Below are 57,671 nucleotides of genomic sequence, written 5' to 3' on the forward strand. Positions count from 1 at the left end.
TATCGGTCAACACGGAAACATGCTCCCCGTCCTTGATCAATCCCATCGCTACACCTGCAACCGGAGCCTTGATCGGTACACCCGCATCCATCATAGCCAGTGTGCTTGCGCAGATACTAGCCTGGGAAGTCGAGCCATTCGATTCCAGCACCTCGGAAACGAGACGAATCGTATATGGAAATTCAGTTTCAGAAGGAATGACTTTAGAAAGCGCACGCTCACCAAGAGCACCATGTCCAATTTCACGACGACCCGGTGCACGCAAAGGACGAGCCTCGCCTACACTGAATGGAGGGAAATTGTAATGATGCATGAAACGCTTCGTTTCTTCCAGATCAATGCCGTCCAAAATTTGTACATCACCCAATGCGCCAAGTGTACAAACGCTAAGCGCTTGCGTTTGACCGCGTGTGAACAAGCCCGAGCCATGCGTACGCGGCAAAATGCTCGTATCGCTTTCGATCGGACGAATCTCGTCAAGCTTACGACCGTCAGGACGCACTTTATCATGCGTAATCAGACGACGGACTTCTTCTTTAACGATATCATAGAGAACTTCGCTCACGTCTTTCAAAAGCTCAGGCGTCTCTATGTATTGTGCTTCAAAATGTGCAACCGTCTCTTCGTTGACTGCATCAATCGCCTCTTGACGGGCATGTTTTTCTACAATTTTGACGGCTTCCACCAAACGTTCAGCTGCATAAGCACGAACTTCGCTGTTCACTTTTTCATCGACAGCATGCAGTTTAACCTGCATTTTTTCTTTACCTGCCACTTGAACCAGTTGCTCAATGACTGCCACAATGTTCTTGATCTCGTCATGGCCAAACATGATTGCTTCCAGCATGACTTCTTCCGGAATTTCGTTGCCTTCCGCTTCTACCATCATGATAGCATCTTTTGTTCCGGCTACAACCAGGTACAGATCGCTTGCATCCTGCTGCGCAATGTCCGGGTTAATCACGAATTGTCCGTCCACACGGCCTACAGCAACTCCACCAATCGGTCCGTTAAAAGGTACGTCCGAAATACTAAGCGCTGCCGAGGTTCCGATCATCGCTGCAATTTCCGGCTCACAATCCTGATCGACACTCATCACCAGGTTTAATACCTGTACATCATTCCGGAAGCCTTCCGGGAACAATGGGCGAATCGGACGGTCTGTCAGACGGCTGGACAAAATCGCTTTTTGACTCGGGCGTCCTTCCCGTTTAATAAATCCGCCTGGGATTTTTCCCACAGCATACAATCTTTCTTCATAGTTCACCGTCAGCGGAAAAAAGTCCAAATCTTTCGGCGCATTGGAAGCGGTCACGGTACAGAGAACAACCGTTTCGCCATAGCTTACTTTAACTGCCGCATTGGCCTGTTTCGCAAGACGCCCTGTTTCCAGCACCAGCTTTCTTCCGCCAAGCTGCATTTCTACACGTTGCTCCATGGTATCCCTCCATTTCATTCCATTGTAAAAGTTCTATACATATCCAGTATTTCCTGCGCGGGCCTAATTCATAAGAAGCCCTATGCATTATAAGCACCAGAATCTTACTAGACTCGCACTTCTAAAGGATCTGTACGTCAAAAAAATTCCTTACTTCAAAAAAGAACCCGGCTGCTGTCCGCCGTCGCCTTAGCAGGGACAAGCGGTGAACAACCAGGCTTCTTTTCTCATTACATGTCTGAAAATTAACGACGCAATCCGAGACGCTCGATCAACGCACTGTAACGTCTAACATCAGTCTTCTTCAGGTAAGCCAAAAGTTTACGACGCTGACCGACCATTTTCAACAACCCGCGGCGGGAGTGATGGTCTTTCTTATGCGAACGAAAGTGGCTTTGCAAGTTAACGATGTTTTCAGTAAGGATAGCGATTTGTACCTCTGCAGATCCTGTATCGGATTCATGAGTTTTGTACTCCTCGATCAATTGCTGTTTACGCTCTTGAGTCAATGCCATCCTGTTCACCTCCTTCATTATAATCGCCATTAGCCTCGTAGCCGCTGGTGAAAGCGGACAACCAAGCCAAGGTTCATCGTTGTTTACACAACATAAGTCAGTATAACACAGCGCCTGTCTTATGTAAATAAATTAGCCTAACAGCTTTTTAGCCGTTTGTGCGTCATTGCCAATCTGGGTAATCAGCTCGTCCACCGAAGAGAATTTGCGTTCAGGACGGATGTAATGATGAAGCTCAACCAGCACAGGCTCGCCATAAATCTGCTGGTCAAAATCAAACAGATGAACCTCAAACGACGGATTCAGCACACTTTCATGAAAAGTAGGCTTAACCCCTACATTCATTACCCCGCTTCTCCAACGCTCACCCACCAGTGCCCGTACGGCATATACGCCCTTGACTGGAATTACGTAAGTATCATCCAGCTTGAGATTGGCTGTTGGGAAGCCGATGGTGCGTCCACGCTTCTCTCCATCCATTACGGTGCCCCGAATGTGGTAAGAGCGTCCCAGCCAGCGAGAGGCATGCGCTAAATCCCCTGTCTGCAAGGCACGGCGGATGCTGGAGCTGCTCACTTTTTCCCCATCCAGCTCGAATGGCGGTACGGTGTGGACGGACATACGTTCTCCTCCCAGTTCCCGAAGTGTATGCTCATGTCCGGCTCCCCGGTAGCCAAACCGGAAATCAAAGCCCACTACCGCCGTTTGAATCTGCAGTGGAAGCAAGATGTCCGTGATGAACGCCTCAGGGCTGACTTTGGAAAAGTCCTCGTCAAATCTCAAAATATAAAGCACGTCCACACCCATATCGGCTAAAATATCCTGCTTGTCCACAAGCGGGGTCAAATAGCCTTCATAGTCGCCTTTTTTCATGACTTCCTTCGGGTGAGGATGAAATGTCATAACAGATACCGGCACTTTCTGTTCCCGAGCCAGCTCGACAGCCTTGCGTATGACACTTGCGTGTCCGAGATGAAGACCGTCGAACTGACCGATCGCCGTGACCTGTGAACGTCCCCATTGGTGCAAAAGCTCATCGCTCAATGGATAAGATAACGATACGGTAATCATATTATTTCACCTGCATTTCACATCATTTGACTAACTTCGTCAAAATTATAGCACAATTCAAGGTAAAAAAACTTTAATTGGCGCGATAGCCCCTGATTCATCCCGTCCATATACGCCCAAAAACGTTCGATCCTCTTTATACAGCCGGAAGGGCTGGCTGTCCGTCACAGGTGGAGAAATCATGCTCATCGACAAGCGCTGACCTTGGAGAGCGGCAGCGGCCTTTACTTCGGCCACTGTATGATCAGGCATATAGTCAATGGCCTCATCAGTGGCAATAAGCCGCTCACCCAGGCTGCCATCCGCTACGTAGCGTTCAATTTCTTCGAATGTTAAACAACGATTCGCAGGAATCCCCGCAGACATGGTTCGTTCCAGCTTGACCATCGTCGAAGGATATCCCAATTCGCGGCCGATATCGACGCAGAGCGTACGGATATAAGTTCCTTTGGAGCATAATGCACGAAAAGAAATATCCACATATGATCCCGTCTCCGCGAATCCCGTCATTTCCAGCTCGTAAATAATCACTTCACGGCTTTTACGCTCCACGGTCTTGCCTTCTCGGGCCAGCTCGTATAGACGTTTGCCATCCACTTTGAGGGCCGAATACATTGGCGGCACTTGGGAAATCGTACCGACAAAACGTTCCAGAACAGCCTTGGCTTCCACTTCCGTCACCTCTACGGGATGGTCACACTTCTCGGTAATCGTACCCGTAAGGTCCTCTGTATCAGTGGCAAGTCCCAAGCGTAATGTTGCATGGTATTCCTTAGGTAACTCCTGCATGTATTCAACAACCCGGGTAGCACGTCCCAGACACAACGGCAGCACGCCCGTCACCTGAGGATCAAGTGTTCCGGTATGTCCGATTCGCTTCATTCCCAGCAACCGGCGAGTCTTGGCCACCACATCATGAGAGGTGAATCCAGCGGGTTTGTAGACGGGTAGCACGCCTTCCCAAGTTGCTTGTTCCTGCTTCATCGGCTTCATAGCTCGGCCTTCACCCGCCCTACAACGACCTCAATAATATCCTCCAGCTTACCCTCCAGACGACAACCTGCAGCACATACGTGTCCCCCGCCCCCAAACGATTGGGCAAGCGCAGCTACGTTAACGTTACCTGCCGATCTCAGACTGGCTTTGACCGCTTGATCACTAATCACTTTAAAGAAAATGCCTACTTCAACGCCACGAATATTTCTAGGATAATTGACGATGCCTTCCAAATCCTCATTAACAGCTCCGCATTCCTTCATATCGTCAGGGGTTACAACCACCCAGGCGATTTTACCATCCTCCGAAATCTCGAGCGTTTGCAATGCTTTGGTCAGGACCTTCATTTGCGGGAATGTCATTTCTTCCAGCAGGCTCTCGGATAGATAGGGACCGTCTACACCATAGGCAAGCAGCTGAGACACTGTAGACATGACTTTAGGCGAAGTGTTCGAATACCTGAAGCCTCCTGTGTCCGTCAGCAGTCCGGTATATACAGCCGTCGCCACTTCAACGTCCCAGTTGATCGCAAACTTTTCCAGTAGATCAAAAAGAATTTCTGCCGTTGCCGCAGCATCCGACTTAATCACATTAACTGTTCCATACGCATCATTCGTCGGATGATGATCAATATTCAAAATGATGGCATCTTCCGCAAAAAACTGCTCTGTTAGACCAACACGACGAAAATCTGCACAATCTACACAAATAATCCGGTTGTATTTCCGTTCCGGCGGTTGCTGGCTCATATCCATAATCTCATCGGCATGCCATAAAAAATCCATGCGCTTGGGGATAGCCCCCTCATTCAGCATGGTAAATTTCTTCCCCAGACATGAGAGAAGCCAGCCCACCGTTACGGTGGAGCTGACTGCGTCTCCGTCCGGCTGTACATGCGATACGATCAGGTAATCATCATGCTCCAGAATAAATTCCTTCGCTTGTTGAAGCGCCTGTTCATAGGTATGCATTGCCGTCTCCTTTACATTCAGTTCATGGTTCCTTCGGATAAACTAGCTCTTGCTATTTTTCATCCTTGTCGATATCACTCAGCAGCTTTTCAATCCGGCTGCCGTAAGCGATAGATTCGTCAATTTTGAAAATCAGCTCGGGAATATGGCGCAGCCGTATCCGTTTGCCAAGTTCAGAACGAAGATAACCGTTCGCTTTGTCCAATGCTTTCAGGGAAGAAGTTTTTTGCTCTTCATCCCCAAGCACGCTCAAGTATATTTTCGCTTGGGACAAATCGTTTGTCAGATCAACACCCGTTACCGTAATAAAACCGATACGGGGATCTTTTAATTCGGTCTGTATGAGTTGGCTTAGCTCTTTCTTAATCTGCTCGCCAACCCGACCTGTACGTATTTTAGCCATGGATGCTCACCTCTCTGCCGTTAGCGCTCCACTGTTTCCATGACGAACGCTTCAATAATGTCGAGTTCCTTAACATCATTATAGCCATCAAGGGTAATACCGCATTCGTAACCTTGGGCAACTTCTTTTGCGTCGTCCTTAAAGCGTTTCAGTGAGTCGATTTTACCTTCAAAAATAACAATGCCATCACGTATCAGGCGCGCTTCTGCTGAACGGGCAATTTTACCGGAAGTCACCATACAACCGGCAATCGTACCGACCTTAGTGACCTTAAACACGTTACGAACTTCAGCATGCCCAATCACATTTTCTTTATATTCAGGATCCAGCATGCCTTTCATAGCTTGCTCGATTTCTTCAATGACATTGTAAATGACGCGGTGCAGACGAATGTCCACCTTTTCAGCTTCAGCTGTAGATTTCGCCTGATTATCAGGACGAACGTTAAAACCAATCACAATGGCATTGGAAGCCGCAGCCAAAATAATATCGGATTCGGTAATTGCACCTGCACCGCTGTGAAGAATTTTAACGCGTACACCTTCAACTTCAATCTTGTTCAAGGAACCTTTCAGCGCTTCGACGGAACCTTGCACATCACCCTTGATGATGACGTTCAGATCTTTCATCTCGCCATCCTTGATGTGCTGGAACAGGTCATCCAGCGTTACGCGGGTGTTGCTGCCCAGATCGGACTGACGTTGCGTAATCGAACGTCTGTCAGCGATAGCACGAGCTTTGCGCTCATCCTCGAACACCATGAACGGATCGCCAGCAAGTGGCACTTCTGTCAAACCAGTGATTTCAACTGGTGTGGAAGGACCAGCTTCCTTGAGACGGCGGCCTTTGTCATTGACCATGGCACGTACACGTCCGAAACAGTTACCTGCTACGAAAGCATCGCCGACTTTCAGTGTACCATTCTGAACGAGGATACGGGCTACGGAACCGCGGCCTTTGTCCAGCTCAGCTTCAATGATCGTACCACGTGCCCGTTTGTCCGGGTTCGCTTTGTACTCATTTACTTCAGCTACGAGCAGAATCATTTCGAGCAGATCTTCAAGACCCATTCTCTGTTTCGCGGAAACGTTGACAAAGATCGTATCGCCGCCCCACTCTTCAGGAACCAATTCATACTCAGTCAATTCTTGCTTTACTTTATCCGGATTCGCATCCGGCTTGTCGATCTTATTCACAGCCACGATGATCGGCAGACCAGCTGCCTTCGCATGGTTGATGGCTTCAACTGTCTGTGGCATAACACCGTCATCAGCTGCAACAACAATGATCGTCATATCCGTAACTTGAGCACCACGAGCACGCATTGCCGTAAACGCTTCGTGACCCGGTGTATCCAGGAAAGTGATTTTTTTGCTGTTGATTTCAACTTGGTACGCACCGATATGCTGTGTAATACCACCAGCTTCGCCACCCGTTACATTAGTGGAGCGAATAGCATCCAGCAAAGTTGTTTTACCATGATCGACGTGACCCATAATCGTAACAACGGGTGGACGTGCTTTCAGAAGGTCTGGATCATCGTTTTCTTCCACTGTTTCAAAGCGATCCTCTTCGACCGGGATTTTCACTTCTACTTCTACACCGAAATCTCCGGCAAGCAGAAGGATAGTATCCATATCCAGTTCCTGGTTAATGGTCGCCATCGTTCCAAGCGTGATCAGCTTTTTGATAACTTCCGATGCATCCTTGTGGAGAAGCTTCGCTGTTTCGCCTACTGTCATCTCACCACGCACAATAATTTTCTTAGGCGTGTTGTCGATTTTCTCGCGGCGCTCCTGTTGTTGACCTCTGCCACGATTGTTGAATTTCCCACCACGATTGCTACCACCGCGGTTATTGCCACCACGACCACCGTTACCGCCGCGTCCTCCTCCTTGACGGTTATCGTCAAAACGACCTTGACCGGAACGGTTAGTGCCGTTATTGGAGTTGTTGCCTGTACGGTTGCCACCACCGCTACGATTCGCATTGCTACTTCCCGTGGATGAAGCTGTTCTTACTGCCGTACCACCTTGATTGCTCCCTTGTGGACGAGAGTTAGTGCTTTGGCTGCCTTGAGGACGTGAACCCGTGTTAGTGCTCGGGCGCTGTTGTCCTCCCTGTTGCTGGCCGCCACTGCGGTTCTGGCTGCCTTGTTGTCCACTTGGTCTGCTTGTACTCTGTTGACTGCGGTTTTGACCGCCCTGCTGACTGCCTTGCGCTTTTGGAGCGCTGCTTCGGTTACTGTTTTGGTTGTTGTTTGTCCTATTCATACTTACCTGCTTTTCCTGTTGATTTTTGGTTTGCTCAGTTGAATGATTAATATCGTGGCTTGAACCGACCTGGTTCGAGCTTACTTGCACCGTGCCTGCTCCGCCTTGCTTGGCCGCAGCATTGGATTTAATATCCTTAAAAAATTTTTCCACTTTACCCACGGCATCGTGTTCCATGACGCTCATATGGTTGTTCACGGGAATATCCAGCCGTTTAAGAATGGTGATAATTTCTTTGCTGCTCATGTTCAACGATTTGGCGTATTCGTATACCCGCACTTTGTCTTTGCTTTCTTGTTTACTCAATATACTCCACCTCCGACATTATCCCCGCATGTTTCTTGATCAATTTCGCGAATCCTTGATCCGTCACAGCCAGCACAACCCGTTCAGGCTTGCCGATACTGCTTCCCAAGCTTTCCCGGTCAAATCCTATCAATAAGGGGATTTTGTACGTCCCGCATTTGTCGCGGAATTTCTTTTGAGTATTCATTGAAGCATCTTTCGCAAGAATGACCAGCTTGGCTTCTGAAGACCTGATCGCTTTATAAACGATCTCGTCACCTGTTAGCAGCTTGCCAGCTCTCATAGCAAGGCCCAATCCAGACAGCGCCTTATTCATCCTGCACGCTGCCTTGTGCCGCCAGGAATTCTTCCTCGACGGCAGCAAAATCACGACTTAGCTGCTCATAAATATCAGGATGAACCGAGTGCTTCAATGCCCGATCCAGTGCCTTGCTTTTTTGAGCAAGCTTGAAGCAGGCGGCTTTGCCGCACAAGTAAGCGCCGCGTCCCGACTTTTTGCCAGTCAAGTCAATCAGCACTTCGTCTTCAGGGGTTTTGACGACACGGATCAACTGCTTCTTAGGCATCATTTCATGACAGGCCACACACTTGCGCAAAGGTATCTTTCTCTGTTTCATGCATTAACCCCCCTACACTCCGTTTAATCTACAGAAACGGAATCCTGATGCATTTCATCGATGGATGTTCTCGGTCTGCCGAGTTCTTCCTCCGCCTGCGTTTCGCTCTTGATATCAATTTTCCAGCCGGTAAGCTTGGCAGCAAGGCGGGCATTTTGCCCTTTGATACCAATGGCCAGAGAAAGCTGATAATCCGGCACGATGACACGCGCCATTTTTTCTTCTTCAAACACCTGCACCTCAAGCACCTTGGACGGGCTCAGCGCATTAGCCACATACTCGTCAACATTATCGGAATAACGCACAATGTCGATTTTTTCACCACGCAACTCATTCACAATCGTCTGTACCCGCGTTCCTCTCGGTCCTACACAAGAACCGACCGGGTCTACCTCGGCATTGCGGGAATGAACTGCGATTTTAGAACGGAAGCCTGCTTCACGCGCTACAGAACGAATCTCAACGACACCGTCAAAAATTTCCGGCACCTCAAGTTCGAACAAACGCTTAAGCAGACCTGGATGTGAGCGGGACAACATGATTTGCGGCCCTTTGGTCGTATTCTCTACCTTGGTAATATAAGCCTTAATCCGGTCCAGATGACTGAATTTCTCATTAGGCATCAACTCGCCCAACGGGAGAACCGCCTCCACCTTACCCAGGTCAATATAAATATTACGCGGGTCCTGACGTTGTACGGTCCCTGTTACAATATCCTCTTCCTTGTCCACAAACTTGTTGTAGATCAATCCCCGCTCCGCTTCACGGATACGTTGGGTTACGACCTGCTTCGCTGTTTGTGCGGCAATCCGTCCAAAATCACGAGGAGTAACTTCAATTTCAGCAATATCCTCCAGCTGAAAATGCGGGTTAATCTCACGGGCCGCTGGCAACGAAATCTCGGTGCGAGGATCTAATACCTCCTCAACGATCAGCTTGCGGGCATATACCTTAATGACACCCGAGTTGCGGTTCATATCGACACGCACGTTTTGTGCGGTGTTGAAATTCCGTTTGTAGCTGGAAATCAAGGCTGCTTCAATGGCCTCAAACAGCACATCCTTGCTGATCCCCTTTTCCCGTTCCAACTCGTTCATTGCTTCAATAAAATCCATACTCATGGATTACTGCTCCCCCTTTCAAATGATGCACCTGCGTCCTGGTCGGCACACGAGGCAAAAAAACATGAAGTCCATGTCAAACAGCAACGGTCAAATCCGAATTAAAATATGATCGCGAGCCTAGCTCCAGCCACCTTGTCATAAGGTATGGCATGCTTCTTTTGTCCGCTCTGAACGGTAAGTTCCCCATCTTCAAAAGAAAGCAAACGACCTTCAAATTCCTTCAGGCCGTTGATCGGCTCGTATGTAGTAACGAATACATTTTTGCCTACCGCTTTGGTTACGTCTTCCGCTTTTTTCAGCGGTCTTTCAGCGCCTGGTGAAGACACCTCCAGAAAATATGCTGTAGAAACAGGGTCGTTTTCGTCCAGCTTTTGACCCAGGTATTCACTGATCATACTACAGTCGTCCAGATCAATTCCCCCGTCTTTGTCTACAAAAACGCGAAGAAACCAATTGCTGCCCTCTTTGACATACTCGACATCGACCAGTTCAAAACCATGCTCATCGAGGTAAGGTTGGGCCATTTCTTCTACTACTGACTTGATCTTTGGTGTGCTCAAAGATTATAACCTCCAAAAGTAAACTTTCCTGTGGTGAAAAAGAGACGCCCCATTGCCATGGACAATGCTTCTCCATCACCAGCATTTTCCATTTTCATTTGATGTAATGTTCATTTTGGGCTCACTGCAAATAAACCGGCGTACCGGTTCCTGCCCAAAAATCGTCTTTTTACGTTGTAACTGTATATCAAACAGTAAAGAGTGGGTTTCCCCACTCTTTAAGCAACGGTTTTATCTCCATGATTACCAAAAAAATTATAACATAACCGTAGTTATGTGACAAGTGCCAGAGCTTGACTACTAGGATTACGTTTAAAACAGAGACAACTGATTGCTCTCTGGCAGTCCGCGGAAACAGCCCATCTGGGACAGCATTTCGACAATCGTTTTACTGGCCTTCGATTTTTGCTGAAAATCTTCGACAGACAAAAATTCACCCTGTTCACGGGAGGCTGCGATGTTACGTGCCGCGTTTTCCCCAATCCCCTGAAGCGCTCCGAACGGAGGAATGAGTGAATCTCCGTCTACCTTGAAGCGAGTAGCCTCGGAACGATACAAATCAATCGTCTTGAAACTGAAGCCGCGAGCCGTCATTTCCAGCGCCATTTCCAGGATCGGAAGCATTCCTTTTTCCTTTGGTGGAGCCTGAAAACCGAGCTGCTCGATTTCGACAATTTTCCGTGCGATGGCATCATACCCCTGACAACACAGTTCAATATCAAAATCGGCTGCGCGTACCGAGAAATAGGTCGCATAATATTCAATCGGATGATACAGCTTGAAATAGGCAGTCCGCACTGCTGAAATAACATAGGCTGCGGCATGCGCCTTTGGAAACATGTACTGGATCTTGAGGCAGGAATCAATGTACCATTGCGGCACCTTGCATTTTTTCATTTCCTCGATCCATTCCGCACTAAGCCCCTTACCTTTACGCACGCTCTCCGTAATTTTAAAGGCCAGACCTGCATCCATCCCCGCCTTATAAATCAGGAATAGCATGATATCATCCCGGCAACCGATTACGGTCTTGATGTTGCAGGTATTGTTTTTGATCAAATCCTGCGCGTTCCCCAGCCATACGCCCGTCCCATGGGACAGACCCGATATTTGCAGCAAATCGGCAAAAGAACTCGGCTGTGATTCCACTAGCATCTGACGTACAAACTTGGTTCCCATCTCGGGTACACCATAGGTTGCGACAGGAGTACGGATCTGCTGCGGCGTTACGCCAAGCGCCTCCGTGGAATTGAACATACTCATAACCTTCGAATCATTCATCGGAATCGTCGTTGGGTCGACTCCAGTCAAATCCTGAAGCATTCTCATCATGGTCGGATCATCATGGCCCAGAATATCGAGCTTGAGTAAGTTCGCATCAAAAGCATGATAATCAAAATGCGTCGTTTTCCATTCCGAGCTCGTATCATCAGCCGGGAATTGCACCGGCGTAATGTCCTCGACCTCAATATAATCGGGAACGACGACGATCCCACCCGGATGCTGTCCGGTGCTGCGTTTGACGCCCGTACAGCCGGAAGCCAGCCTGTTTAATTCGGCCCCACGCCATTTTTTATGATGCGCCTCTTCATATTTCTTCGCAAAGCCGAAGGCCGTTTTTTCCGCAACCGTACCAATGGTTCCAGCACGGAATACGCTTTTCTCACCAAACAGTACTTTCGTATAGTTATGTGCGACTGGCTGATATTCCCCGGAGAAGTTCAAGTCAATATCGGGAACTTTATCTCCCTTAAACCCTAGGAACGTTTCAAACGGAATATCCTGTCCCTCACCCTTCAGCTTGCCACCGCATTTCGGACAGTTTTTATCAGGCAAGTCAAATCCGCTCGGCACACTGCCATCCAAAATCCATTCGCTATGTCTGCATTCAGGATTACCGCAAATATAATGTGCAGGCAGTGGATTAACCTCGGAAATACCAAGGAAGGTAGCGACCACAGAAGATCCAACAGAACCCCGCGAACCTACCAGGTATCCATCCTGATTGGACTTTTTAACCAGTCGCTCGGAAATGAGATAGTTGGCAGAGAAACCGTATTTAATAATCGGCTCCAGTTCTTTTTCAAGACGGGCTACGACCACCTCGGGTAATTCCTCACCATAAATGGATTTAGCCGTTTCGTAGCAAGTATTGCGGATTTCCTCGTCTGCCCCATCCAGCAAAGGCGTGAACAGCTTGTCAGGGAACAGCTCCAGTTCCTCAAACCGCTCCGCCAACTCGCTGGTATTCTTCACAACGACTTCATAGGCTTTCTCCTCGCCCAGAAACTCGAATTCTGCCAGCATTTCGTCTGTAGTGCGCAAATGCGCATCCGGTTTCCGGATATCTTTTAACGGGCTAAAGCCAGTAATTCCATGTATCGTGATATCACGGTACAGCTTATCACGCGTTTCCAAATAGTGAACATTGCCTGTAGCAATAACGGGCTTATCGAGCCGCCGCCCAATTTCGCATACTTTACGAACTGCCGTTTTCAGAGCATCAGGGCCACTTACCAGTTGTTTTTCCACCAAATGCATGTACATGGTTAAAGGTTGGATCTCCAGCACATCATAAAACTGTGCAATTTCCTCGGCTTCCTCCTCCGATTTGTTCAGAACTGCCTCGAAAAACTCTCCCTTTTCGCAACCTGAAATAATAAGCAGCCCGTCTCTCATCTCTGACAATTTCGATTTAGGAATACAAGGGACACGCTTAAAATATTCGGTATGTGACATTGAAACCAGCTTGTACAGATTTTTTTTGCCAATCGGATTAAGCGCATAAATGCAGCAGTGGAAAGGACGAACGGTCGATAAATCCTTACCCACATAGTCGTTCAAGCGGTCGAGCATTTTTAAGCCTTTAATTTGTTCCGCATCATTCAAAAGTCCATTCAGCACTTCCGTTAGCGCAACTGTATCATCAATGGCCCGGTGATGACTTTCGAGCGCAACCTTATATTTGGTGGTCAGTGTGTTCAGACGATGATTCTTCATTGTCGGGAACAACAAGCGAGCCAATTCCAGTGTATCGAGTACTGGGTTCGTCATCTCAGGCAATCCCATGTTCCTAAGCGTAGCCTGAATAAAGCCGACATCAAATCGCGCATTATGAGCAACTAATACAGCATCGCCTGCAAAAGCCACGAATTCCTTCATAACGGGCTCCACATCCGGTGCATCCTTGACCATTTCATCGTTAATGTTGGTCAATTGCTGGATATTGTAAGGAATACGCTCATGTGGATTTACAAAGGTAGCATAACGGTCAACCTCTTTACCTTCATGCATTTTAACAGCGGCAATCTCAATAATTCTATTTTGTGTAACTGATAGCCCGGTGGTTTCAATATCAAAAACGACATAAGTCGCTGTTTTCAAATTAAGCGGCTGTGCCTGCATTACAACCTCAACCGCATCGTTGACCACATTGGCCTCGATACCGTAGATCATTTTAATTCCGTTTTTCTTGGCGGTCTTAGCGGCATCGGGATAACATTGCACTCCACCATGATCGGTGACCGCAATCGCCTTGTGCCCCCACTTGGCGGCTGTTTTAACATACTGGTCAATGGAGCTTACAGCATCCATCGCGCTCATCTTCGTATGAAGATGAAACTCAACCCGTTTTTCCTCTGCATTATCTTTACGGGAAGGAGGAGCTTGCACCTCTACCAGATCAGAAGGAATCATAACCAGCTCAGGAATTTGCATAAACCGATCATATTCGACACGACCACGGACTTTAACCCATTTACCGTTAGCCAGCAAGCTGAGAATTTTTAGATCTTCTTTTGTTTTGGCAAACATTTTCATTTGCAGCGAATCACTAAAGTCAGTCAAATAATACGTAAACAACGTACTTCCGTTACGTAGTTCTTTGCTATCCAGACCAAAGATCGTCCCCTGTAATGTGACTTTCTTCTCTTCATCCTGAATGTCCTGCATCGGAACAGGCGGTTCCTTGATGTCATAGCCAAATTGAAGCCTTACATCTCCCTCTTCTTCATCCACTGGCGGCATTTCCGATTCCATGCTTTCCATCATCTGCTGAATAACTTCACGTTCTTCCTGCATCTTTTTCTCTTGGAACTGCTGCAAAGCCTCCTGATTACTTTCACCCACCTGGATTTTAATGCGCATCGAGAGACCAAAATATTTATCGTAGAATTTGATGATTGCTTGGTCAATCTGCTTTTTGCGTGCCAGCTCCAGTGACATGCTGTCGCTCATCGTCAGCAATAACAGGCCGTCTTCCCACTCATGTACAGCCCGGTTCATCCAGCCGTTCACGGATGGGATTTCACGGTGCACCCATTCCAGAAAAAGCTTCCAGTATTCACTGATGATATCCGCAGACTGAACCTGCTCACTATACCGAAACCGAAAGGTGATTTTAGCGATGTGGTTCATTTTCTCCTGCACCTGAATACAGAAGGCCCGATATACCTGAGCGGGAACCAGTGTTTCCTTGGCGATGATAATATTCCAATCCTTATTGGTACGGCTTATTTCCACCTGCTCAATCCAACCGTCCAAGAAATAAGGTTCCACCACTCCCGCCGGCATCACTACCTGCTTCATCAGCAGTTCCAACCGTTTTCTCTTTTCTTCAGCTCCGCCCATGGCTCTCCCCCCGTTTTCCATTGACTTAACTACTCTAATCGTACCCCGGATTCCAAATCTACAATTCTGAAAACATGAAAAGCTTCTGCGTCTAAAACATCTCCGACCGCAAAAGCTTTTCGTAGCCCCCTCAATCCTCCACCATAGCAACCTCTTACAATTATGCTCGTTAGCGGAGAGAATGAAGTGAGTATAGTGGTATAGCTTTACTTCTTTATTAGTACGCCCGTGCGAACACTACAGTATGCTTGGCTGGTTTGCCGCAGCACAGACATGTGGTCTTTTGCTCGGTAGTTTTGAAAGGTATATTACGGCTTGTAGCGCCTGTCGCTTCTTTGACTTTGTCTTCACATTCTACAGATCCGCACCAGCCTGCCAAAGTAAAGCCACGTTTTTCTTCCATGAGCGCCTTCATTTCATCCAGCGTATCTACAGAATAGAAGTTTTCATCCATAAAGCTCTTGGCACGATCAAACATTTCCTGCTGTACCTGTGCCAGCATCGCATGGACTTCCTCAACAAGGTTATCCTGCTGTACAATCTTTTTCTCGCCACTGATACGGGATACGAGTACGCAAACACCGTTTTCCATATCACGAGGTCCGATTTCAAGACGCACCGGTACACCACGCATTTCGTATTCATTAAACTTCCAACCTGGACTCACATCGCTGCGGTCGTCCATTTTCACACGTACACCCGCTTGTTTCAGTGCAGCGAACAGTTCATCTGCACGGGCAATAACTGCGTCACGCTTCTTAGGCGGCCCGATAGGAACCATAATGACCTGCGTAGGTGCAACTTTAGGAGGCAAAGCCAAACCTCGGTCATCCCCATGGACCATAATCAGTGCGCCAATCAGACGCGTACTTGTTCCCCATGAAGTTGTATGAGCGTATTCCAGGTTATTGTCCCGGCTCAAGTATTTAATATCAAAAGCAACGGCAAAATTGGTTCCCATATAGTGAGAAGTCCCCGCTTGCACCGCACGTCCATCCTTCATCATCGCTTCCAGTGAGAATGTATCCTTAGCACCTGCAAATTTTTCAGAAGGCGTTTTTTGTCCAGTAATAACTGGGATAGCCAATACTTCCTCGATAACCTCGCAGTATACTTCCAGCATTTTCATCGTTTCTTCGCGTGCTTCTTCCTCATTTTCATGAGCAGTGTGGCCTTCCTGCCACAAAAACTCACTCGTACGCAAGAAAGGAAGCGTGCGTTTTTCCCAACGAACCACGTTAGCCCATTGGTTGATAAGCACTGGCAGATCACGATAGGATTGAATCCATTTGGAGTACATATGACCGATCATTGTCTCTGAAGTCGGACGGATCGCAAGGCGCTCCTCCAGCTTTTCCCCGCCAGCCTCGGTTACCCAAGGAAGCTCAGGGTTAAACCCTTCGACATGCTCTTTTTCCTTTTGGAAAAAGCTCTCGGGAATGAACATCGGAAAATAGGCATTGCGATGACCTGTTTCTTTGAAACGCACATCCATGGCTTCCTTGATATGCTCCCAAATTTCAAAACCGTCGGGACGGAACACAATACACCCGCGAACCGGGGAGTAATCCATCAGCTCTGCCTTTTTAATAACATCAATGTACCATCGGGAAAAATCTTCGCTCTGTGGCGTAATTTCCTCGACAAACTGTTTATCATTCGACATAGAAACGCATGTCCTCCCATACAGACCCTTTTATATAAGTCCGTCTCTAATTAACCGTTAATTAATCGTAAAATATCATTATAGGTGACCGCAATCATGAGCAGGAACAACATGGCAAAACCAACGAAATGGACCATACCTTCCCTACTCGGATCAACCGGACGCCCTCTTACCGCCTCTACACCGAGGAAAACAAGTCTGCTTCCATCCAGCGCCGGAATTGGCAACAGATTAAATATCCCCAAATAAAGACTCATTATAGCAGTCCAATACGTAAGCTGCTCAATGCCCTGCTTGGCAATTTGTCCTGTCACTTCAAAAGTACGTACCGGACCTCCCAGATCATTAATGGAGAAACGTTGGATAAGCTGACTAAAACCCTGGAAAATAATATCAGTCGTTCGTACCATGGATTGTCCGGCAAATTTAAACGTTTCCCCGACTCCGGCTTGCCGTGTCGGAAGTTCAGGCACGATGCCCACTTTACCACCCTTTTGTCCTTCCATTGCACGAGGTGTAATCGTCAGATCAAAAGTTTTGTTATCACGACGAACAACCCATTTCATCGGCTTGTCTTGGGAATCGGCAATCAGTTTGATCATATTTTCAACGTTCGCACCAATCGCAACCCCGTTCACAGATTCAATGATATCGCCCTTATGCAAATCAGCTTCAGCAGCTGGCATACCCGCTGTAATGTCATTAATCTGAACATAAGTCGGGTTGTCCACTTGTACGCCGACCATCTGGATATGCAGACCAAACAGAACAAAGGCAAGGATAAAATTCATCAGCGGTCCAGCAAAAATAGCCATCGCACGCTGTCCTACTGTTTTGCTGCCATACTGTCGATCCTTAGGCGCAATCTGGATGGATTGCCCTTTGGTTACCATCATCGCTTGGGGGTGCACCGTATATTGCTGATCTTCGCCATCCACATCCAATTTTACAGTTAGTGCCTGCTCCAGATCAATGTGCTGCACTTCGCCGCGCACCACATTTTTGCGGTTATCCAATTGGTCCAAATAAATGGTTTTGACGATACCGTCCGTTACGCGTACAGCAATTGTTTGTCCGGCTTCAATTTCATTGATTTCCGGATCTTCTCCTGCCATGCGGGCAAAACCACCAAACGGCAGCAAACGTAGTGTAAATCGCGTCTCGTTTCTTTTATAAGAAAACAGTTTCGGACCGAAACCGATCGCAAACTCCCGTACCAGAATCCCGGCGCGTTTGGCAAAATAATAATGCCCCCATTCATGCACCGTCACTATGACGAAAAACATGAGCACCGTCATCAAAACTATTCGAATCGTTTCCAATCGTTTCCGTTCCCCTTTCAATGAGATCGAGTTTATCTTCCTAGATTATCATTATTCTCCGATCCCACACAAGAGAATCACAATTCGCTTCTCGAACCCAAATTCAGCTTATATCCCGGCAGCTACGCTGCGAACCTCACGGTCACAGGCTTCAATCGCAGCCAGATCAGGGTTATTGACATTGACATGCCGTTCCAGTACTCGCTCAATAATGGCTTCGATATGCAGAAAAGGAATTTCTCCACGCAGAAAACGGGCAACAGCAATCTCATTAGCCGCATTAAATGCAGTTGGTGCTGTACCACCCATTTTACCACATTCAAAGGCAAGCCTTAAACAAGGAAAACGATTAAAGTCCATTTCCTTAAAATGGAGCTTACCCACCTCAGCCAGTGAAAGCGGCTTGGCCGGAGACTTCATCCGTTTAGGATAGGTTAAAGCGTATTGAATAGGCACTCTCATATCAGGGTTGCCCAGTTGGGCGACAATACTGGTATCCACAAATTCTACATAGGAATGAATGATGCTTTCAGGATGCAATAGTACGTGAATCTGCTCATAATCAAGTCCAAACAACCAGTGCGCCTCAATGACCTCTAGCCCTTTGTTTACCATCGTTGCCGAATCAATCGTAATTTTGGCACCCATCGACCAATTGGGGTGCTTCAGTGCATCTTCTACCGTAACCTCCAGAAGCTGTTCCCTTGTCAAATCACGAAAAGAACCACCCGATGCCGTGAGAGTAATATGTGCCACATCTTTCATACGCTCACCATTCAAGCATTGGAAAATAGCCGAATGCTCACTGTCAATCGGCAGCAACGGCACTCCTTTCGCCCGGGCCCGTTCTGTGACCAGATGACCGGCGGTAACCAGTGTTTCCTTATTGGCCAAACCGATCTGTTTTCCAGCCTCAATCGCGGCCAGCGTGGAGTGCAATCCGACACTGCCCATTACAGCTGTCACAACCATATCTGCATCTGTATTCGCAGCCAGCTCGACGAGTCCTTCATCCCCCCAATGCAGTTCCATTCCGGAAGGCAACAAAGGACGGATTTCCTCCGCCAGTTGCTTGGTGCCGACGGATACCTTCTTGGGTTGGTATAGATGCGCCTGCTCGGCAAGCAACTTTATATTTGAACCACCTGCTAGAGCCTCTACGGCAAACTGATCCGGGTGCATAGATACGACATCCAGCGTCTGTGTTCCAATAGACCCGGTTGAACCGAGTACCGTAATTCTTTTCATGAAGCACCTTCCTATCTTGAAAATAACCGTTACTCTGCGGCTAACTTTAACCTGAGCATAAACTGTAACCACCAGGTAAGGGTCATGGAAGCAGCATCAGCATATGTACAATTGGAAAAACGACAATCCAGCTGTCGCAGCGGTCTAATATACCTCCGTGCCCTGGCAGCAGATTACCGGAATCTTTAATGTCGTACACCCGCTTGTACGCAGATTGCACTAAATCGCCCAGTTGACCCACAACTGCACAAGATAAACCGATAGCGAAAGCTTTATCCCACGGCAGCAGCCCTTCTGACAATCCGGCAAACACCAGTGCTGTAGCTAACGCTAAAACAATCCCGCCAATAGACCCTTCGACTGTTTTGTTTGGACTGATCGCAGGCCATAGCTTTGTCTTCCCCGCCATTTTGCCTACAAAATAAGCCCCTGCATCACTTGCCCAAATGCAAGCCAGCAACAAAAAAGTCCAAAAAAGCCCATGTTCCATATGGCGTGATTCCGCCATATACGAAAATCCAAAGCCTATATAAACGGTACCAAGAAATAGTATAGACACCGTTTGAATTGTGATTTTATTTTTCGTTCCCACCGTAATGATCATAAAAATAATCATCAGCAGCCAATGCAGACTTATAGACGGTAATGGTGAGTGCAGACCCAAGGGCTGATAAGGAAATACAAAAGCTAATATTCCTGCATAGCCAACTAACGCCGTACCGCCGAAAGGAGATACCCTGGTCATTCGCGCGAATTCATAGAATCCAATTAAGGCCATAGCCAAAATGAGCAAATGGTAGGCTAAGCCGCCCCACAGGACCATCGCCAAAAAAAATACGCCTGCCACAATACCGGTAATCAATCTCTGTCTCAACGGCTTTCATCCTCCATTTACTTCAGTCCGCCGTACCGCCGTGATCTTCGCTGATATTCGACTACTGCTTCGTATAAATGCTCTTTCTTAAACTCAGGCCAATAAATATCAGTAAACCATAGCTCACTATAAGCAAGTTGCCAGAGCATAAAATTGCTGAGTCTCAGCTCGCCACTTGTCCGAATCAGAAGATCAGGGTCCGGCATACCGCTGGAGAGCAAAGAGTTCTCAATGAGTTCGGGTGTAATATCTCCGGGTTTAAGCTTCCCTTCCTCAATTTCACGACCCAACGCTTGCATACATTCAGTGATTTCCAGCCGGCTTCCATAATTCAATGCAAAATTAAGAACAAGCCCGGTATTATTTTCGGTTCGCCGAGTCGCTTCAGTCAACGCATCAACGGTATGAGAAGGCAAATGCTCCTTATTTCCCATCATACGCACTTGTACATTTTTTTCAATCAGCTCATCAAGCTCAATAGCCAGAAATTCTTGCGGCAGCCGCATCAAAAAATCGACTTCATCCTTGGGACGCGACCAATTTTCAGTTGAAAAAGCAAATAAGGTCAAATATTTAATGCCTAGTTCATCCGCAGCAATCGCTGTGCGCTTCACTGCCTTCATTCCATTTTGATGCCCTACAATCCGCGGCATTCCAATCCGTTTGGCCCATCTGCCGTTCCCATCCATAATAACAGCAACATGCTGCGGAATATTGTCTTTTGAAATGGCCGGTGTTTGCTGTTTTTGTTCCCCGTTCCACCAAGACCGAACCCGTTTGATCATTCCAGTTCCTCCAGCATTCTCTGAAAATGTGCCTCTGGCTTGAAAAGAGACAAACCCCACCGTAAGGGAGGGGCTACCAGTCTCTTATACTTCCATAATTTCTTTTTCTTTTGCAGCCAAAACTTTATCCACTTCGGCGATAAATTTATCTGTCGTTTTCTGGATTTCTTCCTGATATTTACGGGATTCATCCTCGGATATATCAGTTTTCTCCATTTTTTTAATATCATCATTCGCATCACGACGAATGTTACGAATGGCGACCTTCGCTTCTTCGCCGTTCTTTTTCGTCAGCTTCACCAGATCCATTCTGCGTTCTTCTGTCAATGCAGGAATACTCAAGCGAATGGTGTTTCCGTCATTGGAAGGGGTCAAACCCAGATCGGATTTTTGGATAGCACGCTCAATGTCGGCCAGGGAGGATTTATCCCAAGGCTGAATCATTAGAGTCCGGCTGTCCGGTGTATTTACATTAGCCAACTGATTGACTGGAGTCATTGCACCGTAATACTCAACCTGAACGCGATCCAGTAGAGCTGGTGTCGCTCGACCAGCGCGTAAAGATGCAAGGTCACGTTGCAACGACTGAATTGCTTTATGCATGCGCTCTTCAGCGCTCTTTTTCACAGATTGTGGCATTAATTTACACTCCCTTTGACGATCGTGCCAATTTTCTCACCCAACACGACACGTTTAATGTTACCTTGCTCTGTAATAGCAAAGACAATCAACGGAATATTGTTATCCATGCACAGCGAGGAAGCCGTGGAGTCCATGACACCGAGATTTTTGTTGAGCACATCCAAATACGTAAGTTGCTCATACTTCTCGGCTGTGCTGTCTTTAAATGGATCAGCTGAATACACGCCGTCCACTTTATTTTTAGCCATCAGAATCACTTCAGCCTCAATTTCGGCAGCACGCAGGGCAGCCGTAGTATCGGTCGAGAAGAACGGATTCCCTGTACCTGCTGCAAAAATAACAACCCGGCCTTTTTCCAGATGGCGGATAGCTCTACGACGAATGTAAGGCTCAGCAATTTGCTGCATTGCGATAGATGTCTGTACACGCGTAGGAACTTCAATTTGCTCCAAAGCATCCTGCAGTGCCAGTGAGTTCATCACCGTTGCCAGCATCCCCATGTAATCGGCTGTTGCCCGGTCAATTCCGTTGGCGCTTCCGGCAATACCCCGCCAAATGTTGCCGCCTCCGCACACGATAGCAACTTCTACTCCCAGTTCGACAACGTCCTTGACCTGCTCGGCGATCGACGCAATTGTATCCGCATCAATACCGTAACCGTTCGGACCTGACAGCGACTCTCCGCTGACTTTCAGAACAACACGCTTAAACACAGGTTTTTCCAAATGATCACCCTCCAATATCGACTATATTGTATGTACAGGATAGATGTCCTGTTGCAAGAAAAGGAACACTGATGTGTTCCATTTCTTTGCTCTTTCTGTATGCAATTACCGTTCGTTGGTAATTATTGTTTCACTTGAGACATAACTTCTTCGTAGAAGTTGTCTTCTTTTTTCTCCAAACCTTCGCCCAGTTCAAAACGAACAAAACGACGCAGGGAAATATTTTCGCCAATGGTGTTGATTTTTTCGTTGATGAGTGTGGAGATTGTTTTGTCCGGATCTTTAATGAAAGATTGCTCCAACAGGCAGAACTCTTCATAGAATTTACCGATGCGGCCTTCAACCATTTTCTCAACGATTTTTTCTGGTTTGCCTTCGTTCAAAGCTTGTGCTTTCAGGATTTCTTTTTCTTTTTCGATCTCTTCCTGTGGCACTTCTTCGCGACGAACATAACGAGGGTTCGATGCAGCGATATGCATAGCGATGTCACGCACAAAATCTCTGAACTGGTCTGTTTTAGCTACGAAGTCTGTTTCACAGTTTACTTCTACCAGTACGCCGATACGGCCGCCAGCATGGATGTAGGATTCAACAACGCCTTCAGTAGCGATACGGCCTGCTTTGTTCGCTGCAGCTGCAAGTCCTTTTTCACGCAGAACTTCAACTGCTTTTGTCAAATCACCGTTTGCTTCTTCAAGCGCTTTTTTACAATCCAACATTCCTGCGCCTGTTTTTTCACGGAGCTCTTTTACTGCGCTAGCATTAACTGCCATATTATTTCCCTCCAAATTTGATTTTCAGTGGTGTACACAAGCTTTATTCCTTAAAAAAAGGGTAGTGAGAGGTTATACACCTGCCAACCACCCTTTTCATTTAATTCATATAGGTATTTCCGTAAGGAAATATTATGCTGTAGTTTCTTCGCCTTGGTTTGCTTCCATAACTGCATCAGCCATTTTACCTGTCAGCAATTTAACAGCGCGGATCGCGTCGTCATTACCTGGGATAACATAGTCAATTTCGTCTGGATCGCAGTTTGTATCAACGATACCCACGATTGGGATACCCAATTTGCGAGCTTCAGCAACCGCGATGCGTTCTTTGCGTGGATCAATGATGAACAGAGCGCTTGGAAGGCCCTTCATGTTTTTGATACCGCCCAAGAATTTTTCAAGACGATCTTTCTCTTTACGGAGAATGATAACTTCTTTTTTAGGAAGTACAGCGAATGTACCGTCTTCTTCCCAAGCTTCCAGTTGTTTCAAACGATCAATACGTTTTTGAATGGTTTGGAAGTTAGTCAGCGTACCGCCCAACCAACGTTGGTTGATATAGAATTGACCAGCGCGTGCTGCCTCTTCTTTAACGGAATCTTGTGCTTGTTTCTTCGTGCCTACGAACAGAATTGTACCATTCTCAGCTGCAATGCTTTTTACGAAGTTGTAAGCTTCCTCAACCTTTTTCACTGTCTTTTGCAAGTCAATGATGTAAATACCGTTTCTTTCAGTGAAGATATAACGATCCATTTTCGGGTTCCAGCGACGTGTTTGGTGACCAAAGTGAACCCCAGCTTCCAAAAGCTGTTTCATGGAGATTACTGCCATCTTCACACACCTCCTAAGTTTGGTTTTTTGTGTGTCCTCCGCCGACATCATTTCTCGCAAAGACTTTCCATTTGGAAAGCACCCCTTACAAAATTAATCGACGTGCGTTTTTAACACCGTCAATTAATATACCATAACACCCGCAGCGTTGCAACCAACTTTTCGACAATAGCAGGATAGGCGCGAAATGTGACTGATTATTCCCGCCTGTAGAGCTTTCTAGCGAAAAATAAAAGCCGCCCACTTTCCCGATCACGGTCAGTTGGACGGCTTCTTTGTAATTTTAGTAATGATAGAACCAAAATCCTCACCCTTGGCAAACTCATAGGTACCAGTACGGATTTTGGTATTGATTTTTTGAGCCTTAGCCTCAGCCTCAAACGCACTGGCATCCGATACGATGCCTGCCTTCTGCAAACCAGATGCCACACTCCTCAGATTGCTTCCCGATGCAATGCTATATTGCACTTGCGGAGTGGATGGCTGTTTAGGGGTATCTGGAGTAGTCGTAGCACTCGAACCTTTAGTTTGCGGCTTATCCGGACTTTGGAGTGCAGACGTGCTTGCTGAAGGCTTAGAAGTAGCCGAAGGCGTTCTGCTGGCAGGTGTCTTTGGTGTCGACGGAATTTGCGCCGCTTCTGCCTTTTTGGGGGCAACCGGTGTTTTATTGCCTTCCTTGATCACCTTGTTACGCCATTCCTCTTCTGTCATCTTCGGATCAGAACTCTCACTGATTTGAAGATTCAGTCTGGCTGCCGCCTCCTCCAATTGCTCACGAGTCATGTTTTTCGGGTCCGCTGAAGACGGCTGCGATTGACCCTGACCGATCATCGCCAATTGCAGCAGTAGTGCGCCTGTAATAAGTCCGGTGCCCATGCCCAGCATGAATGAACGATTTTTGATCACGTCAGGTCCTCCCTTTCCGCCAATTGTAATATGAGCTGTACCTCGCCCCGTTGGATGCCTGATTGCTTAGCAATGTAATCCACCGATTTGCCCTGCTCATACAGCTCGAACAGTTCCTGATAACGCTCACGGATAGATTCCTGCTGAGCTTCAGGCTCAGCCACTTGCAACGGGGTCTGGTCTTCAACAGCTACAATAGAGGCGTCAGACTGCTCTGCTTGTATGGGAGTAACAGTCTGCGTATTGCGGAACTGACCATAAGCTGCCACCGCCTGATGCGGGGTACCTGTATGTAGTAGTACCTCAGATCCAGGCACTGTCTGTGTAGAAACTGAAGCAATCGCAGCCTGGCGTTCAAGCTCCACAATCCGGTTCCGAAGCTCAGCCACTTGCTCCTGCAATGAGGCCTGTTTAACCGCATGTTCCTGCTTTATGCCGGATACGAGCTCAATCAGCTCATCATTGCCGTTTTCAATATCGGCAATATATTGCTCCAAGGTGGCCTCGACCTTTTGGACGACGGCCTCTTCTGTTCCCCGGCCTGCCTGCCGCTTTGGTAGCAGCCAGGCGTAGACAACAGCTGCGGCGCCCAGCAGAACAATATATATCCATGGTTGATCCACTGCCCATCGTCTCCTTTTACAACGCTTCTCCACCTGTCGGATCAGAGCGAAAAATCTATATGGTGTCCCTTGTATGGATGCTCTGCAGGATGCTCCTTTGGCAGTATATTCTCACCGGACCGAGATCGGCTCTGGCCGGAAGTATCACTGCCCTGCCCTCCATTTTCCCTCTCACCGACGAATGTTTCCGCAGATTCATCCACCGCACTGCTTCGCTGGCGGATCTTTTCCGTCTCCTGCTCGGTCTTTTGCCCTAACAACGCTTGCTCATTCATCGGACGTTGCTGGTATTCGCTTTGATACTTACCCGCTTCACTGGTACGAGGTACGGCGATTTGTAATTCAACAGCTTTCAGGCTCATTGGACCACACCCTTTCCGATTGGGCATCCGTATCTGTTTTCCGAGGAATAAGGAAACTCGTTATCCCTGTGCCAGATTACACGGAGGAGGACATACTGATATCACCCTCATGATAATAAAACGCCATTCTTTCCACCGAATCTTTAATAAATTTTGTATATCTGCCGATAACTATTTTAGAGCCGCCGTAAATAACGTTTTTGACTTCTACCCGTGCGCGGCTAGTATCTTCCAAGGTTCGTTCGATCTCAAGCATTCTTGATTTGGTTTCCAAGAGCTCGTTGTCATTTGATTTTTTAGTAGATGTCAGCTTGATTCGCATCGCCATTCTTTCAGGGGCAAGCTGTCCGGCAGCAGCAAGCTGGTCCAATATGGTGAGGGCCTTATTGGTCTTATCCTGGCTGTCTGTCTGTTGCTTCAAACGTGCCCGGAGTTCAGTCAATTCATCGCGCAGCTCTGGCAGTACACCTACTTCGATTATGGTGGCTGTGGACATCGTATTACCGATCGTACGTGCCACTACCTTTTCACCAGCTTGTACACTACCACCTACGATGAGTCCTTTAGCCCCTCCGCAAAGTACATTCTTACTGGCTTTGATCTGGGAATGCATGATGCTTTGGGATACAAGTATATCGCCCCCCGCAATCACGTTACCATCCTGTATAAAAGAGCATTTCACATTTTGTGCAGCTTTCACATACCCCTTATGGTATCCGATAATACCACCACTGATGTCGACTGAGCCTTCCGCATTCAATTCAGCACCTTCCACACCGCCGATGACACGAATGTCGCCAGCCGCCCGAATACGAAAACCTGTCAGGACATTACCACGAATGACGACGGTTCCAACAAAATCAATGTTGCCGATGCTATAATCCACATCCCCGTTCACTTCATATACGGGAAACACATTGAGCTTACCCTTTTCAGTCGTAGTCACCAGTCCGTCGATAGCTGCGTACATTGCAACGCCTTCTGGATGAACAACTACGTTTTTCCCTACTTTAAAACGTGCCTCTTTGCCTGGAAGATAAGGAATTTCCTCTCCCGTGACGGCAATACCAGGTACACCCGGCAATGGATCAATCCGCTCGGCAATCAGTTGTCCACGCCTTACATTTTTTAAACGGGTTAATTCTTTATAGTCCACTCGTCCGTCCAAGGTTTCGAGCGGCTTACGTGCATCTTCACCAGTCACAACTTCAGCCAAATTAATTTTTCCATCCGTACCATGAATCGGCGGTGTTCCCTCAGCAATCAGCAATTTGGTGAAGAAATAATCTTCCGATCTTGCCACAAACGTATGAATCTCATCAGTAATCAAACCATGACTTATTTTTTGGTTACTCAGGAAACGCTCCAATTCTTCCACAGAACAGGAAAAGCCTTCTTCACGTTTGGCAAACTCCAAATAAGCGCTAAGTTTATCGGGTGAGACGACCACTTTTAAATACTGGTCCAAAGCATATTGCTTCTCCACAGGGGTGCTCCTTCCGTCTAACTGTTACTGTAACCTCCCGTACGTTTAATCTTTACGCATTAGCAGATCCCGCTGTTTGTCCAGTGTCGCCCTCAGCCGCAATATGGCTTTGGAATGTAGTTGTGAAATACGCGAAGGGGAAAGCGACATGACCTCAGCAATTTCACTGAGAGACAAATCCTCGTAATACAATAAAGAAACAACGATACGTTCTTTTTCAGTCAATTTGTCAATGCCTTGTGCAAGGGCATCACGAAGTGTAAATTCATTGACCTTGTGATCCGGATTTTTCGCCTTTTCATCCACTAAAAGGGAAAGTCGTGTCTCCGATTCTTCTTCGCGGATCGGATCCTCCAGTGAAACGATCGACATAACAGCGACCTCCTGGATCATATTTTGAAACTCTTTTTCGGAGACGTCCAAATAATGACTCATCTCTTCGTCACTTACCGTGCGTAAGTATCTCTGCTCCAGATGCTGGTAGGCATCCTCAATTTTTTTCGCTTTTTCCCTGACCGAACGTGGAACCCAATCTCCTTGGCGAAGACCATCCAAAATCGCTCCTCGAACGCGCCAGGAAGCATAAGTCTCAAACTGCAAACCACGTTCATAGTCAAACTTTTCAAGAGCATCAATCAAGCCCATGACACCGTTACTGGCCAGGTCATCCTTAGATACATTTTTAGGCAAACCTACTGCAAGGCGTCCCGATACATATTCCACAATATGGAGGTACTTTTCAATTAGCTGCTTTTTTGCTTCCTTGTCACCGTGTTCTTTCCATTGCTCCCACAGTTCGGAATGGTTTAAATGAGCGGCTTTTCGCTCGTTCATCGGCTTCACCCTCCTTGTTTGTCTGTCAGGTGACGAACGGCCTTGGCCAATTCTTCAGGGTCCTTGTTTGAAACCAGCTTAGGCGGGTTTAAAGGCGCAAAACCGGTGTTTTTCCCGTCCGTCTGCTCTGGTTTCGGCTTCAACAATTCATTCAGGTTTTCATCTTCGTCTGGTGTCGTCAGGTCCAGATTCCCCCCTACGCCATCCACCTGAGAGCTTGCCCGGTTTTGGGCATTACCCAGATCTGGCCGCGCTACGACACCCAGTGTCCAGCGCAGCACAAATGCAAGCAGGAACCAAAAAACGAAAGCGACCAAGCCACGAATTAAGCTCGTGGTCAGCAGATTGCTGCCAGTGGACAACACAAAAGTCAGAATAAATCCGACTACTCCAGACCAAAGATTAATGCGTAAGCTGCCAAATAACATGATTATAATTCCTTTACACCTTTTTGTACGCTTCGAATATTCAAAACGCCAGTTTCACAGTCCAGCTCAATCGTTCGGCCATAACTACCACCTGTATCCTCCGCAAGCAGAGGAATACCGAGATCTACGAGCATTTCCTTGCATGACTCCACATTGCGCGGACCAATTCGCATGGTGTCCCCGCTGCCGGCAAAGGCGAACATTTGCGCTCCCCCTGCCATTTTGGCGACCAATCGGCGGCGTTCGGCTCCCAATTTCAGCATCCGCTCAAATAGCTCCGGCAACGCGGTATCGGCATATTTGGCGATGTTAAGCTGCCCTTCACGCGCAATGTCTGAGGACGGTAGCATTACATGTGCCATACCAGCCAGTTTTAAATGAGGATCGTAGAGGGTCAATCCGACGCAGGAACCAAGTCCTGTCGTGCGAATCGAGTTTGGATTGCTGGTTACGTTCAAGTCTGCCATGCCCACTTTGATGATGCTTTTATCCTCAATCATCGTTCATCGGGACTCCTAACGACCTGAATATTTTACCAAACGATTCCGGATCCGGAATCAGGAAAAATTGACCCTCAATCTGATTCTGCCCCTCCAGAAACGTTGTGTCAATCAACAGGGCTGCATCCCCCATCTGACCAAACTGCAACAATCCGTAGCTGAGAATGGCCCCGGCCATATCCAAAGCTAGTGCGGGAACCGTCGGATACATGGACAACCGGGTGAAATCGGCCAACGAGGACAAGTATGAACCCGCTAAAATATTCCCGATTTCAGACAGAGCCGAATGCTCCATTTCGTTAAAGCTGTCCTCATCATCCGAGGGAATATTCGCAAGCCGGGAAAGCAGACTTTTTGCCGCATGGGGTTGCAATATGAAAAAGAGATTACCTGGAGCTTCGCCCTCGACTCTGAAAAATATAGCAACGACAAGTTGCTCATTCCCGCCGACCTTTTCGGCAATTTCCTCAAAAGGCAGCATCTGTACTTTAGGTACGCCCATATCAACCGGTTTATTCAGAAGTCGGGAGAGCGCTGTAGCGGCGTTCCCCGAACCAATGTTACCGACTTCCTTCAAAACATCCAACTTGAAATCTTCGAGATTTTCAAGATTTTCCATAAATTAATCCTCTAAGCCTTCCAGTTGGTTCATTTCACTCCGATTCAGCACCTCAGACAAATTCAGCATGATGAGCAAGCGCTCTTCACCGATTTTAGCGACTCCACGCAAATATTTAGCCTTGACTCCGCCAACGACTTCTGGTGGTGTCTCAATGTTGTCGGTATTCAGGTCGATTACGTCGTTCGCCGAATCAACGATAAAGCCGACTTGCATCTCACCCACTGCAACGATGATAATTCGGGTTTGATCGGTATACTCCGCCTCAGACAATCCAAAACGACCACGCAGATCAATAACGGGAATGACCACGCCTCTCATATTGAATACGCCTTTGACAAAATCGTATGTTCTTGGAACACGTGTAATCGGCACCATGCGCTCAATGGATTGGACTTTTTCTACTTCGACACCGTATTCCTCTTCACCAAGTTTAAATACGATAACTTTAATTTCTTCTCCCATGTCTAAAAACCCTCCTTATGGATGTCAGCAATTTCACATTTCTTTCATTTTTAATGAAGACATTATTTAATGAAAACATTAGGGTCAATGATCAAAGCAACCTGACCGTCACCCAGAATCGTGGCCCCTGAAATTCCTTGGATGTTCGGAAGGTACTTGCCCAGGTTTTTAAGGACAATTTCACTTTGTCCCAAAAAGTCCTGAACAGAAAGAGCTGCCAGACGGTCACCCTTGCGGATAACAACAACCTCTGTCTCTTCTTCTTCATCCTCATTGAAGTCTGGTACTTCAAACAGCTGACTCAAGGAGATAAGCGGAATATGGGATTCGCGGAAAGCGATCATTTTGTTGCCGTGTACAGAACGGATTTGTGTCCGTTTGACGATCGCAGTCTCCACAATAGAAGACAACGGAATCGCATATTTTTCGGAACCGATCTGTATCATCATGGCCGCAATAATGGATAGTGTCAGTGGCAACTGCACAGAAAAATTGGTACCTTTACCCAGAACGGAATGAATCGTAACATTACCACCAAGGGAAGTGATTTTAGATTTAACTACATCGAGTCCAACGCCGCGTCCTGAAACGTCCGAAATGACCTCAGCTGTACTGAATCCCGGAGCGAAAAGTACCTGATGGGCCTCTTCATCGCTCATTGCAGCTGCTTGTTCCTCAGTCATAATCCCTTTGGAAATGGCACTTTTCAGTACCTTCTCACGATTAATGCCGCTTCCATCGTCTTCAATCTCGATGAACACGTTATTGCCACTGTGGAAAGCACGTAAATGAACTGTTCCTGTCTCCGGTTTGCCTGCCGCAATACGGGTCGCTACTGGCTCAATGCCGTGATCCACAGAGTTGCGCAGTAAATGCACTAGCGGATCACCGATTTCGTCGATTACGGTACGGTCCATTTCAGTGTCCGCGCCAGTAATGACCAAATCCAGCTTTTTATCCAGCGATTTGGCCAGGTCGCGCACCATACGCGGGAAACGATTGAAAACCGTGTCCACGGGTACCATCCGCAATTTAAGCACAACATTTTGCAGGTCACTGCTTACGCGGCTCATATGTTCTACCGTTTCAGTCAGCGCCGGATTAGAAGCCTCACTCGCCAGCTGCTCCAATCGTACACGGTCAATAAGCAATTCACTGAACAAATTCATCAATACATCCAAACGTTCAATGTCTACACGAATCGTACGGTTGTGCGTAGGTGCTGCAGGCTTGGCTACTTGAGCTTTACCATCAGCTGGCTTCGCACCGGAGGCCGCAGTTGGAGACTGCGGCTGGGATGCAGCGGACTGTTGTTGTACAGCTACCAGGGCTTCCTGCACCGCAGCAGTCTCTGCCAGCCCAGCCTTGACTTCGCTCATTTGCTTAAGCGATTCCTGATCCAACTGTACAACGGAGACGGATTCGATTTCGGAAATACCAGCGATTTCCTTCTCCAGCTCTCCTACCTCTTTCTGCGTTATGTAATATAACGAGAAATTTTGTTCGAATTTCTCCTGCTCAATATCCTGTACAGACGGATAAGCTTTTACGATTTCACCGGAGTTCTCCAGCGTATTAAATACCATAAAGGCACGTGCAGCCTTCAACTGGCTTTCTGAGCTAATCGTTACCTGTATATAATGAACCCGATGCCCTTCAGAAATAGATTGCTCCAGTACAGAATACTGGAATTGATCCAGCACAAGACCCGCGCTTTCGCTATCTGCCGCTTTTTTCGGCGTAACCGCCTCAGTAACAGCATCTGTGCCAGATTTTTGGAAATCGCCGCGCACGATGGATTGCAGTGAAGCTACAATAGAGGATACATCCGCTTTTCCATCGCCACCCTCTGTAATGTTCTGTACCATGGACTCCAACGCATCCAACCCTTTAAAAAAGGTATCGAATATAAATTCCTGCATCGCAAGCTTGTTGTTACGTACCAGATCAAGAACGTTTTCCATTTGGTGAGTGAGCGATGCCAGGTCTTCAAAACCCATTGTAGCAGCCATTCCTTTGAGGGTATGGGCAGACCGGAAAATCACCTGAACGATGCTCAGATCGGTAGGACAACTTTCCAGTTGAAGCATTTTTTCGTTAAGAGATTGCAGATGATCATTCGACTCATCAATAAACATGTTTAAATATTGGTTCATGTCCATTGTGAGACACCTCCTCCATGAGTTACACTCCGATTATTTCACAACTTGTACAAGCTTGGGGGCGATCTCCTGCATCGGCAGAAGGTGGCGCACACATTTTAACTCTACAGCCGAGCGGGGCATTCCGTACACTACGCAAGTTTCCTCATTTTCAGCAAATGTGGATTGTACCCCTGCATCATAAAGCTTTTTCATCATCTTAGCCCCGTCGCTTCCCATGCCAGTCAGCAACACCAGATGCCGTTCCAGAGAGGTTAACGGGAGTAACGATTCGAACATCGTGTCAACAGAAGGACGGTGACCGTTACGAGCTTCTTCCGTCTTCAGTGATACGGTGTATTTACCACTGGCTCCCGGCACAATTCTCAATTGATATCCTCCCGGAGCAATATAAGCTGTTCCGGTCTCCAACGTCATCCCCTGCTCAGCTTCAACCACCCGGAGCGGACTCAACGTATTCAGACGCTGTGCCAGCGAACGGGTAAAGTTTGGCGGCATATGCTGCACGATGACAATCGGAGCGGGAAAATCCCCGGGAATGTGTTCCAGCAACGTCTTGAGCGCACGCGGCCCCCCCGTAGAACATCCGACCGCCACCAGCTTGCGAAAGTTGGGCGAATATACTCCTCCTTTTTTAAGAGAGAACCCCTTAGGCGCTGCTGGAACTATTGGTGCCGTCACTGGGGGCGTAGCAGCCATAGAAGCAACTGGAGCCGAAGGAACCGGCGTAGACACCGTTTTTCGAGGCTCCGGCTTGATTAGCCCTCCCTTATCCGTGGCGTGCAGCGATTTGGCTGCAGTCGTATCGGAAATATTCAGTTGCCCTGGCGTACGTTCAGTTGCCTTAGATGGCTCCTCCTTCTTCTGCGTAGCAGGCGCTTGCGCCGTCTTCCGTGGCTGGGCGACCGGCTTACTTAAACGGCTGTCAGGCACAGAGCTGCCCGTCTGTGGCCGTTTCTGTTCCGGCTTGGCTGCCGGAACAGACTTGCCAGTATCCCGCTTCGGCGGAACCGGTGCAGCAGTTGCAGAAGCAATCGGTGCAATAAGAGCCTTACCTTCCGCTCCCTTGTCAGCCACAGCTTGTCCTTCTGGAGTCTGCTCCAGCGGCGTTTTTTTCGCTTGTTCCAGCGCCGCTTTTCGTTCGTTAGCTTCCTTGCGCTCCAATCGGCTGCGGACTGCTTGCATAGCGGTGTGCATCTGCTCCAATAGCGCCTTGCCCACCTGCTGGATATCCTGAGCATGAGAGACGGAGGGCTTCCGTATAAAATCGAAAGCTCCTGCTTCCAGGGCCATAATGGTCTCCTTCATACCTTGTTCATTAATACCAGAGAGCATAATGACCGGAAGCGGATGGGCCGCCATAATCAGAGGGAGCGCTTCAAGGCCATTCATTTCAGGCATCTCGACATCCATTGTGACCAGGTCAGGCTGTAGCTCCTTCACTTTCTCTACTGCCTCTTTGCCGTTGGCGGCTGTACCTGCGATGTCGAACGAATCATCCCTTACAATTAAATCTGAAACAATTTTGCGCATAAAGGCCGAATCATCCACAACCAGCACCCGGTAAGCACACATGTTAAACACCTCTGTTTCCTTTCATCAAAATCATTGCGCCGAACGCCGCAACCATTTTTGCATAAACCCTTTGATTCCGCTTAAAGCACCTGAATGTGGAGCCTGTGGCATCGCTGCAAAACGATGCGCCAGATTCAACACATCTCTGGATGCCGTACATCCCGGATAAGCAATTGAAAAAGGCACCTGCCTTTTGACTGCCTGCATGACATGAATGTCATCACTGATATGTCCCAGCAACGGAATGTCGATCTCCAAAAAGCGTCGCGCAACCAGCGCTATCTTATCGGCAACTTGACGGGCCTCATTATCGTTATCGGCACGATTGACTATAATTTTGAATACTGTATCCTTTTGCAATCCACTGACGACTTTGATCAGCGCATAGGCATCCGTTAAAGACGTCGGCTCTGGCGTAGTTACGACCATACATTCGTCAGCGGATGTGATAAATTTAAGGTTTTCTTTAGATAACCCCGCACCGGTGTCAAACAAAACATAATCCATATCTGCGGCAATTTTCTCCACCTCATCGGCAAAATAGTTCAAATCGTCATCGGATAACGTAAACAGCTCGCTCAAGCCAGATCCTCCAGCAATATAAGGCAAGCCTCCTACGCCCGTTTGAACAATTTCGGCCATTGATTTTTCACGTTTTAACAGGTGAAGAAGATTGTATCTTGAATTGGCACCCATCAACACATCAATATTGGCCATACCGATATCTGCATCAAATACGAGTACCTTTCGGCCAAGCGATTGCAAGGCCAAAGCAAAATTAAGGGTGAAATTAGATTTGCCCACACCACCCTTACCACTAGTGACTGTCACTATTTTCGCATGACGATTACGTGCAGGCAGTCGATACTTATCTAGGGCTGAAGCCATTTGTCTAAGAGATTGGGCTTGGTCACTCATACAGAATCCTCAGTATCTCCTGACGATTCTGTGGTTCCGAACAGCAGGTTTGTCACCATTTCTGTATCTGGATGCAGTAGATCGTCAGGTACATTTTGACCGTTCGTAATATAGGCCAGTTGCATAGGAAACTGGTGCAACAGATTAAACATACCACCACAACTACCTGTCTCATCCATTTTGGTAAATACAACCTTACCAAGGCCAAACTTACTGAAATGTCCGGTTATGTTGAGCATATCCTTGCTTTTGGACGTTAGGCTAAGCACCAGATACGTCTCACTTTCCTTAATAGGTGAAAGCAGACTTTGCAATTCCGAAACGAGCAGCTCATTACGGTAATTTCGTCCTGCAGTATCCATCAGGATCAAGTCACAATGCTCCAGACGTTGAATAGCTCTGTGAACATCTCCGGGAGATTGCACGACTTCAAGCGGCACATTCAAAATCGTAGCGTATGTACGCAGCTGTTCGACAGCCGAGATACGGTACGTGTCAGAGGTAATAAATCCGACTTTGCGGTGATGCTTAAACAGCTGTTCTGCTGCTAGCTTGGCAATGGTCGTCGTTTTTCCCACTCCGGTTGGACCTGCCACATACACAATTTTGGTATCTTTTGAGATGCCCTTGTCCAGCCTTTCCCGAATAAATCCGGCCACTTCTGCACGAAGAGCATGTTCCCAATCAAAAGATTCAGGATCAGACGGATGCTCACTTCGGCGCTCATATACCCGTTCAAGCCAATGCTCCAGCAAATCGCGTTCCACTTCCTGCTCCAGCATACGCTCACAAATCTTTTGTAACGGTTCCGGCCAAGTATTTTCCATCACAGAATTGCGGGAAATTCGAGTCATCATAGCTTTCATTTCCCGTAATTCATTAAGCAGGGCTTGATTTTCCTCTGCCCCTATCTTGTCTGGAACGCTTGCCTCCGGAGTTAGCTTAAACAATCCGTTGGATGTTTCCTTTTTCGGAACCGCTGCTTTGTTGTTAAAAACTTCATTTTCTGTTTCCACACTATAACCAGCCCCGTATGAAGAACGCTCTAAGCTTGAGACAGCTTGTTCGGAGCCAGCCAGCAAATCAGCCAGCCCCTCTTTGGAACTGTTCGTCATCTGCGTTACCCGTCGATAGGCTTCAGGAGCGGCTTGTCTAGGAACCACTGGTGACGATGGTACTTCCTGCTGCTCAGGAGCATTTATGGGTGGAAAAGCCTCAACCGACTGCTGCTGTGACGGTTGAAGCCGTCGTGGTTTTTGAAGCTGCTCCTCTACCGCAGCGACGACTTCGATTTTCTTTTTTCCGAACATACCCATGAATCCGCCGATCTTCATTTCCTTGGTGCTCAAAATGACGGCATCCGTTCCGAAGTCACCTCTGATTTGCATCATGGCCTCCGGCATTGTATCCACTACATATCGTTTCACTCTCATAAGTTCACCACCCCGACACTTTGAATTTCAACGTTCGGCTCCAGCTCACTGTACGACAGTACCGGGACATCCTGCATCGTACGTTCCATCACTTGCCGCAAATACATACGAATCGTTGGTGATGTTAATACGATAGGCTGCTGCCCGGATTGAATGAGACGATTGATTTGCTCCATCATCCTTTGATACACCGTCTGCGTTGATACCGGATCAAGTGCCAGATAGCTGCCCTGCTCCGACTGTTGCACGCTTTCGGCAATTTTCTTCTCCAGCCCTGGTCCCACGGTAATGACACGTAGCGTCTCTCCCTGCTGGGCGAACTGTTGTGTAATCTGGCGAGATAACGCCTGGCGAACATATTCAGTCAGCACGTCCGGATCTTTTGTATAAGTGCCGTAATCAGCCAGCGTTTCGAAAATGGTCACCATATCGCGGATGGAGATTTTTTCTTTTAACAGCTTGGCCAGCACTTTTTGTACATCTCCAATCGCCAACACGGAAGGAATAAGATCGTCCACAAGCACCGGATAATTTTCCTTGAGATTGTCGACCAGCGACCGCGTTTCCTGTCTGCCAAGCAACTCGTGGGCATGTTTCTTGATCGTTTCCGTCAAATGAGTAGCTACAACCGAAGGAGGGTCCACAACCGTGTAACCGGACAGCTCCGCAACATCCTTGGTATTCTCATCAATCCAGAGCGCAGGCAATCCGAAGGCTGGTTCTGTCGTTTCGATGCCTGTAATGGAATCGTCGTCGTATCCCGGGCTCATTGCCAGATAATGGTTTAACAGCAATTCCCCGCCGCCTACCGTATTGCCTTTAATCTTGATTACATACTCGTTCGGCTTGAGCTGGATATTGTCCCGTATACGAATGACCGGCACAACCAAGCCTAGTTCCAGCGCACATTGACGACGGATCATAATAATCCGGTCTAGCAAATCCCCGCCCTGCTGCGTATCAGCCAGCGGAATCAGCCCGTATCCAAACTCGAATTCGATCGGATCGACCTGAAGCAAATTAATGACACTTTCCGGACTGCGCACCTCTTCAATCTGTTGCTCTTCTTCCATCTGTTCATCAGCAATCTGCTTACGTTCCATATTGCCCTGCATTCTTCGGGCCGCAAAAAACAGAAGAACAGCCAGTGGAAGGGTCGTAATGATATGAATAGGAGTAAACAAGCCCAACAAAGCAATCGTGGCAGCCACGATGTAAATTAGCTTTGGATATGAAAAGAGCTGCTCCGTCAAATCATCCGCCAAGTTTCCATCAGATGTAGCTCGTGTAACGATCAGACCTGACGCTGTGGATATGAGCAACGCGGGGATCTGGCTAACCAGTCCATCACCAATGGTCAGAACGGAGTAAGTCGACAGCGCCTCCTGAAACCCTTTACCCTGAACAGCCATACCGATAATAAAACCGCCGACCAGGTTGATAATCAAAATGATAATACTGGCAATGGCGTCACCTTTAACAAATTTGCTGGCACCATCCATTGCTCCGTAAAAATCCGCTTCTCGTTCGATTTTACTGCGCCGTTCACGGGCTTGCTGTTCGTTGATCAGACCTGCATTCAGGTCGGCATCAATACTCATTTGTTTACCCGGCATCGCGTCCAGCGTAAACCGTGCACCTACCTCAGCAACCCGCTCGGAGCCCTTAGTGATCACGATAAACTGCACAACCACAAGAATCAGGAAGACAACAAAACCGACCGCAATTTGTCCACCTGCAATCCAACTACCAAACGTAGCCACGACTTCCCCGGCATGTCCCTCACCTAAAATGAGCTTGGTCGTAGAAATATTAAGCGCCAGACGAAATAAGGTTGTGATGAGCAGCAATGAAGGAAAAATAGAGAACTGTAAAGCTTCCTTCGTGTTCATGGACACAAGTAGAATCATCAAAGCAATCGATATGTTGATCACGAGCAAAATGTCGAGCAACCATGAAGGGATCGGTAGAATCATCATAAGAACGATGCCGATGACGCCTGCAAGGACGGTTATTTCTTTTATTTTCACGGGTCTCTTGGCCTCCGATCCCTTTATTTCACTTTACCTTTTAATTTATATACATACGCCAGCACTTCGGCAACAGCCTGGAACAGATCAGCTGGAATGGCATCCCCGATTTCGGCTCTTTGAAACAGCGCCCGTGCCAGCGGCTTGTTTTCCATCGTTATAACGCCGTTTTGCTTGGCAATTTCCTTAATTCGGAGCGCTACGTAATCTTGCCCTTTCGCAATAATCTGCGGCGCATCCATCTCCGAACCGTCATATTTCAAAGCCACAGCAAAGTGCGTAGGGTTGGTAATGATGACATCTGCATTGGGAACTTCCTGCATCATGCGCTGCATAGCCATTCGGCGCTGTCGTTCACGAATTTTCCCTTTGATCAGCGGGTCACCTTCCATTTTCTTGTATTCATCCTTGATATCCTGTTTGGACATTTTTAGATTTTTCTCATGCTCATAGCGTTGATACATATAATCCAATACTGCTAAAACGAACAGCACCACACCAATTTTAAGTCCCAGCTCCATTGTTAATGAAGCCGTAAAGCTCAACATCTGGTCACCGGACATTTCGGCCAGCTTGGGTAAGTCTGCTTTTGTTTTCCACAGCACGCTGTACACCAGATAACCGATCACGGTCATTTTTAAAACAGATTTGAGGAATTCGACCAGTGACCGCATGGAAAAAATATTTTTAAATCCTTTAATCGGGTCAATCTTGCTAAATTTGGGCGTAATCCCCTCTCCGGTTAACAAGAAACCGATCTGCATGTAATTTGCCACTATCCCGATGACAATGGCCCCAATAAAAATAGGAGCCAGCATAATCATGATTTGCACGCCATACTCACCCATCATCAGCATTGTAGTGTTCGGCGTTACTTCCATCGATAACCGATTTACAAAAATATCCCGAAACAAGCGAACCGCATGATCCTTGAAATACCCGCCGAAAATCATAAGGCAGAAAAACGTTACCAGCAAGACACCCGCCGCGGGCAATTCCATACTTTTGGCAACCTGCCCTTTTTGCCTGGCATCCTGTTTCTTTTTGGGTGTGGCTTTTTCCGTTTTTTCCCCTGAGAACAACTGCAGGTTCATAGCATATTTAAATGACAAACTACGTTCCCCCAAACCAGACATTAAGGACGGTTGCCCATAATATCCAACAAGTTGCGCATGGATTCGAACATCACAGTAAACAATTTTTCAAAGATAAAAGCAAAACTCGGCATAAGAAGCAATAACATGAACAGTCCCACAATAATTTTGAGCGGCACACCAATAACAAAAATGTTAAACTGGGGAGCCGTTTTAGCCAAAAATCCGAGTCCCACATCCGTTAAAAAAGTAGCTACTACTATAGGAGCAGCAATTTGAAAAGCCAGCATAAAAGATTCAGCAAAGGAACGGATCAGAAATTCCGTCACACTGCCTCCATACAGCTTTACAAAAAAATCATTCGTCAGCGGCACCCAATCATAGCTGTATAATATAGCGTTTATCAGGTGATGATGCCCGTTTAAGCTTAAGAAGAGCAACACGGCTATCGCAAACTTGAAATTTCCCGTTAAAGGCGACGAAGCTCCTGTCATCGGGTCAAACACACTGGCCATCCCGAAACCCACCTGAAGGTCAATAAAGGAACCTGCGGTTTGGATCGCTGTCATGAATAAATAAGCGGTAAAACCCAGCAACAACCCAATCAACACCTCGCGACCCACCAACAGCACATACGCTGCATCCGTCGGTACTTGCTGATGCGTACCATAAGTGAGATACACGATCAATGCGAGAAATCCCGATATACCAACCTTAAAGATATTAGGTACTCCTCGGGTCGAAAAAATAGGCGCTACTACAAAAAACGAGGTAATCCGACAAAAAATCAGCAAAAAAACAGGAAAACTCTGTAACAACATGTCCATAACTTCAGCCTAACCTATATATTTGTACAAATTGTCCAGAATGTTAAACGTAAAATCCACTAATGTCGTCAATATCCAAGGTCCGAACAAGAGCAATGCCAGTAATACGGCGACAATCTTCGGAACAAATGCCAAAGTCTGCTCTTGAATTTGGGTTGTCGCCTGAAAAATACTGATAATCAAACCGACGACCAGTCCCAAAATCAGCATAGGAGCGCTAACTTTAAGCACTGTGTACACCGCTTGTCCGGCAAGGGAAATAATAAACTCCGAAGTCATTGCCGTCCTCCTTGATTGCTGTCCCTGTGGGAAATATTCATGTGTTAAAGCTCAGAAGCAATGATTTGACGACCAGATACCAACCATCTACGAGCACAAACAGCAGTATCTTAAAAGGAAGCGAAATCATCACCGGCGGCAGCATCATCATCCCCATAGCCATGAGCGTACTCGCCACCACAATGTCAATAACCAAAAACGGTATAAAGATCATGAAGCCCATCTGAAATGCTGTCTTTAACTCACTAATGGCATAAGCCGGAACCATCACCGTTAATGGAATATCCTGGTAGTCTTTCGGTTTTTCCATCTTGGTGTATTTCATAAAGAGCAGTAGATCCTTCTCCCGTGTATGAGAGAACATAAAGGTCTTGATGGGTACCGCAGCCTTGTCCAGCGCCTGAGACTGTGTCAAATCCCCCTTGAGATACGGCTGGAGGGCAGTTTCGTTCATAGCTGAGAACGTCGGCGCCATAATGAATAAGGTAAGAAACAGAGCCAGCCCGACAAGCACCTGGTTAGGTGGCATCTGCTGAGTCCCCAGCGAGGTGCGAACAAAGCCCAGCACGATCACAATTCGCGTAAAGCTCGTCATAAGCACAAGCAACGCGGGCGCCACACTGATGACAGTAATAAGTAAAATAATAGACAGCGAGGTGGCACCGGGCTGTCCTTTATCCGAGTTGCCGACTTGAATATCAATGTTCGGAATCGGTTCCGCAGAGGCCGCCGTCACCGAAATGAAGCTGAACAAGACAAGCAGCAAACATGCAAGTATAATCTTTTTTCTCATGAATCTCCCGACCGATCTGTAGTATTCTCCTCATTGCGCAGCTTTTCGAGTTTATCCTTACGATTCGGCATCTGCCGAAGCTTGGATTCGAACATCTCGTGAAAAGACGTTTCCTCTTCAGGCTGCTGCTGTGCCGCGGTGTTCCGGCGAAGCTTATCCGCAATTTTAGCGAATAGCGGGGCAATCGGGCCGCGCTGCAGAGAAGCTTCCTGCTCCAGTGCGGCCAAAATTTGCTCCACTTCTTCAGGATCGGATACTTTGTCAACAAGCCGGATATCTTCTCCCACACCAATGAGGTACACACTGTTGCCAACTTCAACAAGCTGAAGGGATTTGTTGGGGCCCAGCCCCACGCCTCCCAGTATGCGAACGGAGCGGTTGCTGAACCAGCTCTGATTTCTTTTACTCAAAAACCGTATCAAGTACACGATCAGTACGATGATAAAGATCAGCACGAAAAGGACCCAGGCAATGTTGCCTATATTGCTGGATGTACTCAATGCGTCAGAGGCACCCTGTTGTGTATCCATACCGGATGCGCCTTACACACCCAGTGTTTTGTTGATGGCTTCGATAACCCGATCCGATTGGAAAGGCTTAACAATAAAATCTTTTGCGCCTGCTTGGATAGCATCAATAACCATCGCTTGCTGACCCATCGCGGAACACATAATTACCTTTGCGTTCGCGTCAATTTTTTTGATTTCCTTCAGAGCGGCAATGCCGTCCATTTCGGGCATCGTAATATCCATCGTAATCAGGTCCGGACGAAGCTCCTTGAATTTTTCAATAGCCTGTGATCCATCCTGGGCCTCTCCTACTACTTCATATCCATTTTTGGACAGGATGTCCCGAATCATCATTCTCATAAATGCAGCATCGTCCACGATCAAAATACGGTTTGCCATCTGAAATAAATCCTCCCTAAATTATGCTATTATTGTAATTTTTGAATACGGTCCCATTGGCTTACAATATCCGTCACACGCACGCCGAAGTTCTCATCGATTACGACAACCTCGCCTTTGGCAATCAGTTTGTTGTTAACCAGAATGTCTACTGGCTCCCCGGCAAGCTTGTCCAGTTCAATAATTGAACCTTGTGAGAGCTCTAGAATATCTTTAATTTGCTTTTGGGTCCTTCCTAATTCTACGGTGACTCTAAGGGGAATGTCCATCAATAAATTTAAATTGTTTTCATCCACTTGCGCAAATGCACCGGATTGCAAATTTGAAAATTGTACAGGCTGCACATTTACATTTCGTCCCGGTATCGAACCATAATGATGTGGCGCTCCATAAGGGGCCTGCGGTGGTGCACCTCCAGGCATTCCATAACCTGGTGCTCCCTGCTGACCGTATCCAGGGTCTTGAGGGTACATAGGCGGTTGCTGTCCATAACCTGCATCCTGCGGCGTCTGTACAGGCACCTGTGCGGCTACAGGCGGCTGTTGATACGTTAGTGCGGGTTGCTGTTGCGGAATCTCAGTTTGTTGCGGCACTTCTGGAGCGGCCGTTGCAGCTACTTGCTGTGCGGAGGCTTGCGGTTGCTCATCTTCCTCTCCGCCATTCATCAGAATGCTCACCATCTTTTTAGCGAAATGCACAGGCAACAGTTGCATCAATGTAGAGTCAATCAGGTCACCGATCAACAAACGGAAGGATACTGTAATCAACGTCTGTTCGTCTGGCAGGCTGGATACTCCATCACCATGCATTGGATCCAAAATATCAATTCCAGGTGGAGAAATATTAACAAAACGGTTAAACATAGTAGACATTGAGGTTGCCGACGAGCCCATCATCTGGTTCATCGCTTCCTGCACAGCGCTGATATGAATTTCATTCAATTCTTCATCTACCGGATTTCCTTCACCGCCAAGCATCAAATCCGCTATGACCTGCGCATCACGCTTTTTGATCACGAGCGAGTTAATACCCTCAAATCCATCTACATAATTCACATGTACCGCTACGTGCGGCTTAGGAAAAGTTGTTTCGAATTCAGAACGGGTAATAATTGAAACTTTAGGGGTTGTAATATCAACCTTTTGACCGAGCAGTGTGGAAAGAGCTGTCGCTGCGCTGCCGAACGTAATATTACCGATCTCTCCGAGAGCATCCTGCTCCAGAGGAGTCAGAAAATCGTCAACGGTCTTGTTGGCGGGAGTAGAATCCGTGCCCGCTTCAGACTGTTTCAGCAGGGCATCAATTTCCTCCTGGGACAAATAGTCTTTACTCGTCAATTTCTTCAACTCCTTCGCTGACAATTTCATCAATCTGTACGGCAACACGATCTTTTACCATGCCGGGACTTCCCAAAAATTTCAATTTTTCGCCCACCCGGATGGAGAGCCCTTCCTTGACGGGTTTGTTCAATGAAATGACATCCCCCACCGAAAGGCCCAAAAACTCGGCCACATTTATTCGGGATTCACCTAGCTCGGCAATAATGGGAAGTTGCGCTTTCGTGACCCGTAATCTCAAGGCGTCAATCTCTTCAGGCGCCCTTGATTTCTTTTCGGATGTAAACCACTGGTGCGTGGACAGTCTAGCCATAATCGGCTCCAATACCACGTGCGGGATACAAAGGTTAATCATCCCTGTGGTATCACCAATTTTGGTACTAAGTGAGATTAGGGCAATCGTTTCATTTGGTGAAACAATCTGCATAAACTGCGGATTGGTTTCCATTGCCTCCAAACGCGGTTCAATATCCAATACCGTTTTCCAAGCCTCTTGCAGGCTGTCAAAGGTACGGCTAAAAATCCGCTCCATGATTGTCGTCTCAATTTCTGTCAACGCGTTAACCTTGGACGGCGCTGCTCCGGTTCCTCCGAGAAGCCTGTCCAGCATTGCAAAAGCTACGTTCGGGTGAACCTCAAGCACCATGCGTCCTTCCAGCGGCTCAGCTTCAAAAATGTTCAAAATGGTCATTTTTGGAATGGAGCGAATGAATTCATCATAAGGAAGCTGCTCCACCTGAACGACATTAATTTGGACAAACGTCCGGAGCTGTGCTGAAAAATAAGTGGTCAGATACCGCGCAAAATTTTCGTGTATCCGCGTCAAACTCCGAATATGATCCTTGGAAAACCGAAGCGCTCTTTTGAAGTCATAAGCGCGAACTTTCTTTTGGGTATCTTCCTTTTTAAGTTCTTCCGCATCCATTTCACCGGACGATAGAGCTGCTAAAAGGGCATCAATTTCCCCTTGCGACATTACATCCACCAATGTTATTCACCCCCTTACATGTTCTGACAAGTTCACCTGGAATCAAATGGCTGCCAGCAAAAAGTCTGTAATTTTGGCGTTCCCCAGGTGACCTTCAGGGAGCGACTTGTTGATGAGATCCGTCAGCTTGTCACTGAACTGGTCCCGGCCTTTAGCTGTTCTGAGCTCATCAGGCTTGGTGTCTGCAAGTAATTGAATAACGATTGGCTTGATACTGATGTCCTTGATTTTTTCAAAAGATTCCTTTGCTTTAGCATCGTTTAATTGAAAGGAAAGGTTCATTTGGACAATATAATCAGCGTCTGCCAAATTTGTTTTGATACCGGTAATTTCAGAACTCACTTCCACTAATTCATCTGCTGACAGTCGGGGAAGCTGTTCTGCTTGAGCGGCTTGCGCATTTGGAGTGGCTTCCGACTTCTTCCCACTAAGCGCTGGTATAAGTACAAAGGCCGCACCTGCAATCAAAGTAATCGCGAGTAAAATTGTAATGAGCCATGGCAGCATCTTTTTCATTCGTCTTCCTCCATTTGTTGCACTTTTATCGTGGCGGCATGTATGCCGATTTCACGGCTGTAACCCTTGATCAAGGAGACGACATCTGCCGCTTTTTCCAATACAATCAACCGTTTCCCCGTCACTAAAGTGACGTATGTATCCGGCGTTTCCTCCACAGTCTCAATGAGCAGAGCATTAAGCCACATAGGCGAGCCGTTCAGCCGCGTTAACGGGATCATCGTAACACCAACCTCCTGATAGGAGCGGGGAAGCCTTTACTTCCCCGCGTTTAGATGCGATTATCGTTTCAAGTTTACAACTTCCTGAAGCACTTCATCCGAGGTCGTAATGATGCGCGAGTTCGCCTGGAAGCCGCGCTGCGCCACGATCATTTCGGTAAATTCACCTGTCAAATCGACGTTGGACATTTCCAGCTGGCCCGCAATGATAGCACCCCGGCCCTCCGAATTGGCTACTCCAGGCTCAAGTGCATCAATATTGGAGTTAACCGTGGTACGGTACAAGCTACCGCCGATTTTCTCCAACCCTTCCGGGTTTGTGACTCTGGCAATACCAATTTGCGTGCCATTGTCTACTGTGCCATCATCCAATTGTTGTACAATCGTACCGTCCTGCGAGATAGAGAACGATGTAACATTGTCAGCAAGTGTGATCGGATCCCCACCCGCGTCTCCTACGAAAAACCCATCTGAGGTAACCAAATTTCGGTTTGCATCCACGTGAAAATCACCCGCGCGAGTCAGATAAGGAACTTCCTGTGCATCATTCATTTTGACCAGAAAAAATCCGTCACCGTTAATCCGCAAATCTGTCGGATTGTTCGTAGTCATGGCACTACCTGGAAGATGAAGTGTATCAATCGAACTGACCGATACCCCTAAACCGACCTGCTTGGCGTTTTGCCCCGCAGTAGTCGTTGCGTCCGGCGCACTTGCGCCCGAACTCGTTTGGCTCAAAATATCCTTGAACATGACACGGCTGGACTTGAAGCCTGTTGTATTTACGTTTGCAATGTTGTTACCGATAACGTCCAGCTTTGTTTGAAAGCCCTTCATACCCGATACACCCGAATACATTGATCTCAACATTGAGTATAAATCCTCCTCTGAATGCTTGCTCGATTAACCGCATCAGTCGATCCGCGGCTTCTTCATGGCTTTCCTGCTCGGGCCAGCCACTTCTTGCTAAATTTTCTATGAAATAATAACGGCACTATCAATTTGCGTAAATACGTTATCCTGCATGGATTGCTTATCCATCGCGGTAACTACTGTCCGGTTGGGTACACTTACGATCAACGCCATATCCTGCATTAAAATCAATGATTCTTTGGCGCCTTTGGCAGCTGCTTTATCCACAGCGGAGTTAATCTTCGCCATCTGGTCACTTCTCAGTTCTATCCCCCGCTGCTCCAAACGCTTTGCTGCATGATTGCTCAGCTTGAGTACTTGATCCTGCAACACCTGTCCGAATGGCCTACCATCCTTCGGTACCGTGTTTACCCGGTTCTGCGAGATTGCTGCTGGAGGGACATTGGCGGGAAAAAGACGTCCGACCGTTATCCGGTCATTCATGTGTCTCACCACTTCCAGTAGAGGAAGAAGTTGTAGTATCCGATGTCCCTGCCGAGGAAGCCGTTGTTTGAGCCTGGCTTACCGATGTCACATCTTTCAGGGCTACCTCTGACTTTCCGATTTTGGCATACTGTACACCGTCACGAATAACGATGGAATCCACGATTCCACTTTTCACCGCACCTGCGCCCGTTTCACCCGTAATTGAATCCTTCTTACCTGCCTCGATCCAGCTGACTTCTTTTCCAATCAAACCGGAGGATATTCCTAAAGACTGTCCCAACGTATTCAACTGGGTAGAAATGTTCATCAACTGCTCCACGGAAGAAAATTGCGCCATTTGCGCGATAAATTCCTTATCTTCCAGAGGCTGCATTGGGTCCTGGTTTTGGAGCTGGGTAATTAAAATTTTCAAAAATTGATCCTTACCCATCGTTTTGGTATCCTTGGCGCTTGCCGTTTTGACGTTATTCACGTTGTAATTCGGCCAGACGTTACTGGTGGATACATTATTGTCCGCAGTCGTCATTGTGTTCTCACCTCCATGCTACGCTTGTGCTGTAAAGGAGCCTGTCCGATTTACATCATCTGTGCGTTGTTCTGCTGTCCAATTGCGGAGTTCCTCCGCCATTTCAGCTACCTTTAGAGCATCCTCGGCTTCTTCTCTACTCCGCGACTTGGAACGTTGCTCGGATTGTTGCTGCTGATTTGCACCTGATCCACGGCCATCCTGATACATGTGGGAAGAGAGTGATTCATTTTGCGTCACTTCCACTTTATCTACCTGAATACCCTGGCTTTGAAGACTTGCACGCAGCTGTGACATTTGCTGTTCAAGCAAATCCTTAGCTCCACTGTGCTCAGTCATGAACTGGGCGACCAAGTGCCCATTCTGCATCGTCAGTTTAACTTCCAGCTGTCCCAAATGATCTGGGCGAAGCATGATAGTCGCTTCCGTTAACCCAGAATGTTTCACGATATCAAGCTTTTGCACTACAAATTCCGTCATTTCCTTAGCAAATTGTCGTACATGTACAACAGGCTGCGCCGGAGCGGAAGGAGTTGTGCCTTGCGTCTGCACCGAAAGCTGGCCTGCGGTCGTAATCACAGAAGTTTGACTGTCGGTCGCTGCCGGATCAGACTGCTCGGTTACGTCTACTACTGCACCAGTTTCATCCGTTGGAGTGGCTTTAACAGCGGCTTGAACATGAATATTAGCTGATGAACGTTGTCCTTCTGTACCTTGCTGGCTTGTCCCACCTTGACTCGTCTGCTGCTCAGTAGCAACAACCTGTTTGTCTGTAGAAACAGCCGTTAATGTCTGAGTGCCATTCGCCCGATTCGCGGAAGGCTGAACTGCTTGTGAATCTGCGCCATCAGCAAGCTCCACAGCTTTTAGTACGCCGGTCCACTGCTCATCGGAAATAGCTCCCGTACCAGCCGTCGTATTTTGAAGCGATTGTAACAGCTGTGTAATCTGGGACTTTTGGTCTCCCGTAGCCTGATTCGCTACATTTGCAAGCTGTGACAAAGCATCCTGTAATGCAAACCGAATGGTAGCCGGATGAGCTGCCAAAGCCGTTAAGCCTGTCGCCTCATTCGTTCCTGCCCCGTCTGTTTGCTGCTCCGCTCCACCGCCTAAAAACTGCTGTACTTGCTGAACCCACGACTGGAGAGCTGCAAACAAGGCTGGATCAGCTGTTACCTGATCATCCAGCTTTTCAAGATTTTGCAGTAATGGAGCCAATGTCTCAACAAGCGGTTCTGCTGAAGCTTCTGTCGATTCTCCGGCAGCAATCAACGGCAGCACCATAACTAATGGAGATTTCCCAGCATCTGTGCTTGTAGAACCCGTTTGCCCGCCAGTCATCATTTGTGTAAGCGTCTGATTAAAAGCACCGCCTGTGGCTCCTGCTGCTGCCGTCCCTGCTGTTGAAGTTGTCGCTGTACTAGCTGTGCTACCAGCCGTCTGACTGGAACTGCTGAGAGATACACTTTGAGAAATAAGTGTCATTTATTTTTTCACCTCCCTTCATTCAAATCACTTGCTGCCCATCAGCTTGTTCAAAATTTTCGCCGTCTGTGCAGCATCCTTCGCAGACATATTTTGCAGTAAAGAAGCACGTGTCGAATCATCTACTGTATTCAATATGTTCAATGCCTTGTCCGGACTGATTTTGTAAGTTTGTAAAATAAGCTCGGCACCACTTTTCTTGTCCATGGAAGCGAATGTACTGCTAATTTGAGTGTTTTGCAGATTTTTACTCGTTGTTCCCGCTGTAGTGCTTTGGTCCTTTTTCAAGCGGGACTGCAACGCAGCCACCGACAAATCGGTAGATGGTGTTACGTTTTTCAGAGCCATAGTGATATCGGCCGCCTTTTTAGCATCCATCTTTTGTAAAATCTTCGCACTGTTCGCTGGGTCCATGTAGCTTAGTAGTTGTACCGTTTCTTCGGTGGTCAAGTTTTCCATAATCGGTGCTGCTTTACTTGCCGTCATTCCTTCATACATGGAAGCAAGGTCTCTGGCCTGTTTTACATATGGGTCTTCATTCGCTGTTCCGTCTGCCGCTTGCGTACCTGTCTGTCCCTGCTGACTGGTCTGCGACTGTTGTTCCTGTTGCGTTTGCAGCGTATTGACCTGGTTTTGTAGCTCTGTAACCTTTTTATCCTGAGTCGTTTTGGCATCACTAGCTTTTTTAAGTTCTTCTGTCTGCTTGGCCAAATCTGCCTTAAGCTGCTGGATAGTGGCTTCGGAGCTTTGGGACTGGGCTTTCTGATCAGCCTCTTTGCTCTTGGCAACCTTGTCTTCCGGTTCAGGAATCCAATTCTTCACAATCGGAATCTTGTTTCCCAATGAAATCATTTCACTTCTGAAATCCATGTTGAACAGTGTAAGCAGGACCCCGACCAGAACGATTGTAAAAACAATCGGAATCAGGAAAAACATAAACCGTTCAAATCCCCCGCCTGACTCTTTTTCCAAATCCATATCCAGTTCATTTTCTGCTAAATTCCGTGCCATCGTCTTCCTCCTCAGGCAGCTGATATGCGTATCCTGTGACTTTCCGCTTACCGGGCTTTCATGGCAAATCTCACGGAAGCCATTTCATCCAGCTCGTTCTGCTCGCGCAGGAGCATTTCCTGTTGGAATTTCACGTTGGCCTTCTCTCTTGCTTTCAGCCAAACTTGTTCATCCAGCATTTTATCGGTCAAAACGGTTTGTTTGCTTTGCACATTTTGCTGCGCATATTGAACGTCCCTATGCTTGCGTGTGATACATTGATCCAGATGATTGACGTAAGCCTGTAATTCCTGAATGGTAGAGAGCGGCGCGCAATCCTCGGCAGCCTTTTGAATGGCTGATATGACCCGATTCCTTTCGCCTAATAGCTGTATCAATGTCTGCTCCTCAGCCTGCAATTGTCCGACAGCACTGGAAAGCAGCCATTCGGCCTGTGACTTTTCGTTGGTTTTCAAGTCTACAACTTTCTGAAAGGAATACTGAAATCTCATCGTTCAACCTTCATCTCCTCGTAAATTCAGAAATCAAACGCTCACGAACCTCGTCCAGCTCAACCTTTTCATCCGTTCTTTGCCTTGTAAAATCCCATATATCCCGTATGCGATCCATGGATTCGTCAATTTCTGCATTCGAACCCTGCTGATAAGCCCCAATGTTAATCAGGTCCTCTGAATCTTTATAAACCGCCATCAGGCGCTTAATATTCTCGGCAGCGTCAATCTGGTCACGTGGTGCAATATCCTTCATGACCCGGCTAATGCTGGCTAACACATCAATTGCGGGAAAATGTCCTTTATTCGCTATCCCCCGGTTGAGCACGATATGCCCATCCAAGATCCCGCGCACCGCATCCGCGATGGGTTCATTCATGTCGTCACCATCGACCAACACCGTATAAAAAGCGGTTATGGAACCTGTAGGCCCGGTTCCCGCACGCTCCAGCAACTTGGGCAAACTGGCGAATACGGAAGGGGTATAACCCCTCATCGCCGGTGGCTCCCCGACTGCCAATCCTACTTCACGTTGCGCCATCGCATACCGGGTAACCGAGTCCATCATCAGCATGACGTTCAATCCGCGATCACGAAAGTATTCAGCGATCGTCGTTGCAATGAGCGCACCCTTAATACGGATCAACGCGGGTTGGTCGGAAGTTGCCACGATGACTACTGAACGTTCAAGCCCTTCCGGACCCAAATCCCGTTCAATAAAGTCCAGCACTTCGCGTCCACGTTCCCCGATCAGAGCAATTACGTTCACATCTGCTTCCGTATTACGGGCAATCATTCCCATTAGGGTACTCTTACCTACACCGGAGCCTGCGAAAATACCGACCCGCTGTCCTTTACCGATGGTAAGCAATCCGTCAATGGCTCGTACACCGATACTGATCGGCTCCTGCACACGCGGGCGACTCAGCGGATTCGATGGAATGTTGAAGGTCGAGTATCTCGCCATCCGTGAGGGAATCAACGAACCATCCAATGGTTGGCCCAAACCATCCAGCACTTTGCCTAACAGCTCCGATCCCACCTGCACGTTCAATGGCTTCCCTGTTCCTACGACATCACAGCCGGGACCAATGGATTGCAGTTCTCCGAGCGGCATCAAAAGTACCTTGTTGTCTCTAAAGCCTACAACTTCCGCTTGCAGTGGCTTAGCCGTTTTACCCGGATAAATGTAACAAACATCCCCGATACTGGCGTCCGGACCTTCCGATTCCACCATCAAACCGATAACCTGTGTCACTTTGCCGTTTACCCGAACCGGGTCTATTTGTCGCAAATGATCCATGTAGCGCTGCGCATTAAGCCCCTTCATGTCTTCGCTCCTCGTTCTCATGTGCCAGACGCAGCAGTTCCTTTTTGATCTCAGCCAGTTGTGTATCTATCCGTGCATCCACACTTCCAAAGGAAGAACGAATAACACAGCCGCGATCCTTCACAGTTCCATCAGGAATAATTTGCAGTTCTGCCTGCGAATCGACAGTTAATGACAATTCTTCGCGTGCACCTTGCACAAATGCGAAATGCTGAGGCGACACACACAGCGTAATTGTTCCTTTTTCCCGCTTACGAGCCAAGTTTTTACGAATGAGCTCAATTGTATATTCAGGCTCAATACTAAGCTGTTTTTCAATAACTTTCTCAGCAATAGCACTACTCAGCTCGACCAGAAAAGGCTCAGCCTCCTGAATCAATTGCTCCTTGGTCTCATAGGCCTGACGCAAAATATCCTGCGCTTCTGCCATCATCTGTTCCGATTTCACCTGAAGCTCGGCCTCAGCCAACTTTTGGCCTTCCTCATAGCCTTGCTGAAACCCGTCAGCCTTTAAGGACTCTGTTAACTGCTCGTCCTGCTCACGGCGTTCCTGCCACCAGGTTTCAATCTGCTGCTGCGCCTCCTGAAGCATCCGTTCCGCTTCTTCAGCCGCCTCACGAACCTGCCGTTCGGCAAAATCCTTGGCATCATTCAGCATTTCATCCCGGAGCCGTTCAGTCTCGTAATCTCTCTGTGGTTCCGGCTCCATATGTTCAGTTGTGACTTCCTCGTCCGACGTTTCTGGCGCATACGTATGTGCCACATCAATGGTTTTCAAAGCTTCAACAGGCACATATTGGAAAGATTTGATCAAGTTAGACAATGATGTCATCTCCTCCGCCGCGTGCGATTATAATCTCACCGGCCTCTTCCAATCTGCGGATCGTCGATACGATGCGAGTCTGCGCTTCTTCCACATCACGCAGCCGTACCGGTCCCATATACTCCATTTCCTCTTTGAAGGTTTCTGCCATCCGTTTCGACATATTTCGGAAAATCACATCGCGAACTTCTTCGCTGGACACTTTAAGCGCCAGCTGCAAATCGGCATTGTCGATATCGCGGATAATACGTTGAATGGAACGGTTGTCCACATTGACGATATCCTCGAATATGAACATTCTTTTCTTGATTTCCTCGGCCAGTTCAGGGTCCTGAATTTCAAGCGAGTCGAGGATCGTGCGTTCGGTCCCTCGGTCTACCCCATTCAAAATCTGAACAATGGACTCGATACCACCTGCATTCGTGTAATCCTGCGTCGCGGTTGCTGACAGCTTTTGCTCCAGCACACGTTCCACTTGTGAAATGACTTCCGGCGAAGTGCTGTCCATTACAGCGACACGCCGAGCTACCTCAGCTTGCTTTTCCTGTGGCAGGGACGACAGAATCGCCGCTGCCTGCTCAAATTGCAAGTACGAGAGCACGAGAGCAATCGTCTGTGGATTTTCGTTCTGTATAAAGTTCAAAATCTGGTTTGGATCAGCCTTGCGGGCAAAATCGAACGGTCTCACCTGCAATGTCGCCGTCAGACGGTTAATGACCTCAACTGCTTTTTGCGACCCGAGTGCCTTTTCCAATATCTCTTTGGCATAATTGATGCCGCCTTGGGAAATGTACTCCTGAGCCAAACAAATTTGATGAAACTCAGCCATAATCGAATCTTTTTCCGTAGCATCGACCTTCCGCACATTGGCGATTTCCAATGTGAGTTGCTCAATCTCTTCGTCACGCAAATGCTTGAATATTTGAGCAGATACTTCCGGCCCCATCGTGATTAGCAGAATTGCCGCTTTTTGTCTTCCCGTTAAACCTTGACTGCTTGCTTTTGCCAATGAACTCACCTCTATTCGTCAGCCAGCCATGTACGAAGCAGATTGACGAATTCGTCGGGTTTCTTTTTCGCCAGACTCTCAAGCTGTTTACGCACTTGACTTTCATTTGTCACACTTTCCATGGTAATGGACGGGAACTCCGTCGGTGTTGGCATAAGTTGCAGATCTTCATCTAATTCTTCTTCCTGCTGCTTACGACGACCGCGTACAATCAGGAAGATTACGCCTGCCAACAGTGCCAGTACAGCAGCCCCGATGCCCCATACCCAAGGGTTGGAAGCTGAGAAAAACGTGTTGGTGTTCGCTGGCACCGGTACGGTTTGAGAGAACACTGAAACTTTTTTAGCTAAATCAGCGTCTGTAATAGTAATGCCGGAATTCGCTAATGAAGCTCTTACGATATTAACCAAAATATTTTGGATTGCGGCCTGAGTTGCTGCATCCAAAGTTTGCTGCCCCGTTGGTGGTTCAACTGCTACATTAATGGTTAAATCTTTTACAGTGTACGGACTTTGGATAATATCCTTCGCAATTCGGTTAACTTCGTAGTTAATTGTGCTTGAGCTCTTATCTGAGCTTGTGTTGCCCGAATTGCTTCCTCCAGGGTAACCAGGTACATCCTGCGTTCCTGTTCCTGCGACTCCTCCAGTTTGTCCACTACTGCCAGTGTAGCTTTCCTGAATTTGCTGGGCGCTGATTTCAATGCCCTTCATTTTCGTTTGATCAACTGGTGTGACCAGTTGCTCTTTCGACGTTACTTTGTCGAAATTCAGCTGTGACATAACCAGCACATTCACTTTGTCTTCGCCAACAATTTTCGACAAAAATTGTTGGACATTATTCCTTACATCGCTCTCAAACTTCTTCTGCAGAGCCATGTTTTCCTCAACACCACTGGAGAGACCTCCTTGACCGCCCTTGGCCGTTGGAATCAGTTCATACTCCTTATTGGTGATCGTAATGTTTTCTACAGGCAAATTCGGCACAGCCGTCTTTACCAGATTAAAGTATCCGTCGATGGCTTGCTGATTTGGCGTAAAGCCCGGTTCGAATTCCATTTGAACCGAAGCAGAAGCTTTGTCTTTTTCTTCAAGCCCGGCAAAAATGTTTTCCTTCGGCATATTAATGACAGCTTTGGAGCTTTGGACACCATCCATCCGTTCCAACAATTGCTGCACTTCGCCGTTCAATGCGTTATTGTATTTCACATTGAACTCGTTCTCCGTCATGCCAATTGCCGAGGAGGACTGGTCAAAGGCACTCATGCCGATTGAACCCTTTTGAATCAGGCCCTGAGACCCAACATCTACCTTTGCCTTATCCGCGTTTGCGGTTGGGACTGCGATTTGCGTCCCGCCAGCATTGAGCTGATACGGAATACCCGCAGAATCGAGATATTTAATGACCCCGGCAGCATCGTTTGCGTTTAAATCCCGGAAAGCCACTTCATACTCGGTTTTGGTAAACTGCATCGTTAGCACTACAATGGCAATGATGATGAATGCCAATGTCGAAACAAGTAATATCTTCTGTTTTTTGCTGAAATTATTCCAATACCCGGAAATCTTATCCCGATATTGGGCGATTCTCTCGTTCACTCCGTCACCCCATCCGAAACTTTGCTAGATCCTCTTTACATCTGTGTACGCATGATCTCCTGATAGGCTTCAATCGCTTTGTTTCGGACTTGAGTAGTAAGCTGCAGAGAAAGCAGCGCTTGTTGGGAAGTGATCATGACCTGATCAACATCAACTTTTCCTGCCATGAACTGGTCGGACATCGTGTGTGTAGCGGCTTCCTGCTGCCCCACTTCATTGAGCGCATCCTTTAGGAACGAACCAAAATCCTTCAAGGATTCGGAAGGCGTCGCTTTCGTCAACTCATTGTTAGGCGATTGAATTTGCTGTATTGCCGGTGTCTGTACATTAAACATGGCGTTCTGGATCATGTTTTACTCTCCCTATTCTGTAGTTAGTAGTCCTGGGACTTAGCGACCGATTTCAAGTGCCTTGGAAACCATTGCCTTGGATGCATTCAGAGCTGTTACATTGGCTTCGTAAGAGCGTGTTGCGGAAATCATGTCTACCATTTCTTTCATAATGTCTACATTAGGCATATATACATAGCCATCTTTATCAGCATCCGGGTGACCCGGATTGTACACAGGCTTCAAAGGTGACTGATCTTCCTGTATTTGCGAAACCTTGACGCCAGCGGCACCCGTTCCATTTCCTTCCATTTGAGCCTGCAAAACATCGGCAAACCGAGATTGGTTAGGCTCCAAAACAACCGTTTTTCTCCGATATGGAACCGCTTGTCCATTCTCCACTTTTGCCCGGGTTGTCTCTGCATTGGCAATGTTGCTTGATATGACATCCATACGCAACCTTTGGGCCGTAAGAGCAGAGGCACTGATATCAAAGCCGTTGTTAATCTTCACCTGGTCCTATCTCCCTTCTACCGCTGTTCTCATCATTTTGATGCGTTCACTAATTTCTTGGATGTAGGTATTATATCTCAGTTGATTCTCAGCCATAAGGCTCATTTCTCTGTCGATATCCACGTTATTCATATTGTTGTTCATGACAGAATACCCATCTTTGGTGACCACAGCATCTGGAATGGAGTTCGCAGGTCCTATCTGAAAATGTTTCGCATTGGTTACTTTTCCACGTAATGGTGTCACGTCGCCACCCATTTGCTGCTGAAGCAATTCTTCAAATGAAACCTCTGAACGCTTAAAATACGGGGTATCCTCATTGGAAATGTTGTTGGCTATCACACGTTGTCTCGTATTTGCCGCCTGAACACCTGCCTGAAGTTTTTGAAAGCTCATATCACCCAGCAGATTCATTTAGCTCCTCCTTCCAGCGTCTACTCCAAAGTAAGATTCAATAAAACAAGATTTTTCACTTTTTTTCGACAATAAAATTTCATAATTATACATTTCTCTTAGGTCTTAAGTAGAAAATAATTGCTTTGTGTCATATATTCTAAGTTTCGTAGAGTTGGGACCTAATTACAATAAGAAAAAAGCCCTATCTTTTTTAAAAAAGAGGGCTTTCGATGCATAAAATGTTAAATTTTTCAGGTTTTTTTCAATGAAATGAATGTTTTCTTAGCACTTTGCACCTGTAAAAGATTATACGTCCTACTTTTGGAATAGACAGAAAAATCATCTAAGGGACGCTCATCTAGGTCTATGTGACGGTGCAAGATAGTGTTATTCTAGACAACGCAACCTATTTTAAAAGCTCCCGCTCATAAAATATACTGACTAAGGTCCCTGTTTTGGGCAATATCACCCAGCTTCTCCCGAACATATTCCGGGGTAATGATCATGCGGTCTAAAGTAAGCTCCGGAGCCTCGAAGGACAAATCCTCCAACAACTTCTCCAAAATCGTATGCAAGCGGCGCGCACCGATGTTTTCCGTGTTCCGGTTTACAGACTCGGCAATGCTGGCAATTTCACGGATGGCTTCCGCCGAAAATTCTACTTCAATCTCTTCGGTACGAAGCAAATCCGTGTATTGCTTGGTCAGCGCATTTTTAGGCTCTGTCAAAATGGATACAAATTCATCCAATGTGAGGCTGCTCAGTTCAACACGGATTGGAAAACGTCCCTGCAGTTCAGGGATCAGATCAGAAGGCTTGGCAACATGAAAAGCTCCAGCGGCGATAAAAAGAATATAATCTGTCCTTACCGGGCCGTATTTAGTCATAATGGTAGAACCCTCGACAATAGGCAAAATATCGCGCTGGACACCTTCTCTAGATACATCAGGACCACTGCCCTTGCCCTGACTGGCAATCTTGTCGATTTCATCAATAAAAATGATACCGGATTGTTCAGCACGTTTCACGGACTCCTGAATGACATCATCCATGTCGATCAGCTTGGCAGCCTCATCCTGAATTAGCACCTTGCGGGCTTCCTTCACCGGCAACTTGCGCTTTTTAGTCCGCTTTGGCAGAAAGCTTCCGAACATTTCCTGCATATTCATGCCCATTTGCTCATTTCCCTGCCCAGCAAACATATCCAGCATATTGGGTGCGGTGTCCTCCACATCAATCTCAATAACTTCATCCTCAAGCTTGCCGGACAATAGATCGAATTTAGCCTTACGCCGTTTCTCTGCCAAGGATGTGTCCTGTTGCGGGGGTTCTTCCTCTACCGAATTCCCGGTGTTATTGCCAAACAGCATTTCAAAAGGGTTGCGTTGGGATTTATTTAATTTCTCCGCAGGTACAAGAATACTGACAATCCGTTCATTCGCCATGTCCTCGGCTTTGTCCTTCACATTCTCCGTCCGCTCCGCTTTAACGATGCGAATCGAAGTTTCCATCAAGTCACGCACCATGGATTCCACATCCCGGCCGACATAACCCACTTCTGTAAATTTAGTCGCCTCTACCTTAATAAAAGGAGCTCCCACGAGCCGGGCCAGTCTGCGTGCAATTTCGGTTTTACCCACGCCCGTCGGACCGATCATCAAAATATTTTTGGGCACAATTTCATCCCGGATATCGTCCGGCAGCTTGCTGCGCCGATAACGGTTGCGC

The 57,671-nt window shown here is 47.4% G+C and carries 59 protein-coding genes (2 of these 59 cut by a window edge); all 59 read right to left on the reverse strand.

The genetic code is table 11. The features are described from left to right. On the reverse strand, positions 1 to 1,438 hold the 5' portion of the coding sequence (gene pnp, locus QD47_RS03600) for a polyribonucleotide nucleotidyltransferase (protein WP_044644834.1). It extends 665 nt beyond the left edge of the window; the window shows 1,438 of its 2,103 coding nt (coding positions 1-1,438); the start codon lies at positions 1,436 to 1,438; its stop codon lies beyond the left edge, outside the window. A 245-nt stretch (positions 1,439 to 1,683) separates the two neighbouring features. After that, the gene (rpsO, locus tag QD47_RS03605) at positions 1,684 to 1,953 is read right to left on the reverse strand and encodes a 30S ribosomal protein S15 (protein ID WP_014281126.1); all 270 of its coding nucleotides are present in this window, start codon (positions 1,951 to 1,953) and stop codon (positions 1,684 to 1,686) included. A gap of 132 nt (positions 1,954 to 2,085) precedes the next feature. Then, positions 2,086 to 3,024 carry a bifunctional riboflavin kinase/FAD synthetase gene (locus QD47_RS03610; RefSeq protein WP_044644835.1) on the reverse strand — a complete coding sequence of 313 codons (939 nt, stop codon included), beginning with the start codon at positions 3,022 to 3,024 and terminating at the stop codon, positions 2,086 to 2,088. A 57-nt stretch (positions 3,025 to 3,081) separates the two neighbouring features. After that, positions 3,082 to 4,017 carry a tRNA pseudouridine(55) synthase TruB gene (gene truB / locus QD47_RS03615; RefSeq protein WP_044644836.1) on the reverse strand — a complete coding sequence of 312 codons (936 nt, stop codon included), beginning with the start codon at positions 4,015 to 4,017 and terminating at the stop codon, positions 3,082 to 3,084. Then, the gene (locus tag QD47_RS03620; RefSeq protein WP_044644837.1) at positions 4,014 to 4,991 is read right to left on the reverse strand and encodes a DHH family phosphoesterase; all 978 of its coding nucleotides are present in this window, start codon (positions 4,989 to 4,991) and stop codon (positions 4,014 to 4,016) included. The genes truB and QD47_RS03620 overlap by 4 nt, the downstream gene beginning before the upstream one ends. Before the next feature lie 52 nt (positions 4,992 to 5,043). Next, positions 5,044 to 5,394: a 30S ribosome-binding factor RbfA gene (gene rbfA, locus QD47_RS03625; protein WP_014281122.1), complete on the reverse strand. Its 351-nt coding sequence runs from the start codon at positions 5,392 to 5,394 to the stop codon at positions 5,044 to 5,046. A 20-nt stretch (positions 5,395 to 5,414) separates the two neighbouring features. Then, on the reverse strand, positions 5,415 to 7,973 hold the full coding sequence (gene infB, locus QD47_RS03630) for a translation initiation factor IF-2 (protein ID WP_044644838.1): 2,559 nt from the start codon (positions 7,971 to 7,973) through the stop codon (positions 5,415 to 5,417). Further along, entirely contained in the window at positions 7,966 to 8,289 is a 324-nt protein-coding gene (locus tag QD47_RS03635) for a L7Ae/L30e/S12e/Gadd45 family ribosomal protein (RefSeq protein ID WP_013309928.1), read from the reverse strand. Before QD47_RS03635 ends, infB begins: the two co-directional genes overlap by 8 nt. Next, positions 8,282 to 8,590 (reverse strand): RNase P modulator RnpM, encoded by a 309-nt coding sequence (gene rnpM / locus QD47_RS03640; protein ID WP_007430067.1) that lies wholly within the window; start codon positions 8,588 to 8,590, stop codon positions 8,282 to 8,284. Before rnpM ends, QD47_RS03635 begins: the two co-directional genes overlap by 8 nt. Positions 8,591 to 8,613: 23 nt before the next feature. After that, positions 8,614 to 9,711, reverse strand: coding sequence for a transcription termination factor NusA (gene nusA, locus QD47_RS03645; protein WP_044644839.1), 1,098 nt, complete (start codon positions 9,709 to 9,711; stop codon positions 8,614 to 8,616). Positions 9,712 to 9,812: 101 nt separating this feature from the next. After that, positions 9,813 to 10,274: a ribosome maturation factor RimP gene (rimP, locus tag QD47_RS03650; protein ID WP_014281118.1), complete on the reverse strand. Its 462-nt coding sequence runs from the start codon at positions 10,272 to 10,274 to the stop codon at positions 9,813 to 9,815. A gap of 312 nt (positions 10,275 to 10,586) precedes the next feature. Continuing rightward, a complete protein-coding gene (locus QD47_RS03655) occupies positions 10,587 to 14,903 on the reverse strand; it encodes a PolC-type DNA polymerase III (RefSeq protein WP_044644840.1) in 4,317 nt (1,438 codons plus the stop codon). A 217-nt stretch (positions 14,904 to 15,120) separates the two neighbouring features. Continuing rightward, a complete protein-coding gene (gene proS, locus QD47_RS03660) occupies positions 15,121 to 16,569 on the reverse strand; it encodes a proline--tRNA ligase (RefSeq protein WP_044644841.1) in 1,449 nt (482 codons plus the stop codon). Between the two features lie 50 nt (positions 16,570 to 16,619). Next, entirely contained in the window at positions 16,620 to 17,891 is a 1,272-nt protein-coding gene (gene rseP, locus QD47_RS03665) for an RIP metalloprotease RseP (protein ID WP_044644842.1), read from the reverse strand. 108 nt (positions 17,892 to 17,999) lie between these two features. Next, positions 18,000 to 19,139 (reverse strand): 1-deoxy-D-xylulose-5-phosphate reductoisomerase, encoded by a 1,140-nt coding sequence (locus QD47_RS03670; protein ID WP_044644843.1) that lies wholly within the window; start codon positions 19,137 to 19,139, stop codon positions 18,000 to 18,002. 82 nt (positions 19,140 to 19,221) lie between these two features. Beyond that, entirely contained in the window at positions 19,222 to 20,013 is a 792-nt protein-coding gene (locus QD47_RS03675) for a phosphatidate cytidylyltransferase (protein WP_044644844.1), read from the reverse strand. A 17-nt stretch (positions 20,014 to 20,030) separates the two neighbouring features. Beyond that, complete coding sequence (locus QD47_RS03680) at positions 20,031 to 20,798, reverse strand: isoprenyl transferase (protein WP_044644845.1); 768 nt, start codon at positions 20,796 to 20,798, stop codon at positions 20,031 to 20,033. Positions 20,799 to 20,882: 84 nt separating this feature from the next. Further along, entirely contained in the window at positions 20,883 to 21,437 is a 555-nt protein-coding gene (frr, locus tag QD47_RS03685; RefSeq protein WP_044644846.1) for a ribosome recycling factor, read from the reverse strand. Further along, complete coding sequence (pyrH, locus tag QD47_RS03690; protein ID WP_013309918.1) at positions 21,437 to 22,165, reverse strand: UMP kinase; 729 nt, start codon at positions 22,163 to 22,165, stop codon at positions 21,437 to 21,439. The genes frr and pyrH overlap by 1 nt, the downstream gene beginning before the upstream one ends. A 122-nt stretch (positions 22,166 to 22,287) precedes the next feature. Continuing rightward, positions 22,288 to 22,938: a translation elongation factor Ts gene (tsf, locus tag QD47_RS03695; RefSeq protein ID WP_044644847.1), complete on the reverse strand. Its 651-nt coding sequence runs from the start codon at positions 22,936 to 22,938 to the stop codon at positions 22,288 to 22,290. Positions 22,939 to 23,070: 132 nt separating this feature from the next. Next, on the reverse strand, positions 23,071 to 23,769 hold the full coding sequence (rpsB, locus tag QD47_RS03700; RefSeq protein WP_013309916.1) for a 30S ribosomal protein S2: 699 nt from the start codon (positions 23,767 to 23,769) through the stop codon (positions 23,071 to 23,073). A gap of 258 nt (positions 23,770 to 24,027) precedes the next feature. After that, positions 24,028 to 24,675, reverse strand: coding sequence for an endolytic transglycosylase MltG (locus QD47_RS03705; RefSeq protein ID WP_044644848.1), 648 nt, complete (start codon positions 24,673 to 24,675; stop codon positions 24,028 to 24,030). Continuing rightward, positions 24,672 to 25,298 carry a hypothetical protein gene (locus QD47_RS03710; protein WP_044644849.1) on the reverse strand — a complete coding sequence of 209 codons (627 nt, stop codon included), beginning with the start codon at positions 25,296 to 25,298 and terminating at the stop codon, positions 24,672 to 24,674. Before QD47_RS03710 ends, QD47_RS03705 begins: the two co-directional genes overlap by 4 nt. Before the next feature lie 41 nt (positions 25,299 to 25,339). Beyond that, a complete protein-coding gene (locus QD47_RS03715; protein ID WP_044644850.1) occupies positions 25,340 to 25,660 on the reverse strand; it encodes a hypothetical protein in 321 nt (106 codons plus the stop codon). A 76-nt stretch (positions 25,661 to 25,736) separates the two neighbouring features. Continuing rightward, complete coding sequence (locus QD47_RS03720) at positions 25,737 to 27,146, reverse strand: DUF342 domain-containing protein (RefSeq protein WP_044644851.1); 1,410 nt, start codon at positions 27,144 to 27,146, stop codon at positions 25,737 to 25,739. Positions 27,147 to 27,191: 45 nt separating this feature from the next. Continuing rightward, positions 27,192 to 27,980: a FliA/WhiG family RNA polymerase sigma factor gene (locus QD47_RS03725; protein ID WP_013309911.1), complete on the reverse strand. Its 789-nt coding sequence runs from the start codon at positions 27,978 to 27,980 to the stop codon at positions 27,192 to 27,194. Positions 27,981 to 27,985: 5 nt separating this feature from the next. Beyond that, complete coding sequence (locus QD47_RS03730; protein ID WP_044644852.1) at positions 27,986 to 28,408, reverse strand: hypothetical protein; 423 nt, start codon at positions 28,406 to 28,408, stop codon at positions 27,986 to 27,988. Positions 28,409 to 28,410: 2 nt separating this feature from the next. Continuing rightward, complete coding sequence (locus tag QD47_RS03735; RefSeq protein WP_025684946.1) at positions 28,411 to 28,908, reverse strand: chemotaxis protein CheD; 498 nt, start codon at positions 28,906 to 28,908, stop codon at positions 28,411 to 28,413. Then, entirely contained in the window at positions 28,901 to 29,527 is a 627-nt protein-coding gene (locus QD47_RS03740) for a chemotaxis protein CheC (protein ID WP_044644853.1), read from the reverse strand. The genes QD47_RS03735 and QD47_RS03740 overlap by 8 nt, the downstream gene beginning before the upstream one ends. A gap of 3 nt (positions 29,528 to 29,530) precedes the next feature. Then, complete coding sequence (locus tag QD47_RS03745; protein WP_014281101.1) at positions 29,531 to 29,992, reverse strand: chemotaxis protein CheW; 462 nt, start codon at positions 29,990 to 29,992, stop codon at positions 29,531 to 29,533. A gap of 62 nt (positions 29,993 to 30,054) precedes the next feature. Beyond that, positions 30,055 to 32,154 (reverse strand): chemotaxis protein CheA, encoded by a 2,100-nt coding sequence (locus tag QD47_RS03750; protein WP_044644854.1) that lies wholly within the window; start codon positions 32,152 to 32,154, stop codon positions 30,055 to 30,057. 33 nt (positions 32,155 to 32,187) lie between these two features. Continuing rightward, a complete protein-coding gene (locus tag QD47_RS03755; RefSeq protein ID WP_044644855.1) occupies positions 32,188 to 33,729 on the reverse strand; it encodes a chemotaxis protein CheB in 1,542 nt (513 codons plus the stop codon). 30 nt (positions 33,730 to 33,759) lie between these two features. Continuing rightward, complete coding sequence (locus QD47_RS03760; protein WP_044644856.1) at positions 33,760 to 34,647, reverse strand: MinD/ParA family protein; 888 nt, start codon at positions 34,645 to 34,647, stop codon at positions 33,760 to 33,762. Then, the gene (gene flhF, locus QD47_RS03765) at positions 34,644 to 36,080 is read right to left on the reverse strand and encodes a flagellar biosynthesis protein FlhF (RefSeq protein WP_044644857.1); all 1,437 of its coding nucleotides are present in this window, start codon (positions 36,078 to 36,080) and stop codon (positions 34,644 to 34,646) included. The genes QD47_RS03760 and flhF overlap by 4 nt, the downstream gene beginning before the upstream one ends. After that, positions 36,077 to 38,110 (reverse strand): flagellar biosynthesis protein FlhA, encoded by a 2,034-nt coding sequence (flhA, locus tag QD47_RS03770; protein WP_044644858.1) that lies wholly within the window; start codon positions 38,108 to 38,110, stop codon positions 36,077 to 36,079. The genes flhF and flhA overlap by 4 nt, the downstream gene beginning before the upstream one ends. A 23-nt stretch (positions 38,111 to 38,133) precedes the next feature. Continuing rightward, a complete protein-coding gene (flhB, locus tag QD47_RS03775; protein ID WP_044644859.1) occupies positions 38,134 to 39,246 on the reverse strand; it encodes a flagellar biosynthesis protein FlhB in 1,113 nt (370 codons plus the stop codon). Continuing rightward, the gene (gene fliR / locus QD47_RS03780) at positions 39,246 to 40,031 is read right to left on the reverse strand and encodes a flagellar biosynthetic protein FliR (RefSeq protein WP_044644860.1); all 786 of its coding nucleotides are present in this window, start codon (positions 40,029 to 40,031) and stop codon (positions 39,246 to 39,248) included. The genes flhB and fliR overlap by 1 nt, the downstream gene beginning before the upstream one ends. Positions 40,032 to 40,040: 9 nt before the next feature. Then, complete coding sequence (gene fliQ / locus QD47_RS03785) at positions 40,041 to 40,310, reverse strand: flagellar biosynthesis protein FliQ (protein WP_014281093.1); 270 nt, start codon at positions 40,308 to 40,310, stop codon at positions 40,041 to 40,043. A gap of 37 nt (positions 40,311 to 40,347) precedes the next feature. Beyond that, a complete protein-coding gene (gene fliP / locus QD47_RS03790; protein ID WP_014281092.1) occupies positions 40,348 to 41,103 on the reverse strand; it encodes a flagellar type III secretion system pore protein FliP in 756 nt (251 codons plus the stop codon). Then, positions 41,100 to 41,633, reverse strand: coding sequence for a flagellar biosynthetic protein FliO (locus QD47_RS03795; RefSeq protein WP_044644861.1), 534 nt, complete (start codon positions 41,631 to 41,633; stop codon positions 41,100 to 41,102). Before QD47_RS03795 ends, fliP begins: the two co-directional genes overlap by 4 nt. A gap of 12 nt (positions 41,634 to 41,645) precedes the next feature. Then, positions 41,646 to 42,011 carry a response regulator gene (locus tag QD47_RS03800; RefSeq protein ID WP_014281090.1) on the reverse strand — a complete coding sequence of 122 codons (366 nt, stop codon included), beginning with the start codon at positions 42,009 to 42,011 and terminating at the stop codon, positions 41,646 to 41,648. 29 nt (positions 42,012 to 42,040) lie between these two features. Beyond that, on the reverse strand, positions 42,041 to 43,348 hold the full coding sequence (gene fliY / locus QD47_RS03805; protein ID WP_044644862.1) for a flagellar motor switch phosphatase FliY: 1,308 nt from the start codon (positions 43,346 to 43,348) through the stop codon (positions 42,041 to 42,043). Beyond that, positions 43,338 to 44,336 carry a flagellar motor switch protein FliM gene (gene fliM, locus QD47_RS03810; protein WP_044644863.1) on the reverse strand — a complete coding sequence of 333 codons (999 nt, stop codon included), beginning with the start codon at positions 44,334 to 44,336 and terminating at the stop codon, positions 43,338 to 43,340. The genes fliY and fliM overlap by 11 nt, the downstream gene beginning before the upstream one ends. 42 nt (positions 44,337 to 44,378) lie before the next feature. Beyond that, positions 44,379 to 44,852 (reverse strand): flagellar basal body-associated FliL family protein, encoded by a 474-nt coding sequence (locus QD47_RS03815; protein ID WP_014281087.1) that lies wholly within the window; start codon positions 44,850 to 44,852, stop codon positions 44,379 to 44,381. Continuing rightward, positions 44,849 to 45,073, reverse strand: a complete 225-nt coding sequence (locus QD47_RS03820; protein WP_014281086.1) for a flagellar FlbD family protein — start codon at positions 45,071 to 45,073, stop codon at positions 44,849 to 44,851. The genes QD47_RS03815 and QD47_RS03820 overlap by 4 nt, the downstream gene beginning before the upstream one ends. 60 nt (positions 45,074 to 45,133) lie before the next feature. Next, positions 45,134 to 45,943, reverse strand: a complete 810-nt coding sequence (gene flgG, locus QD47_RS03825; protein WP_044644864.1) for a flagellar basal body rod protein FlgG — start codon at positions 45,941 to 45,943, stop codon at positions 45,134 to 45,136. Between the two features lie 105 nt (positions 45,944 to 46,048). After that, positions 46,049 to 46,429, reverse strand: a complete 381-nt coding sequence (locus tag QD47_RS03830; protein WP_044644865.1) for a TIGR02530 family flagellar biosynthesis protein — start codon at positions 46,427 to 46,429, stop codon at positions 46,049 to 46,051. Continuing rightward, a complete protein-coding gene (locus QD47_RS03835; protein ID WP_044644866.1) occupies positions 46,422 to 46,958 on the reverse strand; it encodes a flagellar hook capping FlgD N-terminal domain-containing protein in 537 nt (178 codons plus the stop codon). Before QD47_RS03835 ends, QD47_RS03830 begins: the two co-directional genes overlap by 8 nt. Before the next feature lie 18 nt (positions 46,959 to 46,976). After that, complete coding sequence (locus QD47_RS03840; RefSeq protein WP_044644867.1) at positions 46,977 to 48,443, reverse strand: flagellar hook-length control protein FliK; 1,467 nt, start codon at positions 48,441 to 48,443, stop codon at positions 46,977 to 46,979. Positions 48,444 to 48,470: 27 nt separating this feature from the next. Continuing rightward, positions 48,471 to 49,454, reverse strand: a complete 984-nt coding sequence (locus QD47_RS03845; RefSeq protein ID WP_044644868.1) for a MotE family protein — start codon at positions 49,452 to 49,454, stop codon at positions 48,471 to 48,473. Between the two features lie 47 nt (positions 49,455 to 49,501). After that, a complete protein-coding gene (fliJ, locus tag QD47_RS03850; protein ID WP_044644869.1) occupies positions 49,502 to 49,945 on the reverse strand; it encodes a flagellar export protein FliJ in 444 nt (147 codons plus the stop codon). Positions 49,946 to 49,955: 10 nt separating this feature from the next. Further along, positions 49,956 to 51,275, reverse strand: coding sequence for a flagellar protein export ATPase FliI (gene fliI / locus QD47_RS03855; protein WP_044644870.1), 1,320 nt, complete (start codon positions 51,273 to 51,275; stop codon positions 49,956 to 49,958). Then, positions 51,262 to 52,098 carry a FliH/SctL family protein gene (locus QD47_RS03860; RefSeq protein WP_044644871.1) on the reverse strand — a complete coding sequence of 279 codons (837 nt, stop codon included), beginning with the start codon at positions 52,096 to 52,098 and terminating at the stop codon, positions 51,262 to 51,264. Before QD47_RS03860 ends, fliI begins: the two co-directional genes overlap by 14 nt. Continuing rightward, complete coding sequence (gene fliG / locus QD47_RS03865; RefSeq protein ID WP_044644872.1) at positions 52,091 to 53,107, reverse strand: flagellar motor switch protein FliG; 1,017 nt, start codon at positions 53,105 to 53,107, stop codon at positions 52,091 to 52,093. Before fliG ends, QD47_RS03860 begins: the two co-directional genes overlap by 8 nt. Before the next feature lie 11 nt (positions 53,108 to 53,118). Next, positions 53,119 to 54,705, reverse strand: coding sequence for a flagellar basal-body MS-ring/collar protein FliF (gene fliF, locus QD47_RS03870; RefSeq protein ID WP_044644873.1), 1,587 nt, complete (start codon positions 54,703 to 54,705; stop codon positions 53,119 to 53,121). Between the two features lie 35 nt (positions 54,706 to 54,740). Then, positions 54,741 to 55,055 (reverse strand): flagellar hook-basal body complex protein FliE, encoded by a 315-nt coding sequence (gene fliE, locus QD47_RS03875; protein WP_014281075.1) that lies wholly within the window; start codon positions 55,053 to 55,055, stop codon positions 54,741 to 54,743. A gap of 39 nt (positions 55,056 to 55,094) precedes the next feature. Beyond that, positions 55,095 to 55,547 (reverse strand): flagellar basal body rod protein FlgC, encoded by a 453-nt coding sequence (gene flgC, locus QD47_RS03880; RefSeq protein WP_014281074.1) that lies wholly within the window; start codon positions 55,545 to 55,547, stop codon positions 55,095 to 55,097. 6 nt (positions 55,548 to 55,553) lie between these two features. After that, positions 55,554 to 55,961 (reverse strand): flagellar basal body rod protein FlgB, encoded by a 408-nt coding sequence (gene flgB, locus QD47_RS03885; RefSeq protein ID WP_044644874.1) that lies wholly within the window; start codon positions 55,959 to 55,961, stop codon positions 55,554 to 55,556. Between the two features lie 407 nt (positions 55,962 to 56,368). Further along, on the reverse strand, positions 56,369 to 57,671 hold the 3' portion of the coding sequence (gene hslU / locus QD47_RS03890) for an ATP-dependent protease ATPase subunit HslU (protein ID WP_044644875.1). 98 nt of this gene lie beyond the right edge of the window; only the last 1,303 of its 1,401 coding nucleotides appear in the window; its start codon lies off the right edge, out of view — the gene reads right to left on this strand; its stop codon occupies positions 56,369 to 56,371.

The sequence above is a fragment of the Paenibacillus terrae genome (genome assembly GCF_000943545.1).
GTDB lineage: Bacteria > Bacillota > Bacilli > Paenibacillales > Paenibacillaceae > Paenibacillus > Paenibacillus terrae_A.

Bases quoted from the DNA above. Each gene is read 5' to 3' on its own strand.
- fliI (WP_044644870.1), bottom strand. From the start codon at position 51,275: ATGAAGGGGCTTAATGCGCAGCGCTACATGGATCATTTGCGACAAATA.
- fliQ (WP_014281093.1), bottom strand. From the start codon at position 40,310: ATGACTTCGGAGTTTATTATTTCCCTTGCCGGACAAGCGGTGTACACA.
- fliR (WP_044644860.1), bottom strand. From the start codon at position 40,031: ATGGACATGTTGTTACAGAGTTTTCCTGTTTTTTTGCTGATTTTTTGT.
- QD47_RS03715 (WP_044644850.1), bottom strand. From the start codon at position 25,660: ATGAGCCTGAAAGCTGTTGAATTACAAATCGCCGTACCTCGTACCAGT.
- flhB (WP_044644859.1), bottom strand. From the start codon at position 39,246: ATGTCTGGTTTGGGGGAACGTAGTTTGTCATTTAAATATGCTATGAAC.
- QD47_RS03835 (WP_044644866.1), bottom strand. From the start codon at position 46,958: ATGACGACTGCGGACAATAATGTATCCACCAGTAACGTCTGGCCGAAT.
- flhF (WP_044644857.1), bottom strand. From the start codon at position 36,080: ATGAGAGTGAAACGATATGTAGTGGATACAATGCCGGAGGCCATGATG.
- QD47_RS03745 (WP_014281101.1), bottom strand. From the start codon at position 29,992: ATGGGAGAAGAAATTAAAGTTATCGTATTTAAACTTGGTGAAGAGGAA.
- rpsB (WP_013309916.1), bottom strand. From the start codon at position 23,769: ATGGCAGTAATCTCCATGAAACAGCTTTTGGAAGCTGGGGTTCACTTT.
- QD47_RS03845 (WP_044644868.1), bottom strand. From the start codon at position 49,454: ATGGCACGGAATTTAGCAGAAAATGAACTGGATATGGATTTGGAAAAA.
- QD47_RS03610 (WP_044644835.1), bottom strand. From the start codon at position 3,024: ATGATTACCGTATCGTTATCTTATCCATTGAGCGATGAGCTTTTGCAC.
- flgB (WP_044644874.1), bottom strand. From the start codon at position 55,961: ATGAATCTGCTGGGTGATATGAGCTTTCAAAAACTTCAGGCAGGTGTT.
- QD47_RS03840 (WP_044644867.1), bottom strand. From the start codon at position 48,443: ATGACACTTATTTCTCAAAGTGTATCTCTCAGCAGTTCCAGTCAGACG.
- rbfA (WP_014281122.1), bottom strand. From the start codon at position 5,394: ATGGCTAAAATACGTACAGGTCGGGTTGGCGAGCAGATTAAGAAAGAG.
- QD47_RS03820 (WP_014281086.1), bottom strand. From the start codon at position 45,073: ATGATCCCGTTAACGCGGCTGAACGGCTCGCCTATGTGGCTTAATGCT.
- fliP (WP_014281092.1), bottom strand. From the start codon at position 41,103: ATGAGAAAAAAGATTATACTTGCATGTTTGCTGCTTGTCTTGTTCAGC.
- QD47_RS03730 (WP_044644852.1), bottom strand. From the start codon at position 28,408: ATGTTATTTGGCAGCTTACGCATTAATCTTTGGTCTGGAGTAGTCGGA.
- fliE (WP_014281075.1), bottom strand. From the start codon at position 55,055: ATGATCCAGAACGCCATGTTTAATGTACAGACACCGGCAATACAGCAA.
- QD47_RS03750 (WP_044644854.1), bottom strand. From the start codon at position 32,154: ATGGACATGAACCAATATTTAAACATGTTTATTGATGAGTCGAATGAT.
- QD47_RS03655 (WP_044644840.1), bottom strand. From the start codon at position 14,903: ATGGGCGGAGCTGAAGAAAAGAGAAAACGGTTGGAACTGCTGATGAAG.
- QD47_RS03800 (WP_014281090.1), bottom strand. From the start codon at position 42,011: ATGGCAAACCGTATTTTGATCGTGGACGATGCTGCATTTATGAGAATG.
- flgG (WP_044644864.1), bottom strand. From the start codon at position 45,943: ATGTTGAGATCAATGTATTCGGGTGTATCGGGTATGAAGGGCTTTCAA.
- QD47_RS03680 (WP_044644845.1), bottom strand. From the start codon at position 20,798: ATGATCAAACGGGTTCGGTCTTGGTGGAACGGGGAACAAAAACAGCAA.
- QD47_RS03635 (WP_013309928.1), bottom strand. From the start codon at position 8,289: ATGAATAAGGCGCTGTCTGGATTGGGCCTTGCTATGAGAGCTGGCAAG.
- truB (WP_044644836.1), bottom strand. From the start codon at position 4,017: ATGAAGCCGATGAAGCAGGAACAAGCAACTTGGGAAGGCGTGCTACCC.
- rnpM (WP_007430067.1), bottom strand. From the start codon at position 8,590: ATGAAACAGAGAAAGATACCTTTGCGCAAGTGTGTGGCCTGTCATGAA.
- QD47_RS03830 (WP_044644865.1), bottom strand. From the start codon at position 46,429: ATGAATGACCGGATAACGGTCGGACGTCTTTTTCCCGCCAATGTCCCT.
- rpsO (WP_014281126.1), bottom strand. From the start codon at position 1,953: ATGGCATTGACTCAAGAGCGTAAACAGCAATTGATCGAGGAGTACAAA.
- QD47_RS03795 (WP_044644861.1), bottom strand. From the start codon at position 41,633: ATGGATACACAACAGGGTGCCTCTGACGCATTGAGTACATCCAGCAAT.
- QD47_RS03755 (WP_044644855.1), bottom strand. From the start codon at position 33,729: ATGTGTGCTTACCGGGTGCTGGTTGTGGATGATTCGGCCTTTATGCGC.
- QD47_RS03725 (WP_013309911.1), bottom strand. From the start codon at position 27,980: ATGAACGAGCGAAAAGCCGCTCATTTAAACCATTCCGAACTGTGGGAG.
- QD47_RS03735 (WP_025684946.1), bottom strand. From the start codon at position 28,908: ATGATTGAGGATAAAAGCATCATCAAAGTGGGCATGGCAGACTTGAAC.
- tsf (WP_044644847.1), bottom strand. From the start codon at position 22,938: ATGGCAGTTAATGCTAGCGCAGTAAAAGAGCTCCGTGAAAAAACAGGC.
- frr (WP_044644846.1), bottom strand. From the start codon at position 21,437: ATGCCACAATCTGTGAAAAAGAGCGCTGAAGAGCGCATGCATAAAGCA.
- nusA (WP_044644839.1), bottom strand. From the start codon at position 9,711: ATGAGTATGGATTTTATTGAAGCAATGAACGAGTTGGAACGGGAAAAG.
- QD47_RS03620 (WP_044644837.1), bottom strand. From the start codon at position 4,991: ATGCATACCTATGAACAGGCGCTTCAACAAGCGAAGGAATTTATTCTG.
- QD47_RS03760 (WP_044644856.1), bottom strand. From the start codon at position 34,647: ATGAGTGACCAAGCCCAATCTCTTAGACAAATGGCTTCAGCCCTAGAT.
- fliJ (WP_044644869.1), bottom strand. From the start codon at position 49,945: ATGAGATTTCAGTATTCCTTTCAGAAAGTTGTAGACTTGAAAACCAAC.
- QD47_RS03815 (WP_014281087.1), bottom strand. From the start codon at position 44,852: ATGAAAAAGATGCTGCCATGGCTCATTACAATTTTACTCGCGATTACT.
- QD47_RS03740 (WP_044644853.1), bottom strand. From the start codon at position 29,527: ATGGAAAATCTTGAAAATCTCGAAGATTTCAAGTTGGATGTTTTGAAG.
- proS (WP_044644841.1), bottom strand. From the start codon at position 16,569: ATGTCGAATGATAAACAGTTTGTCGAGGAAATTACGCCACAGAGCGAA.
- QD47_RS03670 (WP_044644843.1), bottom strand. From the start codon at position 19,139: ATGAAAAGAATTACGGTACTCGGTTCAACCGGGTCTATTGGAACACAG.